General features: G+C 66.1%; 48 protein-coding genes and 1 riboswitch (1 of these 49 only partly in view). Of the genes, 34 read left to right on the top strand and 14 right to left on the bottom strand.

Annotated elements, in window-relative coordinates; translation table 11 throughout:
* Positions 1–264: 264 nt before the first annotated feature.
* The gene (locus ACT54L_RS21935) at positions 265–2,346 is read right to left on the bottom strand and encodes a glycosyltransferase family 2 protein (protein WP_476087768.1); all 2,082 of its coding nucleotides are present in this window, start codon (positions 2,344–2,346) and stop codon (positions 265–267) included.
* Between the two features lie 339 nt (positions 2,347–2,685).
* On the opposite strand from ACT54L_RS21935, the gene gor reads away from it, so the two are divergent.
* Positions 2,686–4,047 (top strand): glutathione-disulfide reductase, encoded by a 1,362-nt coding sequence (gene gor / locus ACT54L_RS21930; protein WP_476087767.1) that lies wholly within the window; start codon positions 2,686–2,688, stop codon positions 4,045–4,047.
* A gap of 50 nt (positions 4,048–4,097) precedes the next feature.
* Positions 4,098–4,391 carry a hypothetical protein gene (locus ACT54L_RS21925; protein ID WP_476087766.1) on the top strand — a complete coding sequence of 98 codons (294 nt, stop codon included), beginning with the start codon at positions 4,098–4,100 and terminating at the stop codon, positions 4,389–4,391.
* A 50-nt stretch (positions 4,392–4,441) separates the two neighbouring features.
* Here ACT54L_RS21925 and ACT54L_RS21920 read toward each other — a convergent pair whose 3' ends face one another.
* A complete protein-coding gene (locus ACT54L_RS21920; protein WP_476087765.1) occupies positions 4,442–5,695 on the bottom strand; it encodes a multidrug effflux MFS transporter in 1,254 nt (417 codons plus the stop codon).
* A 143-nt stretch (positions 5,696–5,838) separates the two neighbouring features.
* A complete protein-coding gene (locus tag ACT54L_RS21915; RefSeq protein ID WP_476087764.1) occupies positions 5,839–7,959 on the bottom strand; it encodes a lytic transglycosylase domain-containing protein in 2,121 nt (706 codons plus the stop codon).
* A 246-nt stretch (positions 7,960–8,205) separates the two neighbouring features.
* Here ACT54L_RS21915 and dapA point away from each other — a divergent pair, with 246 nt between their 5' ends.
* From dapA to ACT54L_RS21900, 3 genes are all read left to right on the top strand, one after another.
* Positions 8,206–9,105 carry a 4-hydroxy-tetrahydrodipicolinate synthase gene (gene dapA / locus ACT54L_RS21910; RefSeq protein WP_476087763.1) on the top strand — a complete coding sequence of 300 codons (900 nt, stop codon included), beginning with the start codon at positions 8,206–8,208 and terminating at the stop codon, positions 9,103–9,105.
* Positions 9,106–9,144: 39 nt separating this feature from the next.
* Positions 9,145–9,621 (top strand): SsrA-binding protein SmpB, encoded by a 477-nt coding sequence (gene smpB / locus ACT54L_RS21905; RefSeq protein WP_476087762.1) that lies wholly within the window; start codon positions 9,145–9,147, stop codon positions 9,619–9,621.
* A 153-nt stretch (positions 9,622–9,774) separates the two neighbouring features.
* Positions 9,775–10,341 (top strand): peroxiredoxin, encoded by a 567-nt coding sequence (locus ACT54L_RS21900; RefSeq protein ID WP_476087761.1) that lies wholly within the window; start codon positions 9,775–9,777, stop codon positions 10,339–10,341.
* On the opposite strand, the gene ACT54L_RS21895 is transcribed toward ACT54L_RS21900, so the two are convergent.
* Together ACT54L_RS21895 and ACT54L_RS21890 are read right to left on the bottom strand one after the other, a co-directional pair.
* Positions 10,329–10,958: a uracil-DNA glycosylase gene (locus ACT54L_RS21895; RefSeq protein WP_476087760.1), complete on the bottom strand. Its 630-nt coding sequence runs from the start codon at positions 10,956–10,958 to the stop codon at positions 10,329–10,331. The two genes, ACT54L_RS21900 and ACT54L_RS21895, sit on opposite strands and share 13 nt — an antisense overlap.
* A gap of 6 nt (positions 10,959–10,964) precedes the next feature.
* Entirely contained in the window at positions 10,965–11,570 is a 606-nt protein-coding gene (locus ACT54L_RS21890) for a LabA-like NYN domain-containing protein (RefSeq protein WP_476087759.1), read from the bottom strand.
* Between the two features lie 203 nt (positions 11,571–11,773).
* Between ACT54L_RS21890 and rpoZ the strand changes: the two genes are divergently transcribed.
* Positions 11,774–12,163, top strand: a complete 390-nt coding sequence (gene rpoZ / locus ACT54L_RS21885) for a DNA-directed RNA polymerase subunit omega (RefSeq protein WP_209102638.1) — start codon at positions 11,774–11,776, stop codon at positions 12,161–12,163.
* A gap of 77 nt (positions 12,164–12,240) precedes the next feature.
* On the opposite strand, the gene rimO is transcribed toward rpoZ, so the two are convergent.
* Positions 12,241–13,575, bottom strand: a complete 1,335-nt coding sequence (rimO, locus tag ACT54L_RS21880) for a 30S ribosomal protein S12 methylthiotransferase RimO (RefSeq protein WP_476087758.1) — start codon at positions 13,573–13,575, stop codon at positions 12,241–12,243.
* Between the two features lie 211 nt (positions 13,576–13,786).
* Between rimO and ACT54L_RS21875 the strand changes: the two genes are divergently transcribed.
* Together ACT54L_RS21875 and ACT54L_RS21870 are read left to right on the top strand one after the other, a co-directional pair.
* Complete coding sequence (locus ACT54L_RS21875) at positions 13,787–15,148, top strand: sugar porter family MFS transporter (protein WP_476087757.1); 1,362 nt, start codon at positions 13,787–13,789, stop codon at positions 15,146–15,148.
* Between the two features lie 186 nt (positions 15,149–15,334).
* Entirely contained in the window at positions 15,335–16,570 is a 1,236-nt protein-coding gene (locus ACT54L_RS21870; RefSeq protein WP_476087755.1) for a class I SAM-dependent methyltransferase, read from the top strand.
* Here ACT54L_RS21870 and ACT54L_RS21865 read toward each other — a convergent pair.
* The 5 genes from ACT54L_RS21865 to ACT54L_RS21845 all read right to left on the bottom strand — a co-directional run bounded on the left by ACT54L_RS21865 (position 16,563) and on the right by ACT54L_RS21845 (position 22,732).
* On the bottom strand, positions 16,563–17,348 hold the full coding sequence (locus ACT54L_RS21865) for an ABC transporter ATP-binding protein (RefSeq protein ID WP_476087754.1): 786 nt from the start codon (positions 17,346–17,348) through the stop codon (positions 16,563–16,565). The two genes, ACT54L_RS21870 and ACT54L_RS21865, sit on opposite strands and share 8 nt — an antisense overlap.
* Positions 17,345–18,295, bottom strand: coding sequence for a FecCD family ABC transporter permease (locus ACT54L_RS21860; protein WP_476087919.1), 951 nt, complete (start codon positions 18,293–18,295; stop codon positions 17,345–17,347). Before ACT54L_RS21860 ends, ACT54L_RS21865 begins: the two co-directional genes overlap by 4 nt.
* A gap of 89 nt (positions 18,296–18,384) precedes the next feature.
* On the bottom strand, positions 18,385–19,281 hold the full coding sequence (locus ACT54L_RS21855) for an ABC transporter substrate-binding protein (protein WP_476087753.1): 897 nt from the start codon (positions 19,279–19,281) through the stop codon (positions 18,385–18,387).
* 69 nt (positions 19,282–19,350) lie between these two features.
* Positions 19,351–21,342, bottom strand: a complete 1,992-nt coding sequence (locus ACT54L_RS21850; protein WP_476087752.1) for a TonB-dependent receptor plug domain-containing protein — start codon at positions 21,340–21,342, stop codon at positions 19,351–19,353.
* Positions 21,343–21,444: 102 nt separating this feature from the next.
* A riboswitch (cobalamin riboswitch) is annotated at positions 21,445–21,645 on the bottom strand.
* A 55-nt stretch (positions 21,646–21,700) separates the two neighbouring features.
* Positions 21,701–22,732 carry a hypothetical protein gene (locus tag ACT54L_RS21845; protein WP_476087751.1) on the bottom strand — a complete coding sequence of 344 codons (1,032 nt, stop codon included), beginning with the start codon at positions 22,730–22,732 and terminating at the stop codon, positions 21,701–21,703.
* A 544-nt stretch (positions 22,733–23,276) separates the two neighbouring features.
* Here ACT54L_RS21845 and ACT54L_RS21840 point away from each other — a divergent pair.
* Complete coding sequence (locus ACT54L_RS21840) at positions 23,277–23,543, top strand: hypothetical protein (protein ID WP_476087750.1); 267 nt, start codon at positions 23,277–23,279, stop codon at positions 23,541–23,543.
* A gap of 137 nt (positions 23,544–23,680) precedes the next feature.
* On the opposite strand, the gene ACT54L_RS21835 is transcribed toward ACT54L_RS21840, so the two are convergent.
* Positions 23,681–26,104: a hypothetical protein gene (locus tag ACT54L_RS21835; RefSeq protein WP_476087749.1), complete on the bottom strand. Its 2,424-nt coding sequence runs from the start codon at positions 26,102–26,104 to the stop codon at positions 23,681–23,683.
* A 212-nt stretch (positions 26,105–26,316) separates the two neighbouring features.
* Here ACT54L_RS21835 and ACT54L_RS21830 point away from each other — a divergent pair, with 212 nt between their 5' ends.
* The 24 genes from ACT54L_RS21830 (at position 26,317) to ACT54L_RS21715 (ending at position 51,990) form a co-directional block, all read left to right on the top strand.
* On the top strand, positions 26,317–28,875 hold the full coding sequence (locus tag ACT54L_RS21830; RefSeq protein ID WP_476087748.1) for a response regulator: 2,559 nt from the start codon (positions 26,317–26,319) through the stop codon (positions 28,873–28,875).
* 403 nt (positions 28,876–29,278) lie between these two features.
* Positions 29,279–29,644: an NADH-quinone oxidoreductase subunit A gene (locus ACT54L_RS21825; protein ID WP_476087747.1), complete on the top strand. Its 366-nt coding sequence runs from the start codon at positions 29,279–29,281 to the stop codon at positions 29,642–29,644.
* A complete protein-coding gene (locus tag ACT54L_RS21820; RefSeq protein WP_476087746.1) occupies positions 29,635–30,219 on the top strand; it encodes a NuoB/complex I 20 kDa subunit family protein in 585 nt (194 codons plus the stop codon). The genes ACT54L_RS21825 and ACT54L_RS21820 overlap by 10 nt, the downstream gene beginning before the upstream one ends.
* A 57-nt stretch (positions 30,220–30,276) precedes the next feature.
* On the top strand, positions 30,277–30,903 hold the full coding sequence (locus ACT54L_RS21815) for an NADH-quinone oxidoreductase subunit C (RefSeq protein WP_476087745.1): 627 nt from the start codon (positions 30,277–30,279) through the stop codon (positions 30,901–30,903).
* 11 nt (positions 30,904–30,914) lie between these two features.
* Positions 30,915–32,123, top strand: a complete 1,209-nt coding sequence (locus ACT54L_RS21810; protein ID WP_476087744.1) for an NADH-quinone oxidoreductase subunit D — start codon at positions 30,915–30,917, stop codon at positions 32,121–32,123.
* Positions 32,120–32,479: a hypothetical protein gene (locus ACT54L_RS21805; protein WP_476087743.1), complete on the top strand. Its 360-nt coding sequence runs from the start codon at positions 32,120–32,122 to the stop codon at positions 32,477–32,479. Before ACT54L_RS21810 ends, ACT54L_RS21805 begins: the two co-directional genes overlap by 4 nt.
* Entirely contained in the window at positions 32,479–33,354 is an 876-nt protein-coding gene (gene nuoE / locus ACT54L_RS21800; protein ID WP_476087742.1) for an NADH-quinone oxidoreductase subunit NuoE, read from the top strand. Before ACT54L_RS21805 ends, nuoE begins: the two co-directional genes overlap by 1 nt.
* A gap of 3 nt (positions 33,355–33,357) precedes the next feature.
* Positions 33,358–34,659 carry an NADH-quinone oxidoreductase subunit NuoF gene (gene nuoF, locus ACT54L_RS21795; RefSeq protein ID WP_476087741.1) on the top strand — a complete coding sequence of 434 codons (1,302 nt, stop codon included), beginning with the start codon at positions 33,358–33,360 and terminating at the stop codon, positions 34,657–34,659.
* Positions 34,656–35,030: a bleomycin resistance protein gene (locus ACT54L_RS21790; RefSeq protein ID WP_476087740.1), complete on the top strand. Its 375-nt coding sequence runs from the start codon at positions 34,656–34,658 to the stop codon at positions 35,028–35,030. The genes nuoF and ACT54L_RS21790 overlap by 4 nt, the downstream gene beginning before the upstream one ends.
* A gap of 15 nt (positions 35,031–35,045) precedes the next feature.
* A complete protein-coding gene (gene nuoG / locus ACT54L_RS21785) occupies positions 35,046–37,124 on the top strand; it encodes an NADH-quinone oxidoreductase subunit NuoG (protein ID WP_476087739.1) in 2,079 nt (692 codons plus the stop codon).
* A gap of 117 nt (positions 37,125–37,241) precedes the next feature.
* Positions 37,242–38,261 (top strand): NADH-quinone oxidoreductase subunit NuoH, encoded by a 1,020-nt coding sequence (gene nuoH, locus ACT54L_RS21780; protein WP_476087738.1) that lies wholly within the window; start codon positions 37,242–37,244, stop codon positions 38,259–38,261.
* Between the two features lie 41 nt (positions 38,262–38,302).
* The gene (nuoI, locus tag ACT54L_RS21775; protein ID WP_476087737.1) at positions 38,303–38,791 is read left to right on the top strand and encodes an NADH-quinone oxidoreductase subunit NuoI; all 489 of its coding nucleotides are present in this window, start codon (positions 38,303–38,305) and stop codon (positions 38,789–38,791) included.
* Between the two features lie 182 nt (positions 38,792–38,973).
* Positions 38,974–39,582 (top strand): NADH-quinone oxidoreductase subunit J, encoded by a 609-nt coding sequence (locus ACT54L_RS21770; protein WP_476087736.1) that lies wholly within the window; start codon positions 38,974–38,976, stop codon positions 39,580–39,582.
* A 10-nt stretch (positions 39,583–39,592) separates the two neighbouring features.
* The gene (gene nuoK, locus ACT54L_RS21765; RefSeq protein ID WP_476087735.1) at positions 39,593–39,901 is read left to right on the top strand and encodes an NADH-quinone oxidoreductase subunit NuoK; all 309 of its coding nucleotides are present in this window, start codon (positions 39,593–39,595) and stop codon (positions 39,899–39,901) included.
* A gap of 4 nt (positions 39,902–39,905) precedes the next feature.
* Positions 39,906–41,831 (top strand): NADH-quinone oxidoreductase subunit L, encoded by a 1,926-nt coding sequence (gene nuoL, locus ACT54L_RS21760; RefSeq protein ID WP_476087734.1) that lies wholly within the window; start codon positions 39,906–39,908, stop codon positions 41,829–41,831.
* Positions 41,832–41,833: 2 nt separating this feature from the next.
* Complete coding sequence (locus ACT54L_RS21755; RefSeq protein WP_476087733.1) at positions 41,834–43,348, top strand: NADH-quinone oxidoreductase subunit M; 1,515 nt, start codon at positions 41,834–41,836, stop codon at positions 43,346–43,348.
* Between the two features lie 14 nt (positions 43,349–43,362).
* The gene (gene nuoN / locus ACT54L_RS21750; RefSeq protein ID WP_476087732.1) at positions 43,363–44,790 is read left to right on the top strand and encodes an NADH-quinone oxidoreductase subunit NuoN; all 1,428 of its coding nucleotides are present in this window, start codon (positions 43,363–43,365) and stop codon (positions 44,788–44,790) included.
* Between the two features lie 3 nt (positions 44,791–44,793).
* Positions 44,794–45,561 carry a biotin--[acetyl-CoA-carboxylase] ligase gene (locus ACT54L_RS21745; protein ID WP_476087731.1) on the top strand — a complete coding sequence of 256 codons (768 nt, stop codon included), beginning with the start codon at positions 44,794–44,796 and terminating at the stop codon, positions 45,559–45,561.
* Positions 45,558–47,231, top strand: a complete 1,674-nt coding sequence (locus ACT54L_RS21740; RefSeq protein WP_476087730.1) for a ribonuclease J — start codon at positions 45,558–45,560, stop codon at positions 47,229–47,231. Before ACT54L_RS21745 ends, ACT54L_RS21740 begins: the two co-directional genes overlap by 4 nt.
* A gap of 39 nt (positions 47,232–47,270) precedes the next feature.
* Complete coding sequence (mce, locus tag ACT54L_RS21735) at positions 47,271–47,675, top strand: methylmalonyl-CoA epimerase (RefSeq protein WP_476087729.1); 405 nt, start codon at positions 47,271–47,273, stop codon at positions 47,673–47,675.
* A 6-nt stretch (positions 47,676–47,681) separates the two neighbouring features.
* The gene (locus ACT54L_RS21730) at positions 47,682–47,954 is read left to right on the top strand and encodes a DUF1467 family protein (RefSeq protein WP_476087728.1); all 273 of its coding nucleotides are present in this window, start codon (positions 47,682–47,684) and stop codon (positions 47,952–47,954) included.
* Positions 47,955–48,647: 693 nt separating this feature from the next.
* Complete coding sequence (gene proS / locus ACT54L_RS21725; protein ID WP_476087727.1) at positions 48,648–49,973, top strand: proline--tRNA ligase; 1,326 nt, start codon at positions 48,648–48,650, stop codon at positions 49,971–49,973.
* A gap of 14 nt (positions 49,974–49,987) precedes the next feature.
* Entirely contained in the window at positions 49,988–51,280 is a 1,293-nt protein-coding gene (locus ACT54L_RS21720) for a lipoprotein-releasing ABC transporter permease subunit (protein ID WP_476087726.1), read from the top strand.
* Positions 51,280–51,990, top strand: a complete 711-nt coding sequence (locus ACT54L_RS21715) for an ABC transporter ATP-binding protein (protein ID WP_476087725.1) — start codon at positions 51,280–51,282, stop codon at positions 51,988–51,990. Before ACT54L_RS21720 ends, ACT54L_RS21715 begins: the two co-directional genes overlap by 1 nt.
* Positions 51,991–52,014: 24 nt before the next feature.
* On the opposite strand, the gene ACT54L_RS21710 is transcribed toward ACT54L_RS21715, so the two are convergent.
* Positions 52,015–52,449: an EamA family transporter gene (locus ACT54L_RS21710; protein ID WP_476087724.1), complete on the bottom strand. Its 435-nt coding sequence runs from the start codon at positions 52,447–52,449 to the stop codon at positions 52,015–52,017.
* A 269-nt stretch (positions 52,450–52,718) separates the two neighbouring features.
* Here ACT54L_RS21710 and dnaE point away from each other — a divergent pair, with 269 nt between their 5' ends.
* The gene (gene dnaE, locus ACT54L_RS21705) at positions 52,719–56,159 is read left to right on the top strand and encodes a DNA polymerase III subunit alpha (RefSeq protein ID WP_476087723.1); all 3,441 of its coding nucleotides are present in this window, start codon (positions 52,719–52,721) and stop codon (positions 56,157–56,159) included.
* Positions 56,160–56,258: 99 nt separating this feature from the next.
* Here dnaE and ACT54L_RS21700 read toward each other — a convergent pair whose 3' ends face one another.
* Positions 56,259–57,382: the 3' portion of an FAD-binding oxidoreductase gene (locus ACT54L_RS21700; protein ID WP_476087722.1), read on the bottom strand. The gene runs 406 nt beyond the window's last position; only the last 1,124 of its 1,530 coding nucleotides appear in the window; its start codon lies beyond the right edge, outside the window; its stop codon occupies positions 56,259–56,261.

Below are 57,382 nucleotides of genomic sequence, written 5' to 3'. Positions count from 1 at the left end.
GATGGGAAATCTTGCGACAGCAAGGGGTTACGGACGGATGTACTCCGGACCCCAGGTGGATCGCAAGCCGCCCCGCGGCGCCCAAGCAAGGTTCGGCCAAGCTATGCCATGCTATGGCCAGGGTACCGGGTTGGACGGACGGATGTACTCCGATGCCCCGGTAAGCGTGCCGGCCGGTCGGTCTTGATCGGCCCGGCGCCAGCTTAAGAAAGGCGGTCCGCCTCGGCGGGTCGCCTTTTCTTTTGGGCGCCTTTTTCGCCTCACTTACAATCTGTTGTCGGGTGCCGGAATGGCGTCCGTGCGGGCGTCACGGGGGCCCTGAGGGGTGCTGGCAAGGGCCGCGTGCAGGCTGGTGCGGGACAGGTTGGGATTATAGTGCGGGTCCACCAGCGTGGAGGTGTGCCACAGCGCTTCCATCCGCTGGCGCTGCGCTTTGAGCCGGTTGCGATGCGCCCGCGCCCGGCGCCGCCCGCGGGACGCCGATTCATGGTGCACCAGGCACGCATAGGGCGTCCATACCACCTCGTAACCGGCGTGGCGGGCCCGCAGGCACAGGTCTATGTCGTTGCAATCCTCGGCAAATCGCTTTGCGTCCAGGGGGCCGATCTCATCCCAGCAGGCGCGGGTGATGACGAGGCAGGCGCCGGTCACGGCGCTCACATTGGTGCGGTTCACCAGGCGCCCGAAGGGGCCCGTCGCCTGTTCGGGAGCATGGGAAAACCAATGCGCCGCGTAGCGGAACAGGCCGACAATGACGCCCGCATGCTGGATGGTGCGATCGGGAAAGAGCAGCTTGGCCCCCACGATCCCCGTGCGCGGCAGCGCGCTCAGGGCCACCATCTCGCCCAGCCAGGCGCCATCCACCACCTCGATGTCATTGTTGAGGAGGCAGAGCACCGAGCCTCGCGCGGCGGCGACCCCGGCATTGCAGATGCGCGGATAGTTGAAGTCGCCCTCGTCGCGGATAATCTGCGTCTTCGGCCAGGCCCGCTGGATTTCCTCGAACAGGGCGAAGGTTTTCTCCTCCACCGAACCGTTGTCGACGATGACGATTTCGAAATTCTTGTACTGTGTCTGCGCGATCAGCGACCGCAGCGCCATCCCCATCAAATCCGCCCTGTCCCGCGTCGGCACCACCACCGACACCAGAGGCCCTGGCTCCGGAACGGTATAATGAGCCCGCAAATGACCCTCCCCGGTCAGGCTCACCTCGACACCGAGGATCCGGGACGCGGCCGCTGCATGCGTGGCGAGCGGCGCGGCGTGGCAGGGGGCCGGCGTTGAGAAGGCGACGCGGGGGATGTGGCGGATGGCGCCGGGTGGAAGACCGTCCAGAATGGCCAGGTGCAGGGCATGGCGGTCGCCGTCCAGCCATTGGCGCGGCGCGCGGCGCAGCGTATCCGTGCGCAGGGCCACCAAGTCCCCCACATAGTTGGTCGCGCGCAGCAAATGGCGGTTGAATGCCGGCTTGAACAGGCCGGCCTCGGGCCGCCCCTGGGCATCCAGCCGCTCCTCGTCCGTATAGACCACCTCGCAGGCGGGATGGGCGGCGAAGGCAGCGCGGATCATGGCCACCGCGTCCCGCGTGGGGCGCCCGGAGAGCGGCAGCGCGGCCACAAGCCCGCCCTCAATGCAAGCCATGGCCTGTTCCAGCAGGCCATTCCCGGTCGCCTCTGCGCGGACCAGCCGCACATTGGGACAGGGGGAGATGAGGTCTTGCACCACGTCAGAATGATCGGCAGGGGTGTTCGCCGTCGCTGCCAGGAGCCACTCCCACTCCGGATCGCTCTGGACCTTGAGAGCCTCGAGGGTTTTGGAGATCGTCTCGCGCGTGGTGTCGCAATCCAGCACAGACAGGAAGGTCAGGCGCAACTCGCGTGCCGGTGGCACCACCTCCTGGAAGTCGCCCACATGGGTCGCCCTGTAGCGGCGGTAGCGCACCGCCTGTTCAGTGTGCCGGGCGGGAGACGATTCCAAGAGGGCAGCATGAAACCCGCGCAGGTCCCGGGCTGCAGCCCCTGCCTCCCGCCACCGCCGGCCGGAAGGGCCCGAAAACCGACCGAAGATGAAGGCGTGCAGCTTGAGGGCGACCTTGCTGCGGGGAAAAAGCCCCAATCGCACGGGAGGGGCGCTGCGGGACCGGATGCGCGTCGTGCCCTTGGGAAGGAAAAGGGCGCAGCGTGGGCCGGTGGCGGACGTGCGGGCGAGTTCGGTACCAGAGGTGGAAAGGAAGACCAGTTCCGCGCTCGCCTCCTCCCCTTTGGCGTTGGGCGCATCAAGGGCGATGATGAAGGCACACCCTCCGATGGCTAGGCGCAGACGCCACGGCAGGGGGAGGGTGTGCACCTGCTCACCCGACGCCTGCGCGGCGGCCTCAAGCCATATGGGATCTATTTCTACGGCCATCCGGGCCCCTTGCCGACATCCTGATCCGCCAAGCTAAGCATCTTTCCCTTAGCTTTCCCTTGAAGCACCTCTCATCCGTCGACGGCAAGCGCATGACGGCAATGACATGTCGCCTCTTGACGCGCTGCGGCAAGCGGACTTCAACTCCCCCGGCGCCGCCTCGCCCGAGGTTCGGCCGTTTCCCCCGGCCTGATGCGATTTTGTGTCCGGCCGCGTTCCATGTCTCAGCCGCAGGACGGGTCCGGCCACGTCCGATGCGCGTGTTCCGCGGAGGGCACCATGTCTGGATCCAAAGTGGACCTCTTCGTCATTGGCGGGGGATCGGGCGGTGTGCGCGCGGCCCGCATTGCTGCGCAGCATGGCGCACGGGTGATGCTGGCGGAGGAGTTTCGCATGGGGGGCACCTGCGTCATCCGCGGGTGCGTGCCCAAGAAGCTGTTCGTCTATGCCGGCCGCTTCGCCCATGACCTGGAGGACATGGCGGGCTTTGGCTGGACGGTGGAGGGGGCTCGCTTCGACTGGCCGACCCTGATCGCGAACAAAGACAAGGAAATCGCACGCCTTGAGGGCATCTATCAGCGCAATGCGGAGGCGGCGGGCGCGACTGTCCTCGCCTCGCGCGCGGTGGTGGAAGGCCCACATGCGGTGCGCATCCTCGCCACCGGCGAGGTCATCGAGGCTGAGCGTATCCTGATCGCCACCGGCGCCAAGCCGGCGCTCGGGCCGGACATTCCCGGTCGCGATCTCGCCATCACCTCCAACGAAGCGTTCAACCTGAAGCACTTCCCCAAGCGCATCCTGGTGCAGGGCGCGGGCTATATCGCCGTGGAGTTTGCTGGCCTGTTCCGCGCGCTGGGCGCCGAAGTGCATTTGGTGCTGCGGGGCGACAAGATCCTGCGCGGCTTCGACGAGGATGTACGGGACCACCTGACGGCCGAGATGACGCGGGCGGGTGTCAATATCTTGACCGGCCGTACATTGAACGCCATCAGCCAGGAGGCCGACGGCAAGCATGTGCAATTGTCCGACGGCGCCCTCGTGGTGGTGGACGAGGTCATGCTGGCCATTGGCCGCGATCCCAATTCCCGCGCCTTGGGCCTTGAAGAGGTGGGGGTCGAGCTGGACCCGCTGGGCGCGATCAAGGTCGATGCCGGTTCGCAGACCACCGTGCCTTCCATCTTTGCGGTGGGCGATGTGACCAACCGGGTCAATCTGACCCCGGTGGCCATTCGGGAGGGCCATGCCTTCGCCGATACAGTTTATGGCAACAAGCCCTGGACCGTGGATCATTCCCTGATTGCGACCGCCGTCTTCTCCGAGCCGGAGATCGGCACCGTCGGGCTGACCGAGCAGGCGGCGCGGGCAGCGGGCCATGCACTGGACATCTACAAGGCCACCTTCCGCCCGCTGAAGGGGACGCTGTCCGGCTCGCCCACGCGAATGCTCATGAAGCTGGTGGTGGACCAGGCAAGCGACAAGGTTCTCGGCTGCCATGTGGTGGGAGACGGGGCGGCCGAGATGATTCAGATGGCCGCCATTGCCATGGGCATGGGCGCCACCAAGGCGGACTTCGACCGCACGGTCGCCGTCCATCCCACCGCCGCCGAAGAGTTCGTGACCATGCGTACCAAGGCCTCCTGAGGGGAGGAGACCTTGGCCTTTTCCAGCTCTGCCCCGACACTGGTTGTCAGATGAAGAAGATCTCAGTCCTTGCCTTTGCTGGCCTTGTCTCGGCCAGCCTTGCGGCGCAGGCCGCGCCGATCCTCCCCGCCCAGGACAAGGCGGGGGACGTGAACACCTACCAGGCGCTGGCTCCGGCCGATCGCATGGCGACGCTGGAAGCCTTCACCGGCAAGACTCTCCGCCCGGGCGATGTATTCGACAATCTGGATGCATGCACCCTGCGCGCAACCACCGAGCCTTCCGCCGGCAGCATGCGCCTCTCCAAGGTCATTCCGGCCTGCGAAAAGGAACTGGGGTATTGAGATTAAAGTCCGCGCCGGGCGGAGCTTCCGTCCGGCGCGGCGGGAAGGCCTCAGGCCTTCGCGTCGGGTTGGCTTGAAAAGAGCCGGCCCTTCTCGGCCCAAAGGGCGAGAAGGATGGAGGCAAGCCCCAGAACAAAATAGCCGAGACCCAGCGGCAGCACCGTGCCATTGAAGGCTTGGCCCACCACCACGCCCAGCACCGCCCCAACCAGCGTCGTGTAGAACCCGATGAAGGACGAGGCGGAACCGGCCACTTCGCCCACCGGCTCCATGGCCATGGAATTGAAATTGGGGACGGTGAAGGCGAACAGCGCCTGGTTCAGCGACAGCAGGGCGCAGAAGAGAAGCAGCGGCGGCTTGCCGGCAAAGGCGAGGGCCGCAATCACCTGAATCCCGCCCACCAGTGTGAATCCGCAAAGCCCGAAATGGGAGATGCGCCGCATTCCGAGCCGTCGGACCAGCTTGGCATTGATGAAGGAGGCCACAGACATCACGCCCGCGACCACCGCAAACGCGATGGGGAAGAGGCCGCCGAGCTGGTAGACGTCGGTCTCGAAGATCTGCTGGGCCGAGGCCACATAGGCCATGAGCGAACCCATCATGAAGCCGATGGCGGTGGCATATCCCACCGTCCGGCGGGTCGAGAGTGTGATCCGCATGGCCCGGCTGATGCCCGCGACCGAGAAGGGCACGCGATATTCCGGGTGCAGCGTTTCCGGCATGCGCACCCCGAACCAAATCGCCAGGATGAGGCAGAGGGTGAGCATGGCGCCGAAGATGAAGTGCCAGTGGCCCACCGTCAGGATCGCCCCACCGATGGCCGGCGCCACCACCGGGATGATGAGAAAGACCATCATGACGAAGGAGGAGACCCGCGCCATCTCGCGGCCGGCGAAGCGATCGCGCACGATGGCCATGGACAGGACGCGGGCGGAGGCCGAGCCCATCCCCTGCACGGCGCGGGCCAGCAGCAGCACCTCGAAGGTGGGGGCGAAGATGGCAAGCAGACAGCCGAGCGCATAGATGGCGAGCCCCGCCATCAGCACCTTCTTGCGCCCAAGCACATCGGAGAGCGTGCCATAGACCATCTGCATGAAGGCAAAGCCGATCATGTAGGCGGTGACCACCCATTGCAGGTGGTTGGCTTCGGCGACTGAAAAATGCTCGCGGATGGGGACGAAGGCGGGCAACAGGTTGTCGATGGAAAAGGCGGTCAGGCCCATCATCAGGGCGACGATGGTGACGAATTCCACGAAGCCGGGCTTCGTGCCCGTCTCCTGCGGCCGGCTCTGGGGTTGCGACATCTGCAGCTCGAATTTCGGCCGGCGAGGGGCGCCGGCGCAGGCTGCTGCCTCTTACGCTATTGCCGTGGCAAACTGAATGTCGCATCTCGCATGGCCCGCTCCAGCGGATCGGCGCGCCATGCGGTGCAGCAAAAGTCAGTTACTTAACGGGCCGCCACCGGCATGGGCGTCGCGATGCCGAAGCGCTGGCGGTAGACCAGATAATTCTCCATCACCCGCTGCACATAATTGCGCGTCTCGGAGAACGGGATGCATTCCACCCAATCGATGGGGTCCACGTCCTTGTCGCGGGGATCGCCATAGCGGGCGAACCACTTCTTCACGCTGCCGCGCCCGGCATTGTAGGCGGCGAAGACCAGGAGGGGATTGCCGCCGTAATTTTCCACCAGCTCGCCCAGTTCCGCCGCGCCGAACTGCACATTGTAGGATTGGTCGCTCATCAGGCGCGCTTCGTTGTAGGGCGCACCGGTCTGCTTCGCCACTTCCCGCCCGGCCGCCGGGGTCACCTGCATGAGGCCCATGGCCTTGGCGCTGGACAGGGTGCGCGGGTTGAACTGGCTCTCCTGCCGAGCCACCGCATAGATCATGGCCTTGTCCACCGGATTGCCGATGGGTGTGTAGGAGGGCAGACCGAAGGTGGGGAAGGCCGACTGTTCCAGCGGATGACCCTCCGCAAGGCCTTCCTTGCCCACCACCAGAGCGCCGCGGGCATCGCCATTGGCCTGGGCGAGCTGGGCGAGGAGCACGAGGTGGGTGGTATCCTCCATGCGCCAAGCCATGTCGTAATAGATGGTGATGGGCGTGTCCCGATCCCCCACCGCGTAGAGCAGCTTGAGGGCGCGGACCACCTCGATGCGATCGAAGTTCGCCTTGGCCTGGCTTGAGGCCTCCGGCTCCCGGCGCAGCGCCACTTGGGGCAGGCCGAGGCGGGCGCGGGCGGCCTGTCCGTAGAAGGTGGTGGAGAAGCGGGCGGCGGCCTCATAGCGCCCGCGCGCGGTGCCGGTGTCGCCCATAGCCTCCGCAGCGCGGCCCTGCCAATAGGCCGCGCGCGAGAGCGTAATGGGGTGGTCCTGCTGGTGATCGATGCGGGCGAAGTGCTGGGCGGCGAGCCGCGGCTCGTTCAGGAAGCGCAGCGCGATCCAGCCGGCGGTGAAGGCCTGTTCGGCGCGGTAGTTGTTGGCGCTCGGCGGCGCGGCTTCCGCCGCCACCTTGTAGGCGAGGCGGGCATTGCCGGCGTCCAGCAGTTCGCGCGAGACAAGGCGGCGCTCGATCCACCATTCGTCGGTGTCCACTTGGGCCTCGGCGCTGTTGGGTGCCGCGAGGAGCGCCTGTGCGGCTTCCTCGTTGCGGCCCGCGCGGCGGGCCAGCATGGACTTGGCGAACAGATAGGCCGGGTCGTTGGACAAGGTCATGGGGACCTGGGCCAGAAGACTAGCACCGCTGGCATCCTGGCGCTGCTCGATGGCAAGGCGCGCCCGCGTCAGGGCCACCACATCGGAGCCGGCGCGCTGGGCGGCGCGCATGGCGCGTTCCGGGTCGGGCTTGTAGGAGAATTTGTCCGCCCGCGCCTTATGGTCGCCGCGGGTGATGAGCGGGCCGAACTCGCTGAGGATGGCGGCCTCGCTCGATTCGGACAGGTCATCGGTGCGATAGGCGTCGCGCACCAGGGCTGCCACCGTGGCGCGGTCGCCGGAAGCGGACAGGACGCGGGCGAGCGCGATCTTGCCGGGGCCGGTGAGCGGGGCCTGATCGCCGAAAAAGGCGCGGACGGTCGCAGCGGAGGGCTTTTCCGCATAGAGCACCGCCTCCGCCTTGCGGCGCAGGGTGGATTGGGTGGGCCAGTAGGGCTTTTCTTTCAGGAACTGCGCGATCCGCTCGAAGCCGAGGTCATTGGGCGCGTTGCGGATGACGAGCCATGTGACGAGGTTGCGCGCCACCGGATCATCGAGAGAACTCACCGCAGCCATGGCGTCCGCGCCCTTGCCGTTCTTGGCCAGGGAAATGGCATTGCGCAGGGTGCCCAGTTCGCCCGTCAGGGCCGGTGCGGCGGGGGCCGCCGGCTTTGCCGCGGGCTTTGCCTGCGTCTTGCTGTCGGTCTTGGAAGCGGGTTTGGACGATGAGCTGGACTTGGCCGCCGGCTTGGGCGCGGGCTTTGAGTCGGACGAGGACGTGGCCGCGGAGGCGGACGGCACAATGGCCGGGCTCGCGCAGGCAATGGCAATCGCCAGCGCAGTGCGGGAGATCAGGCGGGTGGCAGTCGGCATACCGGTTCCTCGCGGCCATGAGGCAGGCTCAATTGCCCTGATACTCTCCGACCTGCATTGACGAATTCCTAAGCATACGTGCCGGGGGAACCCGGCAAAAGCAGGGCTCATGCCCCAAGGTTTGCAACGTTGAGGCCTTCCAGCTTGGCCCGCAACAGTTTATCTCATGCGCTCCGCCCCGCGCCGTAGGTGGCCGCGGGGTGCGCAACCACGAACCAGAACACGAACCAGAACAAGGCCGCCGCCATGACGTCGCCATCCTCCGCTTCCCGTTACCGTGGGTCGTTCACCGCCCTCGTCACGCCGTTCAAGAACGGGAAGCTGGATGAGAAAGCCTTTCGCGACCTGGTGGATTGGCAGATCGACGAGGGCACGCACGGCCTCGTACCGGTGGGCACCACCGGCGAAAGCCCCACTTTGTCGCATGACGAGCACCGCCAGGTGGTCGAATGGTGCGTGAAGCAGGCGGCCGGCCGCGTGCCGGTGATTGCCGGGGCCGGCTCCAACAACACCATCGAAGCCATCGACTTCGCGCGCCATGCGGAGAAGGTGGGGGCGGATTCGGTGCTGGTGGTGACCCCCTATTACAACAAGCCCACTCAGGAAGGCCTCTATCAGCACTACAAGGCCATCGACGCGGCCATCGGCATTCCGATTTTCATCTACAACATCCCCGGTCGCTCGGTGGTGGACATGTCGGTGGAGACCATGGCTCGGCTCTATGAGCTGAAGAACATTGCTGGCGTGAAGGATGCCACGGCCTCCATGGCGCGGGTGTCGCAGCAGCGTCAGGTGCTGGGCGAGGATTTCATCCAGCTTTCGGGCGAGGATGCGACCGCGCTTGGCTTCATGGCTCATGGCGGGCACGGCTGCATTTCCGTGACCTCCAACGTGGCGCCGCGCCTGTGTTCCGAGTTCCAGGCGGCCTGCCTTGCGGGTGACTACAAGGCCGCTCTGGTGCTGCAGGACAAGCTGATGCCCCTGCACACTGGCCTGTTCGTTGAAACCAACCCGCAGCTCCCCAAATATGCCCTGTCCGTGCTGGGCAAGATGGAGGAGGAGCTTCGCCTGCCGCTGGTGCCCGCCACCGAGGGCGCCCGCGCCGTGGTCCGCAAGGCCATGGTCCACGCCGGCCTGATCAACTGAATGAAGGGGCCGGCCTTGCGCCGGCCCTCAAGGACCTGAATGAGCGAGAAAAAGAAGGAACGCCCCCGCAAGGTCGTCGCTGACAACCGGCGGGCGCGGTTCGACTACGACATTGGCGAGGCGTTCGAGGCCGGGATCGCGCTGAGCGGCACCGAGGTCAAGAGCCTGCGCAACGGCAAGGCCACCATCGGCGAGAGCTATGCCGCGGCCAAGGGCGGCGAGATGTGGCTCTACAACGCCTTTATCCCGGAATATCTGCAGGCCAACCGCTTCAACCACGAGACTCGCCGGCCGCGCAAACTTCTGCTGCATAAGCGCCAGATCGCAAAGCTTGCCCATGCGGTGGAGCGCGAGGGAATGACCGTGGTGCCGCTGAAGATCTATTTCAACGAGCAGGGCCGGGCCAAGGTCGAGGTGGCGCTCGCCAAGGGCCGCAAGACCCATGACAAGCGCGAGGCCGTGAAAGAGCGCGACTGGGCGCGTGACAAGGCCCGCCTGATGCGCGACCGTGGGTGAGGGCGCCCGGCCGCGCAGGGCTTTGCCCCGCGCGCCAGGCTGCAATTGACATTCGCCCCGCCCCGGCTGGAAAGTCAGGCCCCATACGCACAGAGACTTGCCGGGGGTGGGATCTGTGCGGGATTTTCGTCTCTATCGAAGGTCGAGCGCACCGTGACCGACTATACCCAGCTTCCTGAAAATCTCCCGGAGCCCGAGGATGACGGGCTTTCCGATCATCTGCTGGGCCTGGAACTGCCGATCATCAACCTGCCCGCCACCGATGGCAGGCTGGTGGATCTGTCGTCCCTGTCCGGGCGCGTGGTGGTCTATTGCTATCCGCGAACCGGAGATCCCAATGCTCCAAGCCCCATCGGCTGGGACGAAATCCCGGGCGCCCGGGGCTGCACGCCTCAGTCTTGCGCCTTCCGCGACCATTATGCCGACCTGACCGCCCACGGCGCGGCCCATGTCTTCGGCCTGTCGACGCAAAACAGCGCCTATCAGCGCGAAGTGGTGGAGCGCCTGCACCTTCCCTTCCCGCTGCTGTCGGACCATTCGCTATCGTTTGCCCGGGCGGTGGGGCTGCCGACCTTCACTGTGGAAGGCATGGTGCTGCTGAAGCGCCTGACCCTCATCATCGAGGAGGGCGCCATCGGACATGTGTTCTATCCGGTGTTCCCGCCCCACAAGAATGCGGCTGATGTGCTCGACTTCCTGAAGCGCCGTCACCCCAGATAGGCGCGCACCGCCCGGAAGACGGCGCGGAACATGTCCGGGGTCAGGACGCCCGTATTGGTGTTGTAGCGGGAGCAGTGATAGCTCGCGAACACCTCCAGCCCGCCGACCTGCGTGCGGGCGCCATGGCCGAAGGGATGATGGGCGGGACGGGCACCGAGGGCGGCGATGGTGGAATCATGGGCGATCTTGCCCAGCGTCACCACCGCCTTCAGGCCTGAGGTTCCCTGCAGCACGGGGGCCAGGAACGAACGGCAGGTGCGGATCTCGGCCGTGGTGGGCTTGTTTTCCGGCGGGACGCAGCGCACCGCATTGACGATGCGTGTATCCAGGAGCTGAAGCCCGTCGTCCGGCCGCGCCTCATAGCTGCCTTCGGCAAAGCCCATCTCAATCAGGGTGGAATAAAGCAGGTCACCGGCATAATCGCCGGTGAAGGGCCGCCCAGTGCGATTGGCGCCGCGAAGACCCGGGGCGAGCCCCACCACCAGAAGGCGGGCCTGCGCCGGGCCGAAGATCGGCACCGGGCCATTGAACCAGGAGGGTTCCGCGGACCGCCACTGGTCGCGGAAGGCGACGAGGCGCGGACACAGGGGGCAGTCGTGCCCCGGCTCGCAGCTCATGGAGACTCAGCTGTCGCTGTGATCGACGCTGGCGGGGCCCCGCCGCTCCAAAAATCGTGGCGTCTCCTGCATACGCCCCTGCCGTTCGGCCGGGTCGCGGCCGATCTTGGGCTGCAATTCCACCAGGTCGATGAAGATATCCGCCTGCCGCCGCAGGTCGTCGGCGATGAGCGGGGGCTGGGTGGCGATGGTGGACACCACGCTGACGCGGATCCCCTTGCGCTGCAAGGCTTCCACCAGGGACCGGAAGTCGCCGTCGCCCGAAAACAGGATGATGTGATCCACGAAGCCGATCAGCTCCATGGCATCCACCGCAATCTCGATGTCCATGCTGCCGCGCACCCTGCGCCGACCCTGGGCGTCGGTGAACTCGCGGGCGAGCTTGGTGACGACGGAGTAGCCGTTATAGTCCAGCCAATCGAGCAGGGGCCGGATGGAGGAATATTCCTGATCCTCGATCAGGGTCGTGTAATAAAAGGCACGCAGCAGGTAGCCCCGCGACTGGAACTCCTTCAGCAGCCGCTTATAATCAATGTCGAAACCCAGGGCCTTCGTGGCGGAGTACAGGTTGGCGCCATCAATCAGGAGCGCGATCTTTTCCGAGGCGATCATTATGGGGTCCGCGCGAGGGCTTTTTGCCCGTTAGATAGAACGGTTAAAAAATGGAACCGCGCAACTTTTTCCGATGTTCGCGCGGCGAGCGCAAGTGAAAAAAGAGGAAACGTCTTGCGCCTTCTGCCCTTATAGGCTATGGGGCGCAGCTTCAACGCACCCGTTGCGTCTTATTTTACCGCGCACGAGGGAGTGCCTGTCCAATGGCCCGTGTTACCGTTGAGGATTGCATCGACAAGGTGGACAACCGGTTCGAGCTGGTCCTCCTCGCCGGCCACCGTGCCCGCATGATCTCTTCCGGCGCCCCCATCACCATCGACCGCGACAACGACAAGAACCCCGTCGTGGCCCTGCGTGAGATCGCCGACGAGACGGTCAGCCCCGAGGATCTCAAGGAAGACCTCATCCACTCGCTCCAGAAGTACACCGAGGTGGACGAGCCGGAGCCCGAGGCGGTTCCCATGATCGCGTCCAGCGAGTCCGGCTCGGTTGACGATGCGGACATTGTGATGGACCGCATGACCGAGGAAGAGCTGCTCGCCGGCCTCCAGGGCCTGGTGCCGCCGGAGCATTCGGACGACGACGAGGGTTGAGGCCTTCCGTCTCCAGGAAACAAAACGGCCGGGAGAAAGCCCGGCCGTTTTCGTTTTGAGGCTGGCTGGGATGGCGGTTAGAAGCCCACCGCCGTGCCACGCAGGTCATAGGCATCGGCGCCTTCGATCTTCACCGTGGTGATCTCCCCCACCCGCAAGGGGCGGCGGGAGGCCACATGCACGCGGCCGTCAATTTCCGGCGCATCGCCCTTGGTGCGGCCGATGGCGCCGGCGGGCGTCACCGCATCGATGATGACCTGCTGGCGCGTGCCCACCTTGCGCTTCAGGCGGCGGGCGGAAATGGCCTGCTGGGTGCGCATGAAGCGGTCATAGCGCTCGGCCTTCACCTCTTCCGGCACGGGATCGGCCAGCGCATTGGCGGGCGCGCCATCCACCGGCTCGAACTTGAAGCAGCCGACACGGTCGAGCTCTGCCTCGCCGAGGAAGTCCAGCAGTTCCTGGAATTCGGCCTCGGTCTCGCCGGGGAAGCCGACGATGAAGGTGGAGCGCAGCGTCAGGTCCGGCACCGCCGCCCGCCAGGCCTGCACCCGCGCCAGGGTCTTTTCCTGGGCGGCCGGGCGCTTCATGCGCTTCAGCACGGTGGGGCTCGCGTGCTGGAACGGGATGTCCAGATAGGGCAGCACCTTGCCGGCGGCCATCAGCTCCATCACCCCATCCACATGGGGATAGGGATAGACATAGTGCAGGCGCACCCACGCACCCAGCTCGCCCAGCGCCTCGGCGAGATCGTAGAAGCGGGCCTGCCGCTCCTTCTCGCGCCAGGTGCTCGGGGCATATTTGATGTCGACGCCATAGGCCGAAGTGTCCTGGGAGATGACCAGGAGCTCCTTCACCCCCGCCGCCACCAGCTTCTCCGCCTCCCGCATCACGTCGCCGAGCGGCCGGGAGACGAGGTCGCCCCGCAGCTTGGGAATGATGCAGAAGGTGCAGCGGTTGTTACAGCCCTCGGAAATCTTCAGATAGGCATAGTGCCGGGGCGTCAGCTTCACGCCGTGCTCGGGCACCAGGTCCAGGAAGGGGTCGTGCTGGGGCGGCACCGCCTCGTGGACGGCGGCAAGCACGCTCTCATATTGCTGCGGGCCCGTGACCGCCAGGACGCCGGGATGGGCGAGGCGGATCTGCTCCGGCTCGGCGCCCATGCAGCCGGTGACCACCACCTTGCCGTTTTCCGCCAGAGCGTCGCCGATGGCGGCGAGGCTCTCGGCCTTGGCGCTGTCAAGGAAGCCGCAGGTGTTGACGATGACAAGGTCGGCGCCCGCATGGGTGCGGGTCAGCTCATAGCCTTCCGCCCGCAGGCGCGTGACGATGCGCTCGCTGTCCACCAGCGCCTTGGGGCAGCCGAGGGAAACGAAGGAGATACGGGGCGAGGTCTTCGGCGCGAGTTCGGCCATGGCGCGGGGCGCAGTGTCCTTAAGGTCAGAAGGCCGAGCCGTTAAGGGAGGACGCAAGCGCCGTCAATCCCGGGCGGGCTCATGGGAGGCCTGCACGATCACGAGAGCGGGAGCCAAACGGGGGCCTCGCCCGCGGCTTGCTTCACACAGGCGTGCCCGGCGGCTACAGCAGAATCCAGAGGCCGCACTTCAGCCGGCCGGGGAGGGGCCCATGATCTACGTGATTGCCTGCATCGCGGGCATTGCCGGCCTGTTGTTCGGCTTTGACGAGGGGATCATCGCCGGCGCCCTTCATCCGCTGCGCGAGACATTCGGGATCACGGCGCTGGAGGAAGGCCTGATGACGGCCACCGTCCCGCTGGGCGCGTTGGCGGGGGCGGTCCTTGGCGGCTGGCTCGCGGCGCCCCATGGCCGGCGCAAGCTGCTGATGGGGGCCGGCTTGCTGTTCATCTTGGGCGCCGGACTGTGTGCCCTGGCGCCCAACCTCCTGGTGCTTTCCCTGGGCCGCCTGCTGCTGGGCATTGCCATTGGCGCGGCGGCCATGGTGGCGCCGCTCTACATTTCCGAAACCGCCCCTGCGCGCATTCGCGGCATGCTGGTCTCCATCTACCAGCTGGCCGTGACTCTCGGCATCCTCTTCGCCTATCTGGTGGGGTGGGCCTTCGGAGAGGCCTGGCGCAGCATGTTCGCCACCGCAGTCCTGCCGGGCGTTCTCCTGCTGTTGGGGGTCGCCGTCCTGTCCGATACGCCGCGCTGGCTGATGTTGCGTGGCCGTGTCGCCGATGCGCGGCAGGTGATCGCGCGCATCGAGGGCGTGCCGCCGAGCGATCCCAAGGTTGAACGCGCCCTGGCGGACATCGCCGAGGCGGTGGCGTCCGACCGGGGCGGCAGCCATTGGCGCGACCTGTTCGGCCCGGTGGCCCGTCCGGCGCTGGTGGTGGGCATGGGCCTGTTCCTGCTCCAGCAATTGTCCGGCATCAATGCGGTGATCTATTTCGCCCCCACCGTCTTCGCCCATTCCGGCTTCAGCTCCACCCACACCCAGCTGCTCGCCACCATGGGCATCGGTGTGGTCAATGTGCTGATGACGGTGGTGGCCATGGGGCTCATCGACCGCATCGGCCGCCGCAAGCTGCTGTTCATCGGCTTTGCCGGTGCTGCCGCGAGCCTTGGCATGATCGCCATTTCCGCCTGGACGGACGCGCCGGGCATGGAGCTGGTCTCCATCCTCGGCCTTGGTCTTTACATCGCCTCCTTCGCCGTCAGCCTGGGGCCGCTGCCCTGGGTGATGATGGCGGAGATCTTCCCGCTGAGCCTGCGCGGGCCGGGCATGGGGGCCGCTTCGCTCACCAATTGGGCGTTCAACTTCCTGGTGGTGCTCACCTTCCCGCTTTTGATCGAAGGCATCGGGCTGGCCGGCGTGTTCGCCATCTACGCCCTGGTGTGCGTCTTCGGCCTGTTTTTCACCGCCCGCTATGTGCCGGAGACCAGTGGTCTTTCGCTTGAGGAGATCGAAAGCCACCTGAAGGCGGGAAAGCCGTTCCGCAGCCTCGCCGCCACCGGGCGGGCGTAACCGGGCGAGACGTCAAAGGCCAGCGGCGGCCCTACCCCGCTCCGGCGGGGGCGCCACTGCCCCACGTGAGGGCGGGTGTGGCTCGGAAAACCCTTTGTGCAGGTGCGAGGGATTGGCTTATTCAGCGTATGCGAGAGCCGACGCGTGCCGTTGGGCTCGTGAAGGGGCGTTGAGAGGAAGCGTGCAATGGCCGACTACACCATGATCGATCAGTGCCGTATCGGCGGCGGCAGCACGCTCATCCCGGTCCTCGACCTTGGCGAACAGGCGTTGACCGGCGTCTTCCCGAAGGACCCGGCCGCGCCCATCACGCGGGGACCGTTGCGCCTGGTCTGGTGCCCCAATTCGGGGCTGCTCCAGCTTGCCCACTCCTTCAGCCTCTCGGAGATGTATGGCGAGAATTATGGCTATCGCTCCGGCCTCAACCAGAGCATGGTCCGCCATCTCACCCAGAAGATCCGCTGGCTGGAGCGCTTCGCCGCCCTTGCCCCCGGCGACACGGTGCTCGACATCGGCGCCAACGATGCCACTTCCCTGAAGGCCTACACCGTCCCGGGTCTCAAGCGCATCGGCATCGATCCCACCGGCGCCAAGTTCGCCGCCTATTATCCCGACGACATCCAGCTGGTGCCGGACTTCTTCAGCGCGCGCGCCTTCGCCGCGGCGGGCGCGGCGCCCGCCAAGATCGTCACCTCTATTGCCATGTTCTATGACCTGGAGGACCCCATCGCCTTCGCCCGCGAGGTGGAGAGCGTGTTGGCGCCGGGCGGCATCTGGCATTTCGAGCAGAGCTACATGCCCTCGATGCTGCGTCTGACCTCCTACGACACGGTCTGCCACGAGCATCTGGAATATTATTCCTTCGGGGTGGTGCAGGCGATCCTGGCCGCCGCCGGCATGCGGGCCATCGACGTGAAGATGAATGCGGTCAATGGCGGCAGCTTCGCCGTGACCGCCGTGCGGCAGAACGATCCCCGTGAGGGCACGCGCGCCGTGCTCGACTGGCTGCTGTCACAGGAAGAGCGCATGGGCCTCGGCACGCCCCGTCCGTTCCGCGACTTCGAGGAACGCGTCTATCGCCACCGGGAGGATCTGGTGCGCCTGCTGCGCGCGCTGGCCGCCGATGGCAAGAAAGTGTTCGGCTATGGCGCCTCCACCAAGGGGAATGTGGTGCTGCAATTCTGCGGCATCACGGAAAAGGAGTTGCCGGTGGTCGCGGAGGTCAATCCCGACAAGTTCGGCGCTTTCACGCCCGGCACCAACATCCCCATCGTCTCCGAGGAGGAGGCGCGGGCCATGAAGCCGGACTATTTCCTCGTCCTGCCCTGGCACTTCAAGGACGGCATCGTCCAGCGCGAAGCCCAGTTCCTGGCGGACGGGGGGCACCTGATCTTCCCGTTCCCGGAGATCGAGATCATCTGACCGTGGCGCCCTCTCCGGTCTCCTTGCGGCGCCAGGGCAGGACGAACCTCTCCCCGTCCCGCGTGCCGGTCTGGAGCGTGACGGCAAAGGCGGTTTCAACGCGCGTGGCCGAGAGCACATCCTCCGGGGTCCCCACCGCCAGGAGGCGCCCGCCCTGCATCAAGGCCAAGCGGTCGCAAAACCGGGCGGCGAGCGTGAGGTCGTGCAGCACCAGCACCACTGCCGCGCCCCGCCTGGCTGTGGCCCGCATCACTTCCATGACCTGAAGCTGGTGATAGGGGTCGAGCGCCGCCACCGGCTCGTCGGCCAGCAGGACGGGAGCCTCCACCGCCAAGGCGCGCGCCAGCAGGACGCGCGCGCGCTCGCCGCCCGACAGTGAACCGGTGATGCGGTGGCGCAAGGCGAGCACATCCGCCGCCCACAGGGCGCGCTCCACGGCGGCGGCGTCCGCCTCGGGGGAGGGGGTGTGCGGCAGCCGGCCGAGGGCCACCAAGTCCTCCACCCGCATGGGCCAATGGATGCGCCCCCCCTGTGCCAGGTAGGATACGGTTCGGCCGAGGCCCGCGCGGCCGAGCGTGGCGAGGGGGCGGCCGTCGAAGGTCACCGTCCCGGCTTCCACTTCCTCCAGCCCGCATAAGGCGCGAAGGAGAGTGGTCTTGCCCGCCCCGTTGGGGCCGATGAGCCCCAGAAGCTCGCCAGGTGACAAGGCCAGGGCTACGTCCTCCAGGACCGCAATTCCGTTCCGCCTCACGCGGATGCCTTGGGCTGCCAGCATCATTCCCCCTCCACCTTAAGGTGCCGCAGCATGGCGAAGAAGAAGGGGGCGCCGATGAGGGCGGTGACCACCCCCAGCTTCAGCTCGGGGCGGGTGGGGATGAGGCGCACAGCAATGTCGGCGCCCAGCGTCAGCGCCGCACCGGCCAGCCCGCTCACCAGCAGGAGCCGGCCGGGGCGCTGGCGCACCAGGGGCCGCATGAGGTGGGGCACCACCAGCCCCACGAAGCCGATGGCCCCGGACACAGCCACCGCCGCGCCCACCGCCGCCGCGGTTCCCCCCACCACCAGGAGGCGGACGCGCGGCATGGAAAAGCCGAGGCTGGTCGCCGTGTCCTCGCCGAGGGTCAGGGCATCCATGGCGCGCCGGGTGGAGAGCACCAGCGCCCAGCCGGCGACCATGAAGGGCAGGGAGAGCGCCACATGGACTAGGGAACGATCTGACAGCGATCCCATCAGCCAGAAAACCACCTCCAGCGCCGCATAGGGGCTGGGCGCGAGGTTGAGCGCCAGAGCGGTCAAGGCGCCGGTCAGGCTGTTGATGGCGACGCCCGCGAGCACCAGCGTCGCGGTGCCCGTGCCGCGCCGGGCCAAAGCCAGCAGAAGCGCCGTGGCGATGGCGGCGCCGATCAGCCCGCCGATGGGCAGCGCCAGGGAGAAGGCGGCGCTCAGTCCGAAATAGAAGGCCACCACCGCGCCGAAGGCGGCGGCGCCGGAGACGCCGACCACGCCGGGGTCGGCGAGGGGATTGCGCATCAGGCCCTGCATGGCCGCTCCCGTCAGGCCGAGGCTGAAACCGACGGTGGCCGCAAGAATCGCCCGGGGCAGACGCAATTGCAGGAGCACCAGGGCAGGGATGCTGTCTCGCCCGGCGACAAGATCGGAGACCGCCCGCGGCCAATCGAGCGGAGCGTAGCCCAGCGCCACCGATACGGCGAAGAGACCGGCCATCAGGACGGAAAGTGCGGTGACAAGCCAGGCCTGGGCGGACAGGCCGAAGGAACGGCGCGGAGCTGGCTTCGGTGCCGGTGCGAGGGCCCTCATGGAATGACCTGCCCCGAGGGTGTGGGCGCCATGGCCTGGGACGTCCCTGGCCCGGGTGTGGGCGCTGCAGACAGGCGGGCGGCGGCCTTGGCCAGTTCGGGTCCGGCGCACGCCCACAGGCGCGCGGGGACAGCTACCATTTGGCCGCGCCGGCTGAACATGCGCAGGGCAGGGTGGTCGAGGATGCCCTCGGCGAGGGAGGGCGGAGCAGCTGGGTCGGTGTCCACCACCAGCACATCCGGGTGCGCCACCACCACCTCTTCGAGCGGCAATTGGCCGAACTTGTCGGCGGGCAGGCGGGCCGCCAGATTGTCGAGCCCCGCCCGTGACATGAGATCATCCGCCAGGGAGCCCTTGCCGGCGGTAAAGCCGTTGGGCCGCAGAACGATGGCGGAGCGTTCCGGCGCGTGAGGGGCGGGCAGGGCGGCGATCTCCGCCTCAACCCGGGCGATCATCTCTTCCCCGCGCTCGGTCTCGCCAATGCGCTCTGCCACGCGCCGGATCTGCTGGTAGGCCTCGTCCAGGGTTGCGGGCATGGGCAGTTCGAGTACGGGGACGCCCAGCCTGCGCAGCAGATCGGAGGTGGCGCGGGTGGTGAAGGCGCCTGTGATGACCAAATCCGGTTCCAGCGGAACGATTTCTTCTGCCAGCCCGCGATTGGTGGGGAGGCCACGGGCGAGGTCAGACACATTGGAACTGCCGGGATCAGCGGCCAGGAAGGTCACTGAGGCGATTCGGTCGCGATCGGCCAAGCGCAGCAGCAATTCATCGCCGCACAGATTGAGTGAGGCAATGCGGGCCGGCTTTGCCGTGGGACTGGCAGCCCGTGTCGCCTCCTGTGCCATCGCCGGCATGACGGCGAGGCACAGGAGCATTGCAGTGATCCTCCGCACGCACCTCTCCCCTCCCTGCCGGAGGCGGGGGGTGAGGAGAGGGCGGCGGGAGACGCGCGTCATGGTCACTCAGAAGGTGAAGCGAACGCCGCCATAGGCGCCGAAGCCCGGAGCCAGGAAGCCATTCGGATCCTCATAGGTCTCGTTGAACAGATTGTTGATGCGCCCATAGACGGTGGCGTTGGGGCTCACCGCATAATTGGCCGCCAGGTTGAGGATGGTGTAGCCGGGCTGGTCCACATAATCCGACGACAGTCGCACAATGTCCCACCAGCTGGACACATAGATCAGTGTCGCATTGAGGTTCAGCTTGTCCGTGGCCTGCCAGTTGGCGGCAACGGACACCTTGTTGTTGGGCCGCCGCAGGAGGTTGCAGGTGTCCAGCGTGGCGGGGGCGCAGGCCCCGGCGGAATAGCTGGAGCCGGGCGTAAATGAGCCTTCGGCGTCCGTATAGGTGTAGTCGACCCGCAGCGAAAGCGTCTGCGTGACCTGCACCGCCACGAAGGCCTCGACGCCCTTGGTGGTCGCTTGGGACACGTTCACATAGGCATAGGTGACCGGGTCATAGCCGATGAGATTGGTCAGGTCGTTGTGGAAGTAGGTGGCGCCGAACGACGCCTTGCCATTCAGCACCTGCTGCTCGAAGCCCGCATCCCAGCCGGTGCTCTCCTCGGGCTTCAGGTTGGGATTGCCATAGACGGGGGCGTAGAGCTGGTACAGCGAGGGCGCGTTGAAGCCGGTGCCATAGGTGGCCTTCAGCTTGGTGCCCGTCTCCGGGATCAGATAGGCGGGCGCGATGCGATAGGTGGCGTGGTCGCCATAGGTGTCATCGCTGTCGAAGCGCCCGTTGAGCGCCAGGAAGAAGCGTTCGCCGAAAGAGGATTGGAGCTGAAGATAGGCCGCCGTCTCCCCGTTCGAGGCGGACAGTTCGCCGGAGCTGTAATAGCTAGACGAGGTCATGCTCTCATTCTTGCGCTCGATCCCACCGAGCAGGGTCTGGCCGGGCATGAAGCTCCAGGTGGAGCGCAGATAATAGGTCTGCATCTGGCCGTCATAGGTGCCGTTCTCGGTCACGTTCGGCCCGGTGGTCGGGCGCGACTGATCGGTGGCCGAGACGCCGAATTGGCTCACCAGATTGCCGTCGAGCGCGGTCCACACGCCCTCCGCCTTGCCCACGAACACACGCGAGAAGGACGTGCTCGTCTGCATGGCCGGCATGGAGCTGTAGGTGGCCGTGGAGAAGATGTCGGGCGTATAGGCCAGTTGGCTGTCGATGTAGCGCCCGGTGAGGTTCACCGAGAACGTCTCGGACAGGTCGAAATCGAGTCGGCCGGAATAGGTCCAGTTGTCGAAAATGTTGAAATTGGTGGGGTAACCGGGGGGAACGAGGCCCTGGGGCGTCACCGGGATGGAGGTTGAGGCGAAGTGTCCGACATTGAAGGCATAGCCTACCGTGTCGGTGCCGCCGCTCACCCCGAGTGCCTGGTTGAAGGTGCCGAGCGCACCCGCTTCCACGAAGCCGGTGATCTTGGCCGGTCCACTGCCGCGCTTGGTGGTGATGGAAATCACGCCGCCAATGGCGTCCGAGCCATAAAGGCCGCTCTGGGGACCGCGCAGGACCTCGATCCGTGAGACGTCGTTGGTCATGAGCTGGCCGAGGTTGAACGTGCCGTCCGGGGAGGACGGATCGGTCATATCCACCCCATCCACCAGGATCTTCACCTGGTTGGAATTGGTGCCGCGCATGAAGATGGACGTGGTGCCGCCCGGGCCGCCGGTCTGGACCACATTGAGGCCGGGAACCGCCTGCAGGACGTCCGGGACCGATCGCTCCTGCGTCTTGGCGATGTCGTCAGCGGTAATGACGGTGACGGACGAGGCCACAGCGCTGGCGGGGGTCGCAGTCCCCGTCGCGCTGATGACAATCTGCGGCAGGTCGATGTCGGAGCTGGAGGGACTGGCGGACTGCGCCCGGCTGGCTGCGGGAGCAAGGGCAAGGCAGGCAAAAGCCGCGGCCGGCAACGCGGGCCAGGAGACGGCGGACAGGAAACGGGCAGGCATAAGGGCCTCGGGCGGGACGATGTGGCACGTCACCGCGAACGAGGCGGAAAGGCAGATTCCTTCCATTCGCCACCACCAGGACACCCCGCCCGATGTGCTCGCGTGTGACCACGACTGACGGCAGGTCTCCTGGCTTGCGGGTCAATGTTCCTTCGTCGCCTTCCCAGGCCCCGAGTGGCCCAGTGGCTCGTGACGAAGAACTCGCCGCTCACAGTTGCGGGGGCAGCTGCAGAGTCGGCGCACAAGGCGCCTCACCGCATTCCCTTTTGATCCCTTGCGGGAACCGTCGCAGCGACCCTAGGCACCGCCGGCAGGTGGGTCAAGCGCGGCGGTGCTCCTCTCTGCCAGGGCTTCCCGTCTAGGTGGTACCGGGACGCGGCGTGGCCAGGGGAAGCTTCGTGCTTTCGCTCATATCGCGAACGAAAGGCGTCGGGATGTCGCTGCCAAGCGGCGCAGGGGCGACGGTTGTCGCCTTCAGGGCGTCGGCCACGCACTCGATCTGGAGCGCGAAGCATGCAGCCATGAAATATTCCACGCCCCGCAGGATCGGGGGGAGCAACTCCACGGCCCCCTGTGTGCTTGGCAGACGTCGGATCAGCCCCGCATCCTCCGCTTCCCGCAACATCTTCAGCACGTGGGCGCGCGATACGTCGAACTGCCGGGCAAGCGCCGCAACAGGCACGGGCACCGGCTGGCTCGGGGGATAGGTGTCGCCCTCGCCGCCGGAATTGTACAGGCAGATGGCGATCAGGACGCCGGCATCCCGTTCCGCCAGAACCTGCATCTGCGGCGAGTGCTCCAGCAGCCGGTATCCCGCGCGATAGCGCACGCCCTGGTTGCGCACCAGGGCAGAAAGGAAGCCCGGCTCGTTCAGTCGCGCGAGCGCCTCGTTCGCGATGGGATCGAAGCAGGCGACGGCCGAGAGCATGGTCTGCCAGCGGCGAATATATTCGTTGGTCATCCGTGCGGTGGGCGCCAGGGGGCGCTGGCGCCGGTTCCCGGTCGAATCGGGCGCCATGGCGTCCACATAGCCCGCCCAGCGCATGAGCGTTATCAAGGCCTTTGCCCGGCCGCGGCTGCACAGATTGGTCTCTTCGCACAGGTCGGCAATGCGCGTGACGGTGAGTCCGACACCATTTTCATCCGGGCTGCATGCCAGATAATAGCAGAGCAGTCCGAAGATGACCCGGCCACGGTCGTTCATGAGCCGGTTGAGCAACCGGTTTCCATGATACATTTCCAGAATGCCACGTGTGGCAATCTCCATGGCCTCGTGAAAGCGCGGATGACCGGTCAGGACCGGAATCCGCTCGTCCGTTCGCCGCTTCATCTCTGCGAATCGGTATGCCGCCCGCCGGAGCGTCGGCTCGTCTTTGTGCGTCATTTCCATCCACTTACGTCCGCCCCGCGCGGGACTCAGAGGGGTTGACTTCAAACGCCACTATAGTTCCTGGCTAACGGGCGAAGCGAGGGCTCAAGCGCAAATTTTGGCCAATAATCGCCGTTGTGATGAAGGGGGGGCAGGTCTACCGCCACACATCGTGTGTGGGGCGCAGCCCCGAAAACGCGAAAGGCAAGAACCATGTCCCTCTGGAAAAAGAGCCTTCTTGCGATCGGGCTGGCCGGTTCGGCTTTGCTGCCGGCGACGCCAGGAAATGCCGTCGTTTATTGCACAGGAGTGGGTGTGCCTGAGGGATGCGTGGCGCGACCGACGGCGGTCGTGCATTGCACGCGCCCTGGCTATCCCGCCGGATGCGTCCCGCATGAAGAGGACGGAGTCGGTGTGCGGCCCGGCGTGGGAGCGGGAGCCGCGGGCGCCGGCGTTCGACCCGGAGTTGGAGTGGGCGGTGCCGGCGCGGGTGTCGGCTATGCCCCGGAGAATGCCGGCGGCCCCGTCAATCGGGCTGGCGTGCGTTGAGAACAGGAGACAGGTGATGAAGACGTTTGTCCTTGCCGCTGCACTGAGCCTTGCTGCCACGGCTGCCCTGGCCGACAAGTCTGCGGCCGATGCCTGCGCCGCCAATCTCAGCGGCGATGCGAAGACCATCTACAACGCCGTGGCCCCCCAGATGGCGCCCGGTGCCTCGGTTCGCGATCTGGTGACCCAGCAGACCCGTGCGCTCGTCCAGGGTGGCACCATCGCGCAGGGAAATGCCCGCGCGGCGGCCGAGCAGGCCGGCCAGTGCCTGCTGAAGTTCTGACCTTAGCCTGACCGGTCGCACATTCCGCATAGAAAAGCCCCGGAGGCCAGTGCCTCCGGGGCTTTTTTGTATGCCTGAGGCCGGGCTGAGGTCCCGGCGCAGCAAGGGATGGGGGCGCCAAGAGGCGCCCCGCAATATCAGGGACGGGGTGCGGCCCGACCGAGCAGGGAGGCCATCTCCGCCTCCAGATCCTCGAACGGATCGACGGTGTCCGCTTCCTTCGCCTTTGGTGCGGCGGGGGCCATGGCATCGGCCTCGCCGGCCTTGGGTCCCCCGGCCTGCTGCACGGCGGCCGCGGGCGAGTCCTGGGCCTGACCGAGGGGCTGGGCCGGCTGCGCCACATCATCGGCCAACGGGGCGGCGCTGGCCTCTCCCGCCACGTCCCGCGCGAGCGTCAGTTCCAGTTCCCGCATCAGGTCGGTTTCGAGATTGAGGTTCGTTTCCATCTCGATGAGAGAAATGCTCTCCGGCGAGACGGAAGATGTTGTGCTTGCGATGGGTTCGACCACGCGAACGGGCGGCGGCGCCTCACCCTCGGCCTCGGCTTCCGCTCCGTCCTCGCCTTCGGGCGCTGGGCTGCTGGAGTGGGAATCCATCCGGTCCATTGCGGTGGACGGATGGTCCTGCTCCTGGCTCGGCTCCTCCGACGGTGTCGCCAGAATTTCAGGCGGCAGAGGGGTCGCCCGGAAGGGGCTCGCGGGCCGGGTGGCGGCCGGCTTCGCCGGCGGCGGCACGAAGGGCGGCACGGGCGGTGCCGCAGGTCGGCTCGAGAAGGTCGCCGGCGGGAATGTCGCCGTGGGCCGTGCGGTGCGCTCGGCCACGTGCGGTTCCTCCACCCGCTTTTCGGCGACGGGGGCGGGGGCAGGCGTGTCGCTCGGCCCGGTCAGAGACTGGTCGAGGCTGGCCTGCAGGCGGGCGGCCACCTCGCCCAGCTTGGGTTCTGCGCGCACGGGCGCTTCCCGGCCGGGGCGGCCAAAGCTGAAGACCGGGCTGCGCCGGGGCGGCGGAGGAGCAGGCACCTCGGCAGCAGCAGCAGGCAGCGGGGCCGGCGCGACAGGAGCGGGCGTGACCGGAACCGGCGGCACCGGCGGCCGCTCGAAAGCGGGCTCAACCTTGGGCGCGGCCTTGGGCGGCCATCCGGCTTCAATCTTGGGTTCGATCTTTGGCTCGACCTTGGGCTCACCCCTGTGTTCGACGACCGGCGGCACCTCGGCCGGGCGCTGCGCTTCGATCTGTGGCTCGATCTTGCCTTCAGGCTCGAGGTCGAAGGCTCCCGGACCAAGCAGATCCTCGATCTTCAGCTCCACCTTGGTGACGGAAGCTTCCACGGGCCGCGCCTCTGCCGCCGGGGCGGCGGGCAAGTCGAAGGTCGGCTCCACCTTCGCGGGCGGGGTCGTCTCGGCCGCCACCTCTGGGAGTGGGGTCACCTCGAACGTGGGGAGGGCATCCACGATGGGGCGCGTCTTGAAGGCCGGTTCGGCCTTCACCTCTGGCAGCGATTCTGCGGCCGGCGCGTCCTTGACGATGGGCGCAGGCGCTTCGACCGCAGGGGGGGGCGCGGCCACTTGGACAACGGGGGGCGGGGCGTGCTCAGGGCTGACCAGCGGGATCGGGGAGGGCGGCGCGACCTCGGTCGGCACCGAAGGCAGCGGCTGCGCCTTGGTGACGAGCGTGATCTCATCCGCCACTGGCATCTCTGCCGCATCGGGCTCGCGGGGGGCAGAATCCGCCGGTTCAGCCTTGGGGGCAAGACTTTGAGGTGTCGCGGCCGGCGCCTCCGGTGCGGCGATCACCGGCTCGGGGTCCTTCGCGGGCACCCTCGGCGAGGCGCCGAGCGGATATGCCGGAATGGTGCGCTCATCGGCGCGCGGGTCGGGCGCCTTGGGAGCGGGGCTGCGAGGCTCGAACACCCGCTTGGCCGCGGCGAAGGTGGATGCGGCAGCGGCGAGGCCGCCTGCGCCCGCTTCTGGCGGCAAGGTCGGCCGGGGAGCGGCCTCCGCATCCGGCCGCGGGGTGGAGGGCCGGCGAAGGGCCGCAAAGCGGGACGCCGGGCTGGCAGGGGCGGCCGGCTCGGCCGGCGCAGTCGCCTTGGCGGCGGCGGCCTCGGGGGCGGCGGGCGCTTCTGTCGCAGATGGGGGGGGCGCGGCCGGCGCCATCAGGGGCGGAGCGGCGGGCGCGCGGCGCAGGAGCGTCGTCTCTCGGCTCGCCAGGGCCTCGCGCCCGGGCTCGCGGGCGGGCAGCGCTTCACGCGGCTGGGTGGGTTCACGCGGCACGCCACGGGGAATCGAGGGCTCCACCACCAGGTCGCGGCTGCCACCGATCAGCAGCAGATGTTCCACCTCGTCGCGGCGCACCAGCACGAGCCGGCGCTTCTGGTCGACCGGAACACTGTCCATGACCGCAAGGCGCGCCTGACGCGAGCGCCCGCCAGGGCCGCGCCCACGACCGCTCAGGGCTCGGACGATCATCACGGTCAGACCGAGGAGCACCACGATCACCACCGCTGCGATCGCCAGGCGCACCGGCAGTTCCAGATGCGTCCCAAGGAGATCCTGCAACATGACTCTTCCTCATTGCTCCGCGCCGATGGTCCCCTACCGGCGATAGCGTGTTACCTACATACGACACGACGCGGTCGCGACGCAGGCACTCATACCAAGAAATTCTTGACGAGCATGGCCGGATTTCAATCAATGCCGCACCAATGCGTTAAAATCCAGGAGTTGAAGTGTCGGGCGAGCAGCGCACGCGGCGCGAGAGGAAGGCTTCTGCCATGAGCAATCAAGCGCGAGAAGCCGCAGCCACACCTTCCAAGGGTACCTACCGGACGAAGGTGGCGCGCTTCCAGCGGCTGACGGTGGGGCTCGCTTCGTTCGCCGGCGGTCTGGTGGCAGTGATTCTCCAGAGCGGCAGCGGTCCGGTCCTCACGGCCGTCATGGTGGGGTTCGCCGCCATTGGCGTGTTCTCCATCATCACCACATCCGTTCGCCTTCTGCGCGGGGACGAACGGCGCAATGAGGAGCTGGCCCGCTCTCTGCTTTCTGCGACCGGAGACGCGGTCGCGGTGGTGGAGGACGGCGATCGCCTCGTGGAGGTCAACGCGCCATACCTGCGCCTGACCCGGGCGCGCGAAACCCAGGCGCCGACCCCCGAGCGATTCTTGAGCCGCATTCCCGGGGCGCAGGCCCCCATGGCCATGCTGCTGCGCTCCATCTCGGAAGGCGTCCATGTCTCTCAGTTCTTTCCCTTCGACCCGGAGCCGGACGGCCGCCGCCTGACGGTGGGGGTCTATCCGCTGGAAGGCGCGCGGCGGGTCCTGTGGGTCCTGACCGTGACCGAGCCGGACGGGCGGACGGTAGCGGCGGGTGCCGACCGTCAGCGCCCTGCCTCCTCCCCCGCCATCGCCTCCGCTTTGACGGACCTGGACGGTGCGAGGGTGCTTGCCGAATTGTGGGAAGCCGCGCCGGTTGGGCTTCTGGTCCTAAACGGGGAGACGGCGCGCCTGCCCAACGGCACGTGCGCCCATTATCTCGGCTATGACCTCGCGGAATGGGCGCATGAGGTCCTGCCGCTGGAAGAAGTGATCGATCCCGTCCATGTCGCGGCGGTGCGCACGGCGGTCACGCAGGGCAGCGCCGGCTCGGATGGCGTGGACGTGGATCTGGTGTGCCGGGACGGCGGAGTGTTCCCGGCGCGCCTCTGGCTGGCCGGACAGGCGGGTGGCGAGTGCATTGCCGCCTTCGTGCCGCGCACGGCCACCCGCGCCATCCCGGCGCAGGACATCCTTCCCCCCGTGCCGGTGCCGGCGGTGCCGGAGACGCGGCGCAGCGCCGGCGCGGACGCTGTCTTCTTCTCCCGCTCCCCGCTCGCCATGGCCATGGTGGACAAGGCCGGACGGGTGGTGGAGGCCAATGGCAGCTTCTCGCGCCTGTTCGCGGGGGCCTCGGCGCAGGTGATCGAGGCGCGGCTTGATCATTTGGTGAGCGAGCGCGACACCCAGGCGGTGGACCGCCTGGTGAAGGACATGCTGGCGGGGGCCGCGCCGCCCGCGCCGCTGGAGGTGAATGTGGCCGGGGAGGCGGGGCGGTCCGCGCGCCTTTATGTCTCGACCCTCGGGCCCACGGTGCCGGGCCTTGCCGTCTATGCGGTGGACACCACCGCCCAGCGCGCCCTGGAGGTGCAGTTCGCCCAGTCGCAGAAGATGCAGGCCATCGGGCAGCTGGCCGGCGGCGTGGCCCACGATTTCAACAATGTGCTGACCGCGATCCTCGGCTATTGCGACCTGCTTCTGACCAATCACCGGCCGAGCGATCCGTCCTTCCCGGACATCATGCAGATCAAGCAGAACGCCAACCGGGCCGCGGGCCTTGTGCGGCAACTGCTGGCCTTCTCGCGGCGCCAGACTTTGCGGCCTCAGGTTATCCAGCTGACCGACGTGATCTCGGAACTGTCCATGCTGCTGCGCCGGCTGATCGGCGAGCGCATAACCCTGGACGTCCAGCACGGCCGTGACCTCTGGCCTGTGAAGGTGGACGTGAACCAGTTCGAGCAGGTGATCGTCAATCTGGCGGTCAATGCCCGGGACGCCATGCCGGGTGGCGGCACCTTGACGCTGCGCACGGCCAACGTTTCCGCGGCCGAGACGGAGGCCTATTCGGACGGCTCCCTGGCGCCTGCGGACTACGTGCTGACCGAAGTCGCCGACACCGGCAGCGGCATTCCGCCCGGCATCATCGATAAGATCTTCGAGCCGTTCTTCTCCACCAAGGATGTGGGCAAGGGCACCGGTCTCGGTCTCTCCACCGTCTATGGAATCGTCAAGCAGACGGGCGGCAACATCCTGGTGCAGAGCCGGGAAGGGGAGGGGGCCACGTTCCGCGTGTTCCTCCCGCGCCATGACGCTGTGGAGGCGGAGGACCAGCCGGCCGCCCCCGAGCCGGAGGCCCGGGCGGCCGATCTCACCGGCCAGGCCACGGTTCTCCTGGTGGAGGACGAGGATGCGGTGCGCGCCTTCGCCTCCCGCGCCCTGTCCGCACGCGGCTACAATGTGGTTGCGGCTGCCAGCGGCGCCGAGGCGCTGCAGGCCTATGAGCAATCCAGTTCGCGGATCGAACTGGTGGTGTCCGATGTGGTGATGCCGGAAATGGACGGACCGACGCTTCTGCGGGAGCTGCGCGCGCGCGATCCGAACCTGAAGGTCATTTTCATCTCCGGCTATGCCGAGGAGGCGTTCTCCAAGAACCTGCCGGAAGGGGAGAAGTTCTCCTTTCTGCCGAAGCCTTTCACCCTCAAGCAACTGGTTGCGGCGGTGAAGGACGCCACCCGGCGCTAAAGAGAGAATCGCGGCTCGGCAGGAGGCGTCCGGTGGGCGCTGACGGCCGAGCTGTCTTTCTTCCGCCCCAAACCCCTGTTCGTTTATCGCACAAGGAAGCGGGTTTGCGCGATGCGTGCCGTTCCGCCCTGGCAATGCGTGCAACGCAACGCGCTGCATTGCCGGCAGGCGCGGGCCATCCCCGTCGCGCCGCGGACGATTTCGGACGGGTGTCACCGCAAAGTCGCTCCGCAGAAGGATTTTTCGCGGTGCAGCAGCGGATGCCCCAAAGGTATTCCGCAGCTTGCTCTTGCCTCCTATCTGGCGCTGCGATAAGCCTCGCTCACCCGTTTCGAATTCCTCCAACCGAGGCCGGCGCGGTAACGCTTCAGGCGGATCGCCCATGCGCCCCGAGGTGCGGACAATGGAAACCTTGCTCCAGGACTACCTTCCGGTGGTCATTTTCATCGGGGTGTCGCTCGTCATCGGGCTGGCCCTCATGGTGGCGCCCTTTCTCGTCGCCTATCGCAACCCGGACCCCGAGAAGCTCTCCGCTTATGAGTGCGGCTTCAACGCGTTCGACGATGCGCGCATGACGTTCGACATCCGCTTCTACCTGGTGTCGATTCTCTTCATCATCTTCGACCTTGAAGTGGCCTTCCTGTTTCCGTGGGCCATCTCCTTCGGTGGTCTCGGCGATCTCGGCTTCTGGTCGATGATGCTGTTCCTCGGCGTGCTGACCGTCGGGTTCATTTACGAGTGGCGCAAGGGAGCGCTCGAATGGGATTGACCCCTGCCGAATCCAAGCCGCTGGTCGCCCCTGCGCCGAAGGGCATCATCGATCCTTCGACCGGGCGCCCCGTGGGTGCGGACGACCCCTTCTTTCGCGAGATCAATTCCGAGCTCGCGGACAAGGGCTTCCTCATCACCACCGCGGACAATCTCATCACCTGGGCGCGGACCGGTTCGCTCATGTGGATGACCTTCGGTCTCGCCTGCTGCGCGGTCGAGATGATGCAGGTGTCCATGCCGCGCTACGACGTGGAGCGCTTCGGCTTCGCGCCGCGCGCCTCCCCGCGCCAGTCCGACGTGATGATCGTTGCGGGCACGCTGACCAACAAGATGGCGCCGGCTTTGCGCAAGGTCTATGACCAGATGCCCGAGCCGCGTTACGTGATCTCCATGGGCAGCTGCGCCAATGGCGGCGGCTACTACCACTATTCTTATTCGGTTGTGCGCGGCTGCGACCGTGTGGTGCCGGTGGACATCTATATTCCGGGCTGCCCGCCGAGCGCCGAGGCGCTGCTGTATGGCGTGCTTTTGCTGCAGAAGAAGATCCGCCGCGTCGGCACCATCGAACGCTGACGGCCGCTTGAGACCGCGGGTGGCGCCTTGGCTCCATCCAGCTCGGGGAAGACGCAGATGGACGAGACCCTGAAGGACCTGTCGGTCCATATTTCCGGTGCGCTGGGCGGTGCTGTGCTCGCCTCGCACATCGCCTATGGCGAGCTGACGCTCGAGGTGGACCGGGAGCAGATCGTCAAGGTCGCGACCTTCCTGCGCGACGACCCGAGCTGCCTGTTCGCCTGTATCGTGGACGTGTGCGGGGTGGACTATCCCGCCCGTCCGCAGCGCTTCGACGTGATTTATCACCTGCTGTCCCTGAAGCAGAACCTGCGCATCCGCCTCAAGGTGGTCACCGACGAGGACACCACGGTGCCCTCCATCTGCAGCGTCTATCCCGGCGCCAACTGGTTCGAGCGGGAGGCCTACGACATGTACGGCATCCTGTTCACCGGCCACCCGGAGCTGCGCCGTCTCCTCACCGACTACGGCTTCGACGGCCATCCGCTGCGCAAGGACTTCCCGCTCACCGGCTTTGTGGAAGTGCGCTATGACGACGAGGTCAAGCGCGTGATCTATGAGCCGGTTCGCCTGATGCAGGAGTTCCGCAAGTTCGACTTCCTGTCCCCGTGGGAAGGAGCGGACTATGTGCTGCCCGGTGACGAGAAGGCTTCCGGCCAGCCCGGCGCCCCGAAGGCCGGCTGAAGGAGCGACCCATGGCCCATACTCTTGATAGCGCTCGGCCCGACGCTCCGGTCCGCAACTTTCAGATCAATTTCGGCCCTCAGCATCCGGCGGCGCACGGCGTGCTCCGCCTTGTGCTGGAGCTGGACGGCGAGCTGGTGGAGCGGGTCGATCCCCATATCGGCCTGCTGCATCGCGGCACCGAGAAGCTGATCGAGGCCAAGACCTATCTCCAAGCCGTGCCCTATTTCGATCGGCTCGATTATTGCGCGCCGATGAACCAGGAGCATGCCTTCTGCCTGGCGGTGGAAAAGCTGCTGGGCATTGAGGTGCCCAAGCGCGGCCAGCTCATCCGGGTGCTGTATTCCGAGATCGGCCGGCTTTTGTCCCATCTGCTGAACGTCACCACGTTTGCCATGGACGTGGGCGCGCTCACCCCGCCGCTGTGGGGCTTCGAGGCGCGCGAAAAGCTGATGATGTTCTATGAGCGCGCCTCCGGCAGCCGCATGCATGCGGCCTATTTCCGTCCGGGCGGCGTGCACCAGGACCTTCCGCCGGAGCTGGTGAAGGACATCGGGACCTTCTGCGAGAGCTTCTACGGCCTTCTGGACGACCTGGACGCCCTCGTCACCGGCAACCGCATCTTCAAGCAGCGCACCGTCGATATCGGCGTGGTGAGCCTGGAGGACGCGCTGTCCTGGGGTTTCTCCGGCGTCATGGTCCGCGGCTCCGGCGCCGCATGGGACCTGCGGCGGGCTCAACCCTACGAGTGTTATTCCGAGCTCGATTTCGACATTCCGATCGGCAAGCACGGGGACTGCTACGATCGCTATGTGGTCCGCATGGAAGAGATGCGGCAGTCCACCAAGATCATGCAGCAATGCGTGGCCCGGCTCCTGAAGGAGCCCGGCCCGGTCTCCACCACCGACCACAAAATTTCTCCGCCCAAGCGCGGTGAAATGAAGCGGTCGATGGAAGCCCTCATTCACCACTTCAAGCTATACACGGAAGGCTTCCACGTTCCCGAAGGGGAAGTGTACGCGGCCGTTGAAGCACCGAAGGGTGAATTCGGCGTCTTTCTCGTGGCGGATGGCACCAACAAGCCTTACCGCTGCAAGATCCGCGCTCCCGGTTTCGCCCATCTCCAGGCCATGGACTTCCTGTGTCGCGGGCACATGCTCGCCGACGTTTCGGCCGTGCTGGGCTCCCTCGACATCGTGTTCGGGGAGGTGGATCGGTGAAGACTCTTCTTGCCAGTGCCGTGGCCGTTGTTCTCGCCTGCGGCGTCGCCCAGGCGGCCGACCCGGCGGGTCGTTCGACCATCGACGTGGTGGTTCCGGTCGGAACCCCGGCCGAGCCTCCAAAGGCGGTGGTTGTCGAGCGCATCACCATGTACAGCCTTCTGACCGGCGGTTGGCAGCCGGTGGATGCGGCCGTGATCCCCGCGTCCGGCGTTCCCGGAACCCGGGGCAGCTTCGCCCATACGGACGGCTACGCCATCAAACTCTACAAGGATGGCGTCTACGCCTATTGCGGCATCGCCCAGGTGGGCGGTGCCTATAATGATTGTCGCATTGCCGGCTCGGGAACTCGCTGATGTCCGTCCGCCGCCTCGCCGCCGAACAGCCCGAAAGCTTCGCCTTCACGGCGGAGAACGAGGCCTGGATCGTGCGCCAGATTTCAAAGTATCCCGAGGGCCGCCAGGCCAGCGCCGTCGTGCCGCTGCTCTGGAAGGCGCAGGAGCAGGCTGGCGGCTGGCTGCCGGAACCTGCGATCCGCGCCGTGGCGGATCGCCTGGGCATGGCGCATATCCGTGTGCTGGAGATCGCCACTTTCTACACCATGTTCAACCTTGAGCCTGTGGGCCGCCATTTCGTGCAATTGTGCGGGACCACGCATTGCATGCTCCGCGGCTCGGAAGAGCTTAAGGACGTCTGCCGGCGCAAGATCGGGCCCGAGCGGCATGTGAGCGAGGATGGTGCGCTGTCCTGGCTTGAGGTGGAATGCCTCGGCGCCTGCGCCAACGCTCCCATGGCGCAGATCAATTACGATTATTACGAAGACCTGACGCCGGAAATCTTCGAGAAGCTGCTTGATGACCTGCGGGCCGGTCGTCCGGTGAAGACCGGCTCCCAGATCGGGCGGACGGCGTCGTCTCCGGTGCTGGGTCTGACCTCACTGACCGATCCCAGCCTCTACACCCGCGGCTCCTCCGCCGCTGCCCCGCAGGGTGGCACGACGGGTGAGACCGGTGATCTGCAGCAGGCCGGCCGTCCGAGCACGGCGGTTGAGACGCCAGCCGATCCGCTGGGCGCCGCCTCGGCCAGCCAGGAGAAGGCGGCTGACGGCAAGGATGCCCGCGAGAAGCGGGAAGAGGTGGCTGACGCCGCCAAGGCAAGCAGCCCCGAGGTGACCGGGTCGGAGCGCGAACCGCTCAAGACCGGCACCGGCGTGCGCGACCCGGAGGTGTGAGAGATGCTCCAGGATAAGGACCGGATCTTCACCAACCTTTACGGCTACCAGGACTTTGGCCTGAAGGGCGCGCTGGCGCGCGGCAATTGGGACGGCACCAAGGCGATCCTGGAAAAGGGGCGCGACTGGATCATCAATGAGATGAAGGCGTCCGGCCTGCGCGGTCGCGGCGGCGCCGGCTTCTCCACCGGCATGAAGTGGTCCTTCATGCCCAAGCAATCCGACGGCCGCCCCCACTATCTGGTGGTCAACGCCGACGAATCCGAGCCCGGGACCTGCAAGGACCGGGAGATCATGCGCAATGATCCGCACACGCTGATCGAAGGCTGCCTGATCGCCTCCTTCGCCATGGGCGCCCATGCCGCCTACATCTATGTGCGCGGCGAATATGTCCGTGAGCGCGAGCGGCTCGAGGCGGCCATTGACCAGGCCTATGAGGCGCGCCTCATCGGCAAGGACAATGTGCACGGCTACCCCTTCGACCTCTATGTGCACCATGGTGCCGGCGCCTATATCTGCGGCGAAGAGACGGCGCTGATCGAGAGCTTGGAAGGCAAGAAGGGCATGCCGCGGCTGAAGCCGCCGTTCCCTGCCAACATGGGCCTTTATGGCTGCCCCACCACGGTCAACAACGTGGAATCCATCGCGGTGGCGCCGGAAATCCTGCGCCGGGGCGCGGCTTGGTTCGCCGGCATCGGTCGGCCGAACAATGTGGGCACCAAGCTGTTTGGCATCATGGGCCATGTGAACACGCCCTGCGTGGTGGAAGATGCCATGGGCATTACCTTCCGCGAGCTGGTGGAAAAGCATGGCGGCGGCATCCGTGGCGGCTGGGACAATCTGCTGGCCATTATTCCCGGCGGCGCGTCCTGCCCGGTGGTGCCGGCGGCGGCCTGCGAAGACCTCATCATGGACTTCGACGGCTTGCGCGGGGCGAAGTCCTCTTTCGGCACGGCCGGTTGCCTGGTGATGGACAAGTCCACGGACATCGTCCGCGCCATCGCCCGCATCTCCTACTTCTTCAAGCATGAGAGCTGCGGCCAGTGCACGCCGTGCCGCGAGGGCACGGGCTGGATGTGGCGCGTGCTGAACCGCATGGCCGAAGGCCGGGCGCAGAAGCGCGAGATCGACGTGCTGCTGGAGGTGACCACGCAGATCGAGGGTCACACCATCTGCGCGCTGGGCGATGCGGCTGCGTGGCCGGTCCAGGGTCTCATCCGCAACTTCCGCGGCGAGATCGAGAAGCGGATCGACCAGTATGCGGCCAATCCGCATCCTGATCCGGTGCCGGTGGCGGCGGAGTGAAAAAGGCGCGCCTGCTGCGGGCGTGTCCCACCCTGGCTTCGGCGGATGTTCCCGCCGCGGTTCAGTGGTACAGGGACCGCCTCGGCTTCGAGGCGCGCATGGCGAGGCCGGACTATGGCATCGTCGAACGGGACGGAATCGAGCTGCATTTCTGGCTCTGCCAGGACCGCAGCATCGCGGAGAACACGTCGGCCTATCTGCGGGTGGACGACGTGGACGGCTTGCACGCCAGTTTCGAGGGAGCGCGCGAAGGCGGACGCATCTCGGAAGTGGCAGACCGCGCATGGGGCATGCGCGAATTCTATGTCTGGGACCCGGACGGAAACCTGTTGCGCTGCGGCGCTCCGGTCGCCGGATCGGGCTCGGTCTGAGACGAGGGAAGTTAGATGGCGAAGATCGTCGTCGACGGCACAGAGGTTGACGTCCCCGCCGAGTTCACGCTGCTTCAGGCGTGCGAGGCGGCCGGGGTCGAGATTCCGCGCTTCTGCTTCCATGAACGGCTGTCCATCGCCGGCAATTGTCGCATGTGCCTGGTCGAGGTGAAGGGCGGTCCGCCCAAGCCGACCGCCTCGTGCGCCATGGCCGTGAAGGATCTGCGTCCCGGCCCCAACGGCGAGCCGCCCGTGGTGCTCACCAAGAGCCCCATGGTGAAGAAGGCCCGCGAAGGGGTCATGGAGTTCCTGCTCATCAATCACCCGCTGGACTGCCCCATTTGCGACCAGGGCGGCGAGTGTGACCTGCAGGACCAGGCCATGGCCTATGGCGTGGACTCGTCGCGCTTCGCGGAGAACAAGCGCGCTGTCGAGGACAAGTATATCGGGCCGCTGGTCCGCACCTCCATGAACCGGTGCATCCATTGCACCCGCTGCGTGCGCTTCACCACGGAAGTGGCTGGGGTGGCGGACCTCGGCGCCATCGGCCGCGGCGAGGACATGGAGATCACCACCTATCTCGAGCACGCCATGCGCTCGGAGATGCAAGGCAATGTGGCCGACCTCTGCCCGGTGGGGGCGCTCACCCACAAGCCCCAGGCCTTCCACGCCCGTCCCTGGGAAATGGTGAAGACCGAATCCATCGACGTGATGGACGCCGCCGGATCCAACATTCGCATCGACACCCGTGGCCGCGAGGTCATGCGCATCCTCCCGCGCACCCATGAGGATGTGAACGAGGAGTGGATTTCGGACAAGACCCGCTATGTGTGGGATGGTCTGAAGACCCAGCGCCTCGACCGGCCTTATGTGCGTCAGGGCGGCCGCCTCGTTCCGGCCAGCTGGAGCCAGGCCTTCGATGCCATCGCCGCAAAGGTGAAGGGGACGAAGGGAGACCGCATCGGCGCAATCGTGGGCGACCTTGCCACGGTGGAAGAGGCCTTTGCGCTGAAGCTGCTGGTGGACAAGCTGGGTTCCACCAGCATCGATTGCCGCCAGGACGGCGCCGTGCTCGACCCGTCTCTCGGCCGGGCCACCTATGTGTTCAACCCGGCCATTGCCGGGATCGAGGACGCGGATGCTATCCTCCTGGTGGGCACCGATCCGCGCCATGAGGCGTCCGTCATCAATGCCCGAATCCGCAAGCGTTGGCGGGCAGGTGGCCTGAAGGTGGGCCTGGTGGGGAAGCAGGTTGACCTTACCTATCCCTACGAATATCTGGGCGCTGGCCCGGAGAGCCTGGCCGATCTGGCCGGTAATTCCGCCTTCGGCGAGGTTCTGCGCGGTGCGGAGCGTCCCATCGTCATCGTGGGCCAGGGCGCGCTTGCGCGGCCCGACGGAGCAGCCGTGCTCGCCCTGGCGGCCAAGGTGGCCATCGGGGTTGGGGCGGTGAAGGAAGGCTGGAACGGCTTTGCGGTCCTCCACACCGCTGCGTCTCGGGTGGGAGCCCTCGACGTGGGCTGCGTGCCTGGGGCAGGGGGCAAGGATGCCGCCGCTCTCGCCGCCGCCGGTGGCGCGGATGTTCTGTTCCTGCTGGGTGCCGACGAAATCGAAGTCGCCCCTGGCGCCTTCGTGGTCTATGTGGGCACCCATGGTGATCGCGGCGCCCACCGGGCCGACGTGATCCTGCCGGGAGCGGCCTATTCCGAGAAGCCGGGCCTTTATGTGAACACCGAGGGCCGGGTTCAGTTCGCCAGCCGCGCGGCCTTCCCTCCGGGCGATGCCCGGGAGGACTGGGCGATCCTGCGCGCATTGTCCGAGGCACTCGACAAGACGCTGCCCTTCGACACGCTGTTCGCCTTGCGTGCACTGGCCGTCGGGGCCTTCCCTCATCTGGCCCGCCTGGACGTGGTGGAAGCTGCCGACCCGGCCGCTCTGTCGGCTCTGGCGGGTGCGCAGGGTGCCCTCGACAAGGCGCCGTTCGGGCTCGCCATTCGCGATTTCTACCTGACCAATCCCATCGCCCGCGCCTCGGCCATCATGGCCGAATGCTCGGCGCTGCGGATCGGCGGGACCGCGGTTGCCGCGGAGTGAGCCCGATGGCCATGGGCTTCGAGGACATGGCGCGCGGGACCTCGCGCGCTGAATACGAGATGACTGCGACCGGCCCGATGGCCGCGTCGTACGAGGCGTGAGGGGCAGGAAGAACCAATGACCTGGCAGGACACCCTTCTGAAGGTCGCGATCATCGTCGGGCAGAGCCTTGCCCTGCTGGTGGCGCTGCTGATCTTCATCGCCTTCATTCTTCTCGCCGATCGCAAGATCTGGGCGGCGGTGCAGCTGCGGCGCGGTCCCAACGTGGTGGGGCCGCTCGGCCTGCTGCAATCCTTCGCCGACCTTCTGAAGTTCGTGCTGAAGGAGCCGGTCATTCCGTCCGGCGCCAACAAGGCGCTGTTCCTCCTGGCGCCGCTGGTGACCTGCGTGCTGGCGCTGGCCGCGTGGGTGGTCGTGCCGCTGGCCGATGGCTGGGTGATTGCCGACTTGAACGTCGGCATCCTCTACATCTTCGCCATTTCTTCTCTCGGCGTGTACGGCATCATCATGGGCGGCTGGGCTTCGAACTCGAAGTACCCGTTCCTGGCGTCCCTGCGGTCCGCGGCGCAGATGGTGTCGTATGAAGTGTCCATCGGCTTCGTCATCATCACCGTGCTGATGTGTGCCGGCTCGCAAAACCTCTCCCAAATCGTGCTGGCGCAGTCTGGCCCCTACGGCTTCCTGCACTGGTACTTCCTGCCGCTGCTGCCGATGTTCGTGATCTTCTTCGTGTCGGCGCTCGCGGAGACGAACCGCCCGCCCTTCGATCTCGTGGAAGCGGAATCCGAGCTGGTCGCGGGCTTCATGACCGAATATGGCTCCACGCCCTACTTGCTCTTCATGCTCGGCGAGTACGTGGCCATCATGACCATGTGCGCCCTCGGCACGATCCTCTTCCTGGGCGGCTGGCTGTCGCCGCTCCCCTTCGCGCCCTTCACCTGGGTGCCGGGCCTCGTGTGGTTCGTGCTGAAGCTGTGCTTCATGTTCTTCCTGTTCGCCATGGCCAAGGCCATGGTCCCCCGCTATCGCTATGACCAGCTGATGCGTCTGGGCTGGAAGGTGTTCCTGCCCATCTCGCTGGTGGCCGTGGTGGTTGTTGCTGGCGTCCTGCACTTCACGGGAACGGCGCCGCGATGATCGCTTTCGCCCTCCCGACCGCATCTCATCGGAGCTGAGACATGAAGCTCGACCAGGCGGCTCGCGCCTTCCTCCTCACGGAGTTCCTCTCCGGCTTCGTCCTCGCCATGCGCTATTTCTTCAAGCCCAAGGCGACGATCAACTATCCGTTCGAGAAGAACCCCATCTCGCCGCGCTTTCGCGGTGAGCATGCGCTGCGCCGCTATCCCAATGGCGAAGAGCGGTGCATCGCATGCAAGCTGTGCGAGGCCATCTGCCCGGCGCAGGCCATCACCATCGAGGCCGGCCCGCGCCGCAATGACGGCACCCGCCGCACCACCCGTTACGACATCGACATGGTGAAGTGCATCTATTGCGGCTTCTGCCAGGAAGCCTGCCCGGTGGATGCCATCGTCGAGGGCCCGAATTTCGAGTTCGCCACGGAAACCCGTGAGGAGCTCTATTACGACAAGGAAAAGCTGCTGGCGAACGGCGACCGGTGGGAGCGCGAGATCGCGCGCTCCATCGCGCTCGACGCGCCTTACCGCTGAACGGGGCGCCCGCCGGTGCGCGGGCATTGAGGGATCACGGCGCCCGCGTCCTGCGGATGCCTTAGATAGTGGACGTTGGTCATGGCTACGGGCTATCGACGGACCGGCCGCCGCTTGCGGTGCCCGGCCATCGGCGCGAGGGGAACCGGCGCGAGCGCGCCACGCAAGGGGGAGCTCGGCGCATGAGTGTCGCGGCAGTGTTTTTCTATCTCTTCGCGTTTGTGCTCGTGGCGTCCGCCTTCATGGTCATTGCCTCGCGCAATCCGGTGCAGTCGGTGCTGTTCCTGATCCTGTGCTTCGTGAATGCCGCGGGCCTATTCATCCTGATCGGGGCGGAGTTCCTCGCGCTGATCCTGGTGGTGGTCTATGTGGGCGCCGTGGCGGTGCTCTTCCTCTTCGTGGTCATGATGCTGGACGTCGACTTCGTGGAGCTGCGGCAGGGCTTCCTGCAATATCTTCCCATCGGCATGGTGGTCGGCGCCATCTTCCTGGCCGAACTGGTGTTGGTGGCCAGCTCTTGGGTGTTCGGAACGGCCCTTCCCACCACGCCCATCCCTTCGGGCGGGCAGGCGGTGAGCAACGTCCGGGCGATCGGGCAGGTGCTCTATACCGACTATGTCTACTTCTTCCAGGCCGCCGGCATGGTGCTGCTGGTGGCTATGATCGGAGCCATCGTCCTCACGCTGCGCCACAAGGCCAACGTGAAGCGGCAGAGCATCGCGGCCCAGGTCGCCCGCACGCCCGAGGCCGCCATCGAGGTGGTCAAGGTCAAGCCGGGCCAGGGCATCTGAGGAGGGAAAGATGGCTGTTGGACTTTCCCACTACCTGATCGTCGCCGCGATCCTGTTCACCTTCGGGACGCTGGGCATCTTCTTGAACCGGAAGAATGTGATCGTCATCCTGATGTCCATTGAGTTGATCCTGCTCTCGGTGAACATCAACCTGGTGGCGTTCTCCGTGTTCCAGGGCAACCTGGTCGGTCAGGTGTTCGCGCTCCTGATCCTGACCGTCGCGGCCGCCGAGGCGGCCATCGGCCTCGCCATCCTCGTGGTGTTCTACCGCAACCGCGGTTCGATCGCCGTCGAAGACATCAACGCCATGAAGGGCTGAGGCCATGTATCAGGCGATCGTCTTTCTCCCCCTCATCGGCTTTCTCATCGCCGGCCTGTTCGGCCGGGTGATCGGGGCGCGGGCGTCCGAGGTGGTGACCACCTCGTTCCTCTTCATTTCCTGCGTCCTGGCCTGGGTGGTGTTCTTCAATGTGGGCTTCGGCGGGCACGACGCCCGCGTGCAGGTGCTGCAGTGGATCTATGTGGGCGACCTCAAGATCGACTGGGCGCTTCGGGTCGACACGCTGACGGCCATGATGCTGATCGTGGTCACCACCGTGTCCTCGCTCGTGCACCTCTATTCCATCGGCTACATGCACGAGGATCCGAGCCGGCCGCGCTTCTTCGCCTATCTCTCGCTGTTCACCTTCGCCATGCTCATGCTGGTGACGGCGGACAACCTGCTTCAGCTGTTCTTCGGCTGGGAAGGCGTGGGCTTGGCCTCGTACCTCCTCATCGGCTTCTGGTACGAGAAGCCCTCGGCGAACGCGGCGGCCATGAAGGCCTTCGTGGTCAACCGCGTGGGTGACTTCGGCTTCATCCTCGGCATCTTCGCCATCTTCGTGATGACCGGCTCGGTGGCGTTCGAGGGCGTGTTCGCCGCGGCGCCGTCGCTGGCGGGCAAGACCATCAATTTCCTCGGTCACCAGTGGGATGCCCCGACGGTGATCGCGCTGCTGCTGTTCGTCGGCGCCATGGGCAAGTCGGCGCAATTCATGCTGCACACCTGGCTGCCGGACGCGATGGAGGGCCCGACCCCGGTGTCCGCCCTCATCCACGCCGCCACCATGGTGACGGCGGGCGTGTTCATGGTGGCGCGCATGTCGCCCATCTTCGAGCTGTCGCCCACCGCGCTTGACGTGGTGATGCTCATCGGCGCCACCACCGCCATGTTCGCGGCCACGGTTGCGCTGGTGCAGAACGACATCAAGAAGGTGATCGCCTATTCCACCTGCTCCCAGCTCGGCTACATGTTCGTGGCCATGGGGGCGGGCGCCTATTCCATCGGCGTGTTCCACCTCCTGACCCACGCCTGCTTCAAGGCGCTGCTCTTCCTGTGCGCCGGCTCGGTCATCAATGCGATGCACCATGAGCAGGACATGCGGCACATGGGTGGTCTCTATAAGAAGATCCCCTTCACCTACGCCATGATGCTCATCGGCACCCTGGCCATCACCGGCTTCCCCTTCCTCGCCGGCTATTACTCGAAGGACGCGATCATCGAGTCCGCCTGGGCCTCGCACAATCACTTCGCCCTCTATGGGTGGCTGATGACGGTGGCCGCGGCGGCGCTCACGTCCTTCTATTCCTGGCGCCTGGTGTTCATGACCTTCCACGGTCATCCCCACGACCATCACCATTACGAGCACGCCCATGAATCCCCGGCGGTGATGACCATTCCGCTCGGCATCCTGGCGGTGGGCTCGGTGATCGCCGGCTTCGCCCTCTACAACCAGTTCGTCGGCGAGGACGTGCACGAGTTCTTCCGGCACTCCATCTTCATGGGGACCGAGAACCACATCCTGCACGCCATCCACGACATTCCCGGCTGGGCTAAGCACCTGCCCACCGTGATGATGGTTCTGGGTTTTGTGGTTGCCTACTGGTTCTACATTGTGAACCCGAAGGTTCCCGTGGCGCTCGCCAAGAGCCAGGACGCGCTCTACAAGTTCCTGCTCAATAAGTGGTATTTCGACGAGCTGTACAACGCCATCTTCGTGAAGCCGGCGCTGTGCATCGGCCGCATTCTCTGGAAGCAGGGAGACGGGCGGATCATCGATGGGTGGGGACCAAACGGGGTCTCGGCCCGTGTGCTCGACGTCACCGGCCGCGTGGTGCGCCTGCAGAGCGGCTACCTTTATCACTATGCCTTCGTGATGCTGATCGGCCTCGCCGCCATCATCACCTGGTTCATGTTCGCCGGAGTGTGACGATGACCACCTGGCCCATCCTCTCCGTCGTCACCTTCCTGCCGCTGGTCGGCGCCCTCTTCATCCTTGTGGTGCGGGGCGACAGCGAGGTTACCGCACGCAATGCCCGCTGGGTGGCGCTGTGGACCACGCTGGTGACCTTCGTGGTCTCGCTGTTCCTGCTGCCGGGCTTCGATAGCGCGGCGCCAGGCTTCCAGTTCGTCGAGAAGCATGCCTGGCTCGGCGAAATCGCTTCCTATCACATGGGCATTGACGGCATCTCTCTGCCGCTGGTGCTGCTGACCACCTTCCTCATGCCCTTCTGCATCCTCGCCTCCTGGGAGAGCGTGCATAAGCGGGTGAAGGAATACATGATCGCCTTCCTCGTCCTCGAGACGTTGATGATCGGCACCTTCTGCGCTCTGGACCTGGTGCTGTTCTACTTCTTCTTCGAAGGCGGCCTGATCCCGATGTTCCTCATCATCGGCATCTGGGGTGGCCCGCGCCGCATCTATGCCAGCTTCAAGTTCTTCCTCTACACGCTCGCCGGCTCGGTGCTGATGATGCTGGCCATCATGGCCATGTATTGGAAGGCCGGTACGACGGATGTGCCCGCCCTCATGCAGTTCGGCTTCCCGGCGGGCATGCAGACTTGGCTGTGGCTGGCCTTCTTCGCCTCCTTCGCGGTGAAGATGCCCATGTGGCCGGTGCACACCTGGCTGCCCGACGCCCACGTGGAAGCGCCGACCGCCGGCTCGGTGATCCTCGCCGGCGTGCTGCTGAAGATGGGCGGCTATGGCTTCATCCGCTACTCGCTGCCCATGTTCCCCGAGGCGTCCCACCTGTTTGCGCCGCTGGTGTTCACCCTGTCCGTGGTGGCCATCATCTACACCTCGCTGGTGGCGCTGGTGCAGGAGGACATCAAGAAACTGATCGCCTATTCGTCCATCGCTCACATGGGCTTTGTGACCATGGGCATCTTCGCCATGAATGAGGCGGGGCTTCAGGGCGCCATGTTCTTGATGATCTCCCACGGCTTCGTGTCGGGCGCGCTGTTCCTGTGCGTGGGCGTCATCTATGACCGCATGCACACCCGCGACATCGCCGCCTATGGCGGCCTTGCCAAGCGCATGCCGCTCTATGCGACGGCGCTCATGGTCTTCACCATGGCCAATGTGGGCCTGCCGGGCACCTCCGGCTTCGTGGGTGAGTTCCTGACCATGCTGTCCGCCTTCGAGCGGAACACCTGGGTAGCCTTTTTTGCGGCAACCGGCGTCATCCTCTCGGCCGCCTATGCCCTCTGGCTCTACTGGCGGGTGGTCTTCGGCCCGCTCCAGAAGGACAGCTTGAAGGACATTCTGGATCTCAGCCCGCGCGAGGTGGCCATCATGGTGCCCCTCGTCATCCTGACCATCCTGTTCGGCTTCTGGCCGTCTCCCATTCTCCACATGACGTCGGCGGCCGTGAATGCCGTCGTCGCCCGCACCGACACGGTCGCGGCGGCGGTGAAGACCGCCTCGCTCCTGTTCAGCTTCTGATCCGAGGTCGCCAGATGTCCGTCCTGCCTCCGCTCGGAGCCGTCCTTCCCGAACTTCTGCTCGCACTTGCGGCGATCGTGCTTCTGCTGATCGGCGCGGTGCGGGGGGAGAAGGCCACCAATATGGTGAACGGCCTCGCCATCGCGGTCCTGGTCGCTGCCGGCGTCCTGACGCTCATCGGGCCCGGGCAGACCGTGACGGCCTTCAACGGCTCGCTGGTGATCGATCCCTTCGGTCGCTTCATGAAGGCGCTCGCCATTCTCGGCGCGACGGTGTCGCTCATCCTCTCGGTGGATTGGCTCGGGCGCGAACAGCAGCGCAAATATGAGTATGCGGTGCTGGTGGTGATCGCCACGCTCGGCATGACCATGCTGATTTCGGCGGGCGACCTGATCGCGCTTTATCTCGGTCTCGAGCTGATGAGCCTGTCGCTCTATGTGGTGGCGGCCTTCAACCGGGACTCGGTGCGCTCCACGGAAGCGGGCCTGAAATATTTCGTCCTCGGCTCGCTCTCCTCGGGCATGCTGCTGTACGGCGCCTCCCTCATCTATGGCTTCACCGGCACCGTGAACTTCGCCGGCATCGCCGCCGTGGTAACCCAGCCGTCGGTCGGCCTTATCTACGGCATCGTGTTCCTGCTGGCGGGGCTGTGCTTCAAGATCTCGGCCGTGCCGTTCCATATGTGGACGCCGGACGTGTATGAGGGCGCGCCCACCCCGGTCACCGCCTTCTTTGCCACTGCGCCCAAGGTGGCCGCGATGGCCGTGTTCCTGCGGGTGACGGTGGAAGCCTTCCCGCATGTGATCCATCAGTGGCAGCAGATCGTTGCCTTTGTCTCCATCGCGTCCATGGCACTGGGTGCCTTCGCCGCCATCGGCCAGCGCAACATCAAGCGCATGCTGGCCTATTCCTCCATCGGTCACATGGGCTTTGCGCTGGTGGGTCTGGCCGCAGCCACGCCCCAGGGTGTGCGGGGCGTGATCGTCTATATGGCCATCTATGTGGCCATGACGCTCGGCTCCTTCTCCTGCGTGCTGGCCATGCGCCGCAACGGCCGGGCTGTGGAGACCATTGATGACCTGGCCGGCCTTGCCCGCACCAATCCGGTGATGGCGCTCCTGCTGGCCGCGCTCATGTTCTCGCTGGCGGGCATTCCCCCGCTCGCCGGTTTCCTGGCGAAGTACTATGTCTTCCTGGCGGCCATCGAGGCGGGGCTCTACGGCCTTGCGGTGCTCGGCGTGCTGTCCTCGGTGGTGGGTGCCTTCTACTACCTGCGGGTGGTGAAGGTGATGTATTTCGACGAACCGGCGGACGCGTTCGATCCGATGCCGTCCGAGCTGAAGGCGGTTCTCGGGCTTTCCGGCCTGTTCACGATCTTCTATTTCGTGTATCCGGCTCCTCTCATCGAGGCAGCGGGCGCGGCAGCGCGCTCACTCTTTTGACAGATGGCGCCACAGCGTTTTCAGAGCCTGACCATACCTATCGTCCGGTTTACGGAGATCGGCTCCACCAATGCGGAAGGCCTTTCGCGCCTTTCGCGGGGGGAGCCGATGCCCGTTTGGCTGGTGGCGGACATCCAGACCGCAGGGCGGGGACGGCGCGGCCGTCCCTGGACCAGCGAGCTGGGCAATCTGTTCGCCTCCCTGGTCCTGCCCAATCCGGCTCCTCCTGCTTATGTGGCGCAGCTTTGCTTCGTCGCCGGCCTTGCCCTGCGCGATGCGGTGCTTGCCGCCGCGCCGCTGGTGGTGCCGGAGCAGTTGAAGCTGAAATGGCCCAATGACTTGATCCTGGACGGCGGCAAGCTGGCCGGCATTCTTGTGGAGGGCGGGACGGATCCGGCCGGCCGCCCGGCGGCCGTGGTCGGCTTCGGGGTGAACTGCCTGCACCACCCGGAGGGTCTGCCCTATAAGGCCATCAGCCTCGATTCGGTGGGCTGCCCCACCGCGCCGGACCGGGTGCTCGAGGCGCTGGACCGTGCCATGGCCGTGCGGCTCAACCAGTGGAACGGGGGCAACGGCTTCCCCTCCGTGCGCACGGACTGGTTGCGCCATGCCCTGGCGCTGGGTGACGCGATCACCGTTCGCATCGGCGAACGGGAGGTCACGGGGCGCTTTGAGAATATCGATGCCCGCGGCGCGCTCATGCTCCGCCGGCGAGACGGAATTGCTGAGATCATCACCGCCGGTGACGTCTCCTTGCCAAAGGCGGAATGACCGTGGCGGATTTGCAGGAACTGGTCTTCGCACCGCTGGGCGGTGTCGGAGAGATCGGCATGAATCTCGGGCTCTACGGCTTCGGCCCCCGCCGCGCGCGGCGGTGGCTGATGGTCGATCTGGGCATGAGCTTTGCCGGGGAAGAAGCGCCGGGCGTGGACCTGGTGCTGCCCGACATTCGTTTCCTCGAGGCTGAAAAGAAGAACATCGAGGGCCTCCTCCTCACCCATGGACATGAAGACCATGTGGGGGCGGTGCTGGACCTTTGGCCGCGCCTGAAGGTGCCGGTCTACACCACGCGCTTCACGGCCGGTCTCCTGGAGGCCAAGCGCTGGGCGGAGCCCGGCGCGCCCAATATTCCGATCACGGTCGTGCGGGCAGGCGAGCCGTTTCAGCTGGGACCGTTCGGGGTGGAATTCATCCCCGTCGCCCATTCGATCCCCGATAGCCACGCCATCGCCATCCGCACGCAAGCCGGCCTGGTGCTCCATACGGGCGACTGGAAGCTTGATCCCAACCCCGTGGTTGGGGCGGTCACCGATTCCGCTCGGCTGAAGGCGCTGGGCGATGAAGGCGTGCGCGCCATCATCTGCGACTCCACCAATGCCATCCGGGACGGTGTCTCCCCCTCCGAAGCGGATGTGGGGACGACGCTCAAGGAGATCGTCGCCAAGGCCAAGCACCGGGTGTGCTTCACCACCTTCTCGTCCAACGTGGCCCGCATCCGCTCCATCGGCGAGGCGGCCATGGCGGCTGATCGCGATGTGGTGGTGGTGGGCCGCGCCATGGATCGGGTGATTGGTGTGGCCCGCGAGCAAGGCATGCTCGACGGTATTCCACCGTTCCGCTCAGTGGAGGCCTATGGCTATCTCCCGCGCGACAAGGTGGTGGCCCTGTTGACCGGGTCCCAAGGCGAGCCACGCGCCGCCCTGAGCCGCATTGCCAGCGATGACCATCCAGAGATCGCCCTGTCATCAGGGGACCTGGTGGTGTTTTCCTCGCGCACCATTCCCGGCAATGAGCGGGTGGTGAACAAGGTCATCAACGGCCTCGTGAAGCGTGGCGTTCGGGTGATGACCGACCGCGACGGGCTGGTTCATGTTTCCGGCCATCCCCGGCGCGGGGAGCTGGAGCAGATGTACGGCTGGGTCCGGCCGCAGGTGTCGATCCCCGTGCATGGCGAGCCCATGCATCTGGCCGAACATGCCGCGCTCGCCCGGCGTCTCGGAGTCAAGGAAGTGGTGCTGTGCAGCGACGGCCACGTGGTGCGCCTTGCACCCGGGCCTGCGGAGCGCGTGGACGACATCCCCTTCGGCCGCCTCTACAAGGACGGCAAGGTGCTGGTTTCCGACGCCGCCCGCACCATCCCCGAGCGCCGCAAGCTGGGCTTTGTGGGCGTCGTCTCCGTGGCCCTGGCGCTCGATGCCAAGGGGGCTGTGGTGGGCGATCCCTCGGTGGAGCTGACGGGCATCCCCGAGCGGGGGGAAGGCGGTGTCGACATGCTCGACCATGTCTTCGATACCGTTGTCGCGACGCTCGACAGCCTGCCGCGCGGGCGCCGGCGAGATCCCGACTCGCTGTCCGAAAGCCTGGAGCGGGCGGTGCGGTCCGCGGTGAACGGGGCCTGGGGCAAAAAGCCCGTTTGCCACGTTCACATCGTGGAGGTCTGATATTAGCTCGCGCCTTGTGGCGCGGCAGGGGAGGGGACAATGATCGGACGTCTCAACCATGTGGCGATCGCGGTGCGGGACATCGCGGCGGCAACCGCTCTCTATCGTGACACGCTTGGTGCCGAGGTGTCGGAGCAGGTGGCCCAGCATGCTCATGGCGTGACCACGGTCTTCATCAATCTGCCCAACACCAAGATCGAGCTGCTGGAGCCGCTGGGCGAGGGATCGCCCATCGCCAAGTTCCTGGAGCGGAACCCGGACGGCGGCATCCACCACATCTGCTATGAGGTGGACGACATCGTCGCGGCGCGCGATCAGCTGAAGGCGAAGGGTGCCAGGGTTCTGGGCGATGGCGAGCCCAAGATCGGGGCCCACGGCAAGCCGGTGCTGTTCCTGCACCCCAAAGACTTCAACGGCACCTTGGTGGAACTGGAACAGGCCTGACGCGCCGTGCAGATCGGGTCTATCCTCGCAGTCTATTTCATCGTCTGGTGGGTGGTGCTGTTCGCGGTGCTGCCCTTCGGCGTGAGATCCCAGGCGGAAGCCAATACGGTGGAGCCGGGCACAGATCCCGGCGCGCCCACGCGTCCGCTTCTGCTGCGCAAGGCCATCGCCACGTCCATCCTGGCGGCCGTTGTGACCGGGATCCTCATCTATCTGGCCAAGAGCGGCATCGTGCGGCTGGAAGACCTGCCCATGCCCTTCAAGACGGACGTGGACTGAGGCGCCGGCCCGCCCCGCGCCCATCCCCGGCCGAGATCACCGGAGCGCCACGCAAAAAGGCGCCCTTTGAGTCTTCCTGCTCAGACCGACGGTGAAGCCAAGAAGAGACGAGGCGCCAACGTCTTTGCCGCACTGCCGCAAATTCAGGCATTGCCGTGGCGGAATGTCGCAGCGATAGAAGTTCTTACCAGGCCGTTAAGTTCGCGGTTTTGTGATCAAGGGGTAGGAAATTGCGCCCGCCGCCCCGTCTCCAGACCTTATCTGGATGCCGATCAGGAATCCCTTTTCCGAATCTTGCGGCCACGGGCGCCCGAAAAGAAAAAAGGCGAGGCTCGCGCCTCGCCCTTTTCCTGATGCACTTTTTGGCGGGTGGCGCGGGTGCAGCCGAGCCTACCCAGTGCAGCCGTTCCCGTTCCCACGCCTCGAAAAGGCGGTCTCCGGTCGGCTTTGGTTTGTTTTCCTCCCGAGACCTGGACCCCTCTATCCACGATGCCTGCGAAGGCTCAGTGGCGGTCCCCTTTCTTTTAACCCGTGAAAAGTAGAACAAGATGTGCGGCTTTGTCATCCTTGCGCCGCAATAGGCAAATTGTTGCGTCGCAACACAATCTGGCCCAGGCCGGGCTTGTGTTTTCAGGGTCGTTCCGCTTTCAGTGTCCTCGCCCGACCTCTCACTCAGCCTGCGAGTCCAACGCAATGCGTCTGTCCCGTTATTTTCTGCCCATCCTTCGCGAGGTTCCGAAGGAGGCGGAGATCGTTTCGCACCGGCTGATGCTGCGGGCGGGCATGGTGCGCCAGGAGAGCGCCGGCATCTATGCCTGGCTGCCGCTCGGCCATCGGGTGCTCAACAAGATCTGCAACATCATCCGCGAAGAGCAGAATCGCTCAGGCGCCATCGAACTGTTGATGCCCACCATCCAGTCGGCGGACCTGTGGCGGGAGAGCGGCCGCTATGACGATTACGGCAAGGAAATGCTGCGCATCCGGGACCGGCATGACCGCGAGATGCTGTTCGGCCCCACCAATGAAGAGATGATTACCGAGATCGTCCGGGCCTATGTGAAGTCCTACAAGGCCCTGCCGCTCAATCTCTACCACATCCAGTGGAAGTTCCGGGACGAGGTGCGCCCGCGCTTCGGTGTCTATCGCTCGCGCGAATTCCTGATGAAGGACGCCTATTCGTTCGACCTCGATCAGGCCGGCGCCCGCCATTCCTACAACAAGATGTTCGTCGCCTATTTGCGCACCTTTTCCCGGATGGGGCTGAAAGCGATTCCCATGGTGGCGGACACGGGGCCCATCGGCGGCAACCTCTCCCACGAATTCATCATTCTCGCCTCCACCGGCGAGAGCGAAGTGTTCTGCCATGGCGACTATCTCGATCTCGCCCCGCCGCCGGCCGGCGTGAATTTTGATGACGCCGCTGCTCTCCAGACCACCGTCGACCAGTGGACCACCCTCTATGCGGCCACGTCGGAAAAGCACGACGAGGCGGCTTTTGCCGCGATTCCGGAGGGCCGGCGCCTCGCCGCGCGCGGCATCGAGGTGGGCCACATCTTCTATTTCGGCACCAAATATTCCGAGCCCTTCGGCGCCAAGGTGCAGGGGCCGGACGGGGCCGAGCACCTCATCCACATGGGCTCCTACGGCATCGGCCCCTCGCGGCTCGTTGCGGCCATGATCGAGGCGTCTCACGATGACGCCGGAATCATCTGGCCGGACGCCGTGGCGCCCTTCCAGGTGGGCATCCTCAACCTGAAGGTGGGTGATGCGGCCGTGGATGGGGCCTGCGCGGAACTTTATGCGAAGCTGACCGCGTCCGGCGTCGATGTCCTCTATGATGACACCGAGGAACGCGCCGGCGCCAAGTTCGCCACCGCCGATCTCATCGGCCTGCCCTGGCAGGTGCTGGTGGGGCCGAAGAGCCTGGCGGAAGGCAAGGTGGAGCTGAAGCGCCGGGCGGACGGAAGCCGTGAACTGCTTTCGCTGGTCGACGTCTATGAGCGCCTGAAGGCACACTGAAGGGAGCGCGGCGTATGGCATCTTCCACGGCGACCGGGACCGACGAGCCGAGCGGCACGCGGCCCTTCTCCGCCTTCGAGTGGATGCTGTCGCTGCGCTATTTACGGGCCCGCCGCAAGGAGGGGTTCATCTCGGTCATTGCCGGCTTCTCCTTCCTCGGCATCGTGCTGGGCGTCGCGACCCTCATCATCGTCATGGCGGTGATGAACGGCTTCCGGCAGGAACTGCTTTCCAAGATCCTGGGGCTGAACGGGCATCTGCTCGTCCAGCCCATGGAAAGCCCGCTGACCGATTATCTGGCGGTGGCCGAGCGCATCTCCAAGCTCAACGGTGTGCGCCTCGCCGTGCCGCTGGTGGAAGGCCAGGCGCTGGCCTCCTCGCCCTACAATGCCTCCGGCGTGCTGGTGCGCGGCCTGTCCGAGAAGGACCTGCGAGCACTGCCTTCCATCGCCAACAATATCCGGCAGGGCACGCTGGAAGGCTTCGATCAGGGCCAGGGGCTGGCGATCGGCAAGCGCCTCGCCGACCAATTGTCCCTCCATGCGGGGGACAACATCACCCTGGTGGCGCCGCGCGGGGCCGTGACCCCCATGGGCACCTCGCCGCGCATCAAGGTCTATAAGGTGGCGGCCGTGTTCGAGATCGGCATGTCGGAATATGACGGCGCCTTCGTCTTCATGCCGCTGCCCGAGGCCCAGGCCTATTTCAACCGCAATGGCGATGTGAACGCCATTGAGGTCTATATCGACAAGCCGGACGACGTGGCCGAACTGCGCCCCGCCATCCAGGCGGCGGCGGAGCGGCCGGTCTATATCGTCGACTGGCGGCAGAGGAACGCCACCTTCTTCAATGCGTTGCAGGTGGAGCGGAACGTCATGTTCCTGATCCTGACGCTGATCGTGCTGGTGGCGGCGCTGAACATCGTGTCCGGCCTCATCATGCTGGTGAAGGACAAGGGCCACGACATCGCCGTGTTGCGCACCATGGGCGCGACGCGGGGCGCGGTGATGCGCATCTTCCTCATCACCGGCGCTAGCATCGGTGTGGTCGGGACCTTGTGTGGCTTCCTGCTGGGCGTGCTGGTCTGCCTCAACATCGAGGAGATCCGGCAGTTCATTTCCTACCTGACCCGCACGGAATTGTTCTCGCCGGAGCTCTATTATCTCAGCCGCCTGCCGGCCGAGATGAATATTGGCGAGACCGGAGCCGTCGTGGGCATGGCGCTGATTCTGTCCTTGCTGGCCACCCTCTATCCCTCCTGGCGCGCCGCGCGGCTCGACCCGGTGGAAGCCCTGAGATACGAGTGATGACCGCTTCCGCCTCCGACGATTTCGCCGGTCCCCCGGCCCTTGCGCTCGCCGATGTGTCGCGCCGCTATCCGCAGGGCGAGGCCTATATCGAGGTGCTGCGCGCCGCCAATCTGGTGGTGGAGCCGGGCCAGTCGGTGGCGTTGGTGGCGCCGTCCGGTTCGGGCAAGTCCACCTTGCTGCATTTGTGTGGCCTGCTGGAGCACCCGGACGAGGGCGAAGTCTATATTGACGGCCGTCCCACGGCGAAGCTTGCCGATGCGGAGCGTACCCGTATGCGGCGACTCCATGTGGGCTTCGTCTACCAGTTCCATCACCTCCTGCCCGAGTTCACGGCGCTGGAGAATGTGATGATGCCGCAGATGATCCGCGGCCTCTCCAAGAAGGATTCGGCGGCGCGGGCGAAGGACCTCCTGTCCTATCTTGGCCTCGGCCATCGGCTGTCCCATCGGCCGGCGGAATTGTCCGGCGGCGAGCAGCAGCGCGTGGCGATCGCACGTGCGCTGGCCAATGCGCCGCGCCTGCTGCTGGCGGACGAACCCACCGGCAATCTCGACCCGCGCACGTCGGACCATGTGTTCGGCGCGCTTTCGGAACTGGTGCACGCCACCGGGGTGGCTGCGATCATCGCCACGCATAACCTGGCGCTCGCCTCCCAGATGCATCGGCGGGTCACCGTCATGGACGGGCAGGTGGTGGAGCTGGATTGATCCCTTGGCCGGCCGGCGCGGCTGCTACCGCACCGCCACCAGGATCGCCCCGCCGGCGATGAGGGCGACGCCCAGCCAGTTCAAGGCGCTCAACCTCTCCCCGAGGAACAGGGCACCGAAGATGGCGACCATCACCACGCTCAATTTGTCGAGCGGCGCCACCTGTCCCGCATCCCCCATCTGCAGCGCGCGGAAATAGCAGAGCCAGGACGCGCCCGTCGCGGCGCCGGACAGGATCATGAAGACCCAGGTCTTGGTGGGAATGGTGCTGGGCGCCTGCCAGGCATCGCCCGCCATCACCACCAACGAAATGATGGCGAGAATCACGACGGTGCGGATGAGCGTCGCGAGATCCGAATGGACGGCGCTGACGCCCACCTTGCCGAAAATGGCCGTGAGCGCCGCGAAGACCGCCGCCCCCAATGCCCAGAATTGCCAGCTTCCCGCAAACGCCTTCATCGCAGTGCCCGCTGATGCCAAGTGATGGCCAGGCAGGACGGCCCGGCCCACCGCCATTGCGGCGAAGGGCGAGGTGGCGTCAAGACGGCCCTGCGGTCAGCGAAGGGGAAGGGAAACGGCGGCCTGGGCCTGACGTCCACTTGGTGCTCGCGCCATCGGCGCAACAAGACGAGGCGCTGTTTCCGCGGCGTTCGGAACGACTCGTTTTCCCGCACGCGCCGCCCATCTAAGATGGATCTGGAACCGTCCTTCTCCGTCCCCGAGTCCCCATGCCCGATCCCGGCTTCGTCCACCTGCATCTTCATTCGGCCTATTCCCTGCTGGAAGGGGCGCTGACGTTCGGCAAGCTGGCGGATCTGGCCAAGGCCGATGGCCAGCCCGCCCTGGCGCTCACCGACACGGGCAATTTGTTCGGTGCGCTGGAATTTTCCGAGAAGATGTCTGGCGTCGGCATCCAGCCCATCCTGGGCGTGTCGCTGGCGGTGGACGTGGAGACGCCCCAGCAGCGCGGCTCCGTCCTGCCGGTGAAGAAGCCGCGCATCGTGCTGCTTGCGGCGCGGGCGGAGGGCTGGCGCAACCTCATGACCTTGGTCTCCCGCTCCTATCTGGAGACGGCCAATGACGATGAACCGCGCATACGGCTCGATTGGCTGGAGGACGCCAATGCCGGCCTGATCGCGCTCACGGGCGGTCCGTCGGGGCCGATCGACCGGGCCTTGGCGACCGGTCATGGGGACATTGCGGCGGAGCGCCTCGCCACGCTGGCGCGCCTCTTCCCGGATCGACTCTATGTGGAAGTGCAGCGCCACGGCATGGCTGTAGAGCAGTTCGTGGAGCCGCAGCTCCTGGACCTTGCCTATGACCGCGCGCTCCCCCTCGTCGCGACCAACGAGCCCTTCTTCGCGGCCCAATCGGACTATGAGGCCCACGACGCCCTGGTGTGCATCGCGGAAGGCCGCATGGTGTCGGAGGGTGATCGCCCGCGTCTGACGCCGGAGCACCGCTTCAAGACACGCGCCGAGATGCTCAGCTTGTTCGCGGATCTCCCCGAGGCGACGGCCAATACGGTGGAGATTGCCCGCCGCTGCGCCCACCGGGTGCGCACCGCCAAACCCATCCTGCCGCGCTTCACCACGGGGGAAGGGCAGGGGGAAGATGCGCTCGCCGCCGAGGCTGCCGAGCTGGAGCGCCAGGCGCAAGAAGGCCTCGCCCAGCGCCTCGCCAAGCACGGCCCGGCCGAGGGGTTGGACGTCAAGGTCTATGAGGAGCGCCTCGCCTACGAGATCTCCGTCATCACCAAGATGAAGTTTCCCGGCTACTTCCTCATCGTGTCGGACTTCATCAAATGGGCCAAGGCCCACGACATTCCGGTGGGGCCGGGCCGTGGTTCGGGCGCCGGTTCGCTGGTGGCCTATTCGCTCCAGATCACGGACCTCGACCCGCTGCGCTTCGGCCTGCTGTTCGAGCGCTTCCTCAATCCCGACCGCGTGTCCATGCCTGACTTCGACGTGGACTTCTGCCAGGACCGGCGCGACGAGGTGATCCAATATGTGCAGCGCCGCTATGGGCGCTCGCAAGTGGCGCAGATCATCACCTTCGGTACCCTCCAGGCGCGCGGCGTGCTGCGCGACGTGGGACGCGTCCTGGAAATGCCCTACGGCCAGGTGGACAAGCTCTGCAAGCTGGTGCCGCAGAACCCCGCCGCGCCCGTCACCCTGAAGCAGGCCATTCATGACGAGCCCCGCCTCCAGGCGGCGCGCGAGGAAGAGGTGGTGGGCCGGGCCTTCGACATCGCCGTGAAGCTGGAGGGCCTCAACCGCCACGCCTCAACCCATGCGGCGGGCATCGTGATCGGCGACCGGCCGCTGCACCAGTTGGTGCCGCTCTATCGCGATCCCAAGTCCGACATGCCGGTCACCCAGTACAATATGAAATGGGTGGAGCAGGCGGGCCTTGTGAAGTTCGACTTCCTCGGCCTGAAGACACTGACCACCATCACCACGGCTGTGCGCCTCATCCGGCAGCGGGGCATCGACCTCGATATTTCCAAGATCCCCCTGGACGATCCCAAGACCTACGCCATGCTGGCCCGCGGCGAGACGGTGGGCGTGTTCCAGGTGGAAAGCGCGGGCATGCGCCGCGCCCTCGTGGACATGAAGGCCGACCGCATCGAGGACCTGATCGCCCTCGTGGCGCTCTACCGTCCGGGCCCCATGGCCAACATCCCCGTCTATTGCGACTGCAAGCACGGCCGGGCGGAGCCGGACTATATCCACCCCAAGCTCGAGCCCTATCTGAAGGAAACCTTCGGCGTCATCATCTACCAGGAACAGGTGATGCAGATCGCCCAGGCGCTGGCCGGCTATTCGCTGGGCGAAGCGGACCTGCTGCGCCGCGCCATGGGCAAGAAGATCCGCGCCGAGATGGAGAAGCAGCGCGCCCGGTTCGTGGACGGCGCGCAGGAGCGCGGCGTTCCCAAGGCCCAGGCGGACACCATCTTCGACCTCCTGGCCAAGTTCGCCGACTACGGCTTCAACAAGTCCCATGCGGCCGCTTACGCGCTGGTGGCCTACCAGACCGCCTGGCTGAAGGCGAACTACGCCACCGAGTTCCTGGCGGCGTCCATGACCCTCGACATGGGCAATACGGACAAGCTGGCGGAATTCCGTCAGGAATCCCAGCGGCTCGGCATCGAGGTGGTGCCGCCCTCGGTGAATTTGTCGGCTCGGGAATTCCAGGTGGTGGACGGCAAGATCATCTATGCCATGGCTGCCATCAAGGGCGTGGGGGGCGCGGCAGTGGATGCCCTTGTCGCCGCCCGCGGCAGCCAGCCGTTTAAGGACCTGTCCGATTTCGCCGACCGCCTGCCGGTGAAGATGGTCAACAAGCGTACGCTGGAAAGCCTGGTGAATGCCGGCTGCTTCGACGTGCTGGAAAAGAATCGCGCCCGGGTGTTCGCCTCCCTAGAAGTGATCGTCGCCCATGCCGCCCGCGAGGAGCAGGGCAGGGCGATGGGGCAGAACGACATGTTCGGGTCGGGACCGGTGAAGGCCGCCTTGCCGCTGCCCCAGGCGGAGCCGTGGGAGCCTTCCGAGCGGCTGAAGCGCGAGCATGACGCCATCGGCTTCTTCCTCACTGGCCATCCGCTGGATGATTACGCCCCCGCGCTGAAGAAGATGCGGGTGCAGTCCTTCGCCGATTTCTCCCGCGCCGTGCGCAATGGCGCGGCGGCGGGGCGGCTCGGGGCCACCGTGGTGTCGCGCCAGGAGCGGCGAACCAAGTCCGGCACGCGCATGGGCATCGTGGGCTTGTCCGACCCCTCCGGCCATTTCGAGGCGGTGATCTTCTCGGAGGGCCTTGCCCATTATCGCGACCTTTTGGAGCCCGGCACCCCCCTCCTGCTGATGGTGGGGGCGGAGCTTCAGGGCGAGGATGTGCGGGTGCGCATCCAGACCTGCGAGCGGCTCGATGCGGTGACCGCCCGCGCCAATCGCAGCCTGCGCATCTTTGTGAAGTCGCCTGAACCCCTCGACGGCATCGCCCGGCGCCTGTCGGACGGCAAGGGAGACGGGGAGGTCAGCCTCGTCCTGCTCATGGAGGAGAGCAAGGCGGAGGTGGAGATTCGCCTGGAGGGACGGTTCCCCGTCTCGCCCCAGGTCGCGGGCGCACTGAAGTCCATTCCAGGCGTGATTGCGGTGGAGGCGGCCTGACCCCCCGCGCTTCAGGGTGTTTGACCAACACGTAAGCGCGTGCCCTGCCTCTGGCGCAGGGCCTTCACCCGAACCGATACCGCCGGCCCCGGAAAGCGCCTAGGTCGCCAACGGCCGGATGGACTGCGGGTAGCGGAACAGCTCGTCCGGGTCGATGCGGCCCTTGATGCGGCGCAGGCGTTCCAAATTGGCACCGTAATAATGGCGGGGCGCGTCCACGAGCCGAGGGTCGGGGAAATTCTGAAATGCGCCTTCGCCGCAGAAGGGCAGCAAAGTTTCGTATAACTCGTCCAACCAGTCCTGCGTCCGCGCAACGCGCGCGGACGTCTCCTTTTCCTCCCAATAGGCCGCCGCCGCGATCAGCCAGAGGCTGTTGCGATGCACGAAGGCAGATCGGTCGGCCGGGACCTTGTTCATGGCGCCGCCGCACTGAAACAGCTTCAGATTGCCGCTGCCGTGCTGGCCCGGGAACTGGCGCACCAGGCGGAACGCGATCTCAAGGGGCCTGCCGCCGAATGAGGCGGACGCAAAGCGGGAGCGCTCCCGGAACGATTCGTATTGGGCAAACTCGGTCAGCAAGGTCTGGCCATCCCAATAGGGGAGGGTCGCGATGCTCGCCTTGGTGGGAGCAGCGACCTTCAGGGCGGGGCCCAGGATGTCCATGAGGGTATCGCGCTCGCCAATCCACTGGCCGAGCAGCGTCAGGTGCGCCGGTGCCTGCGCATCGGTGGGCGCAGCCACGATGGCGACCTTGACCCCCAGGCCGTCCGGCGCCTTCTCCAATGCGGGAATGAGGACCTGCGCCACCTCTTCTGCGCGGGTGGTCCAAATGAGGTCGAAGGCGGTGCAGCGCTCCACCGGGAAAGTGGCGAGCTCGAATTCCGTGTGGATGCCGAAATTGCCGCCCGCGCCACCCCTGCAGGCCCAGAAGAGGTCACCATTCTCACGCTCGTTGAGCGACCGCAGTTGGCCCGTGGCATCCACCATGCGGGTCGAGGTCATCAGGTCCGATCCCACGCCGTGGCTGCGCATGTCGAAGCCGATGCCGCCGCCCAGAAGGAAACCGGCCAGTCCGACAGTGGCGCAGCGGCCATGCACGACGGAACGGCCAAGAATCGATAAGGCTGCGTGGACATCCCCATTGCGCACCCCCGCCTGCGCAACCAGCCGGCCAGTGGCCGCATCGTAGGAGATGCCCTTCATGCCGCCGGTGTCGATCATCA

The sequence above is a fragment of the Aquabacter sp. DMC10 genome (assembly GCF_056314145.1).
The sequence above is the reverse complement of the archived record's forward strand: the minus strand, read 5'-3'. Positions and strand labels throughout refer to the sequence as shown.

Excerpts from the sequence above, each read along its gene's own strand:
- ACT54L_RS21890 (WP_476087759.1), bottom strand. The coding sequence starts at position 11,570 with ATGATCGCCTCGGAAAAGATCGCGCTCCTGATTGATGGCGCCAACCTG.
- nuoN (WP_476087732.1), top strand. The coding sequence starts at position 43,363 with ATGTCCGTCCTGCCTCCGCTCGGAGCCGTCCTTCCCGAACTTCTGCTC.
- dapA (WP_476087763.1), top strand. The coding sequence starts at position 8,206 with ATGACGTCGCCATCCTCCGCTTCCCGTTACCGTGGGTCGTTCACCGCC.
- ACT54L_RS21810 (WP_476087744.1), top strand. The coding sequence starts at position 30,915 with ATGGCCCATACTCTTGATAGCGCTCGGCCCGACGCTCCGGTCCGCAAC.
- ACT54L_RS21925 (WP_476087766.1), top strand. The coding sequence starts at position 4,098 with ATGAAGAAGATCTCAGTCCTTGCCTTTGCTGGCCTTGTCTCGGCCAGC.
- ACT54L_RS21825 (WP_476087747.1), top strand. The coding sequence starts at position 29,279 with ATGGAAACCTTGCTCCAGGACTACCTTCCGGTGGTCATTTTCATCGGG.
- dnaE (WP_476087723.1), top strand. The coding sequence starts at position 52,719 with ATGCCCGATCCCGGCTTCGTCCACCTGCATCTTCATTCGGCCTATTCC.
- ACT54L_RS21835 (WP_476087749.1), bottom strand. The coding sequence starts at position 26,104 with ATGTTGCAGGATCTCCTTGGGACGCATCTGGAACTGCCGGTGCGCCTG.
- rpoZ (WP_209102638.1), top strand. The coding sequence starts at position 11,774 with ATGGCCCGTGTTACCGTTGAGGATTGCATCGACAAGGTGGACAACCGG.
- ACT54L_RS21915 (WP_476087764.1), bottom strand. The coding sequence starts at position 7,959 with ATGCCGACTGCCACCCGCCTGATCTCCCGCACTGCGCTGGCGATTGCC.
- ACT54L_RS21710 (WP_476087724.1), bottom strand. The coding sequence starts at position 52,449 with ATGAAGGCGTTTGCGGGAAGCTGGCAATTCTGGGCATTGGGGGCGGCG.
- nuoG (WP_476087739.1), top strand. The coding sequence starts at position 35,046 with ATGGCGAAGATCGTCGTCGACGGCACAGAGGTTGACGTCCCCGCCGAG.
- ACT54L_RS21870 (WP_476087755.1), top strand. The coding sequence starts at position 15,335 with ATGGCCGACTACACCATGATCGATCAGTGCCGTATCGGCGGCGGCAGC.
- ACT54L_RS21720 (WP_476087726.1), top strand. The coding sequence starts at position 49,988 with ATGGCATCTTCCACGGCGACCGGGACCGACGAGCCGAGCGGCACGCGG.
- ACT54L_RS21850 (WP_476087752.1), bottom strand. The coding sequence starts at position 21,342 with ATGCCTGCCCGTTTCCTGTCCGCCGTCTCCTGGCCCGCGTTGCCGGCC.
- nuoE (WP_476087742.1), top strand. The coding sequence starts at position 32,479 with ATGTCCGTCCGCCGCCTCGCCGCCGAACAGCCCGAAAGCTTCGCCTTC.
- proS (WP_476087727.1), top strand. The coding sequence starts at position 48,648 with ATGCGTCTGTCCCGTTATTTTCTGCCCATCCTTCGCGAGGTTCCGAAG.
- ACT54L_RS21840 (WP_476087750.1), top strand. The coding sequence starts at position 23,277 with ATGAAGACGTTTGTCCTTGCCGCTGCACTGAGCCTTGCTGCCACGGCT.
- ACT54L_RS21865 (WP_476087754.1), bottom strand. The coding sequence starts at position 17,348 with ATGATGCTGGCAGCCCAAGGCATCCGCGTGAGGCGGAACGGAATTGCG.
- rimO (WP_476087758.1), bottom strand. The coding sequence starts at position 13,575 with ATGGCCGAACTCGCGCCGAAGACCTCGCCCCGTATCTCCTTCGTTTCC.
- nuoI (WP_476087737.1), top strand. The coding sequence starts at position 38,303 with ATGAAGCTCGACCAGGCGGCTCGCGCCTTCCTCCTCACGGAGTTCCTC.
- ACT54L_RS21875 (WP_476087757.1), top strand. The coding sequence starts at position 13,787 with ATGATCTACGTGATTGCCTGCATCGCGGGCATTGCCGGCCTGTTGTTC.
- nuoL (WP_476087734.1), top strand. The coding sequence starts at position 39,906 with ATGTATCAGGCGATCGTCTTTCTCCCCCTCATCGGCTTTCTCATCGCC.
- nuoK (WP_476087735.1), top strand. The coding sequence starts at position 39,593 with ATGGCTGTTGGACTTTCCCACTACCTGATCGTCGCCGCGATCCTGTTC.
- nuoH (WP_476087738.1), top strand. The coding sequence starts at position 37,242 with ATGACCTGGCAGGACACCCTTCTGAAGGTCGCGATCATCGTCGGGCAG.
- ACT54L_RS21895 (WP_476087760.1), bottom strand. The coding sequence starts at position 10,958 with ATGAGCTGCGAGCCGGGGCACGACTGCCCCCTGTGTCCGCGCCTCGTC.
- ACT54L_RS21745 (WP_476087731.1), top strand. The coding sequence starts at position 44,794 with ATGGCGCCACAGCGTTTTCAGAGCCTGACCATACCTATCGTCCGGTTT.
- ACT54L_RS21830 (WP_476087748.1), top strand. The coding sequence starts at position 26,317 with ATGAGCAATCAAGCGCGAGAAGCCGCAGCCACACCTTCCAAGGGTACC.
- ACT54L_RS21860 (WP_476087919.1), bottom strand. The coding sequence starts at position 18,295 with ATGGCCGGTCTCTTCGCCGTATCGGTGGCGCTGGGCTACGCTCCGCTC.
- smpB (WP_476087762.1), top strand. The coding sequence starts at position 9,145 with ATGAGCGAGAAAAAGAAGGAACGCCCCCGCAAGGTCGTCGCTGACAAC.
- ACT54L_RS21715 (WP_476087725.1), top strand. The coding sequence starts at position 51,280 with ATGACCGCTTCCGCCTCCGACGATTTCGCCGGTCCCCCGGCCCTTGCG.
- ACT54L_RS21845 (WP_476087751.1), bottom strand. The coding sequence starts at position 22,732 with ATGGAAATGACGCACAAAGACGAGCCGACGCTCCGGCGGGCGGCATAC.
- ACT54L_RS21820 (WP_476087746.1), top strand. The coding sequence starts at position 29,635 with ATGGGATTGACCCCTGCCGAATCCAAGCCGCTGGTCGCCCCTGCGCCG.
- mce (WP_476087729.1), top strand. The coding sequence starts at position 47,271 with ATGATCGGACGTCTCAACCATGTGGCGATCGCGGTGCGGGACATCGCG.
- ACT54L_RS21920 (WP_476087765.1), bottom strand. The coding sequence starts at position 5,695 with ATGTCGCAACCCCAGAGCCGGCCGCAGGAGACGGGCACGAAGCCCGGC.
- ACT54L_RS21770 (WP_476087736.1), top strand. The coding sequence starts at position 38,974 with ATGAGTGTCGCGGCAGTGTTTTTCTATCTCTTCGCGTTTGTGCTCGTG.
- nuoF (WP_476087741.1), top strand. The coding sequence starts at position 33,358 with ATGCTCCAGGATAAGGACCGGATCTTCACCAACCTTTACGGCTACCAG.
- ACT54L_RS21755 (WP_476087733.1), top strand. The coding sequence starts at position 41,834 with ATGACCACCTGGCCCATCCTCTCCGTCGTCACCTTCCTGCCGCTGGTC.
- ACT54L_RS21740 (WP_476087730.1), top strand. The coding sequence starts at position 45,558 with ATGACCGTGGCGGATTTGCAGGAACTGGTCTTCGCACCGCTGGGCGGT.
- ACT54L_RS21815 (WP_476087745.1), top strand. The coding sequence starts at position 30,277 with ATGGACGAGACCCTGAAGGACCTGTCGGTCCATATTTCCGGTGCGCTG.
- gor (WP_476087767.1), top strand. The coding sequence starts at position 2,686 with ATGTCTGGATCCAAAGTGGACCTCTTCGTCATTGGCGGGGGATCGGGC.